The organism is Pseudomonas sp. JAI111 (genome assembly GCF_024809425.1).
Lineage (GTDB): Bacteria > Pseudomonadota > Gammaproteobacteria > Pseudomonadales > Pseudomonadaceae > Aquipseudomonas.
In genome coordinates this window covers 1-55,071 of record NZ_JANUCB010000015.1, presented here as the reverse complement: position 1 = coordinate 55,071, position 55,071 = coordinate 1, and the positions used below count along the sequence as shown (strand labels likewise).

Here is a 55,071-nt window from a genome sequence, read left to right as displayed (position 1 = left end):
ACTGACTGCACCTTGAGTCAGGTGCAGTTCCTCTGCTGCATGGGTGAAATTCAAATACCGCGCCGACACTTCGAATGCCCTCAGCCAATTCAAGGGCGGTAGTGATTTTTGACTCATCGGCGCAACCTCATCGGGACTTATCTGTGCTCAATCATCGCCTGAGCTAATCATGCCGCACCAGCGGAATGATGTGCGGCCGCCGCTAACGCCAACCGCTCTTCCCGCTTCTTGCGAGTGATCCAATAAACGAAGTAACACCACGCGATAAACGGGAGACCGAAGTAAAGCGCCACTCGCTGCTCAGGATCAAAAGCAATGCCGACACAGGCGAGCAAGCAACACAACAGAGCACCAATGGGAACCCACGGGTAACCACGCACCCGGAAATGCAGATCTTCAACTCGCCCGCCATTGGCGACGTATTGGCGTCGGAAGGCGATTTGACTCGCGGCGATGCTCATCCACACGACCACCACGGCAAGGCCAGAAATCGACACCAGGGCCAAATACACCGTATCAGGGGCAAGCACACTGCTCAGCAGAGAAGCCGCGGCACCCGCCATACTTAAAATGATCGCGTTAACCGGTGTGCCCCGGCGCGAGAGCCTGGCGTAGCACTTAGGCATATGGCCTTGATCACTTAGCGTCCAAAGCATGCGCGAAGCCGCATACAACCCTGAGTTAGCCGCAGAAATCAGTGCGGTAAGAATGACAAAGTTCATGATGTCAGCGGAGTACGGAATACCGATCAGCTCGAACACCATCACGAATGGACTTTCGATGACGCCGGCCTGCTCGCGGGGCAGCAGGGTCGCAAGGACAAAAATCGTACCCACGAAGAACAGCGCCAAACGTACGACCGTCGTGCGAATCGCCTTGGGAACGCTTGTCTGAGGATCCTGTGCCTCACCTGCCGCAATCCCGATAAGTTCAGTCCCGGAAAATGCGAAGGAGACAGCTAGAAGTGTCATCGCAATGGGCAAGAAACCTGTAGGGAATAGCCCTTCGCGGGTAAAGTTGGAGAGTCCAGCGCCCTGTAAATGCTGTACTTGGAAGAGACCGCAAATAGCCCCGCCGCCAATCACGATAAACGTGATAACAGTCAGAACTTTAATGAGCGAAAGCCAGAATTCAGTCTCCGCAAAAAGACGAACAGATACGACGTTACTTAAAAAGACCGCAATGGCAAAAAACGCGCTCCAGATCCAGACCGGTGTATCAGGGAACCACCGAACCATCAGGATGCCCGCAGCCGTAAATTCAGATCCAATCGCTACTGCCCAAGTGAGCCAGTACAGCCAGGCCACCGTATAGCCCGTACCGGGGCCCAAGTATCGAGTTGCGTAGGTACTGAACGACCCGGTTTCTGGCATCTGTACCGCCAACTCACCGAGACAGACCATTACCAGATACACCATCACCGCACCGATGATGTAGGCGATTACCGCGCCGAGCGGCCCTGCTTGATTAACGGTATAGCCGGAGGTAAGGAATAATCCCGTACCAATTACACCGCCCAACGCCAACATAACAATGTGGCGGGTTTGCATTTCTTTCTTGAAGTTTAATGCTGGATCGGACTGATCATTTTTTGTTTGGATGGTCATCGCTATGTTCTCATGAAATGTTCGGACAAAATTTCTCGTAACCGACTACTCGGCAGCACAATTAAATTGTCGCTAGTTGTTATTGTTTTCACTATTCATGAAGGACTGTCCGATAAAAAACCGGAAGTCTTACCCGAGTTCAGGTTCCCACCTCGGTGAAACGCTCGGTATTTTCAGCGTGGAGGCTTGAATGATTTTGTTTACTGCGAACTAACTCAAATGCTTGTTTAAGATCAGCCAACAAGTCGGCCGTATCTTCAATACCTACAGAGACCCTGACCAAGCCCTCGGAAATCCCAAGTGCCTCGCGTTCCTCCAAGGTGTTTTCCACGTGGCTGGTTGTCCGTGCCGGCCCGTAGATGGTTTCAACCGCTCCCAAGTTACCCGCCCGATGGGCGTACTTAAGCTGCGGTAGCAAACGAGTCACTGTGTCCATTCCCCCCACCAGCACGAAGCTGACGATTGCGCCAAATCCACGCATCTGCGAACGCGCAATGGCATGACCTCGATGTTGAGGCAGTCCCGGATAGTTCACTGACTCAACCAGCGGCTCGGTGCAGAGATACTCAGCCAGTGCTTGCGCGCTCACCTGTTGCTGGCGCAGACGCAAAGCCAAAGTCTTGATGCCCCGGATGATGAGATAAGCGGAGAACGGATCCAGCGAGGCCCCATTAATTTCGCGGTAATGGCGAACTTGAGACATAAGATGCTCATTGCCACAGACCACACCGCCAAGCACATCGCCATGACCCGACAGGAACTTGGTAGCACTGTGCACTACCACATCGACCCCGAGAGCAAGGGGATTCTGGTTCAAGGGCGTTGCGAACGTGTTGTCTGCTATGACCAACGCCCCAATACGCTTCGCCGCCGCCACCAGGCGTCGTATATCCAGAACTTTCAGAGTTGGGTTCGTCGGGGTTTCCAGGTAAAGGACATTGCAGCCTTTGGCGATCTCATGCTCGATGGATTCAGTGTCGAGGGTATCGCAAAGCGCAACCTCGACTCCCATGCGTGGGAGAAACTCTTCAAAGATCTTGTTTGTACCACCGTAGCTGTCGCGGGTAGAAACCACACGCTGACCACAGGACAGGAAGGTATGCAGCACGCCACTGATTGCGGCCATCCCGGTACTGAAAGCGACAGCCGACTCCGCGCTTTCAAGCTCGCATAGTTTGTCTTCCAAGACAGAGACAGTCGGGTTGCTCATGCGGCTGTAAATGAAGCCAGGCTCTTTACCCAATGCCACGTCATACCATTCATCAATGTCACGGTAACCGTAGGCGGCACTGACTACGATGGGCGTTTGGGTAGCGTTGTAGGGATGCTGAACTTGCTCCCCTCCCCAAACCACTCGCGTCCCCAAACCAGCAGTCTGGCTCTGGTAAGGTTTTATCTTGTCGTCCATAAATTTATCTCGCATCGATGAAACACAGAGGTGCTCCGATTGGGCTTGCGATGACTATATGGAAGGCTTGTGCGTGTGAAAAATCATGTTATCTGGGGCTAAGGGGCGTTTTTTTTAATGGATGATCTACAACCCTCAACGGCGTCATACCGTTGAACTGCCAACCCTCAAAGCACTCATTAAGTGGCAGAATCCCTCACATTGATTTTTTCGGAGGCCACAATGCTTCGCGTGTTTGAACAAAGGCTCGACCCATTTCCTCCCGACGAAGCACCGCCGCCGCCTGTTGGCCTGATGCGGTTCCTGTGGGCCTGCACGCGAGGAGCACGTGGCTATATTCTTGCGCTTGCTCTGCTGAGTGCCAGTGTGTCGATTTACGAAGCCTGGTTGTTTTCCTTTCTTGGGCAGGTCGTGGATCTGCTCTCGACATGGCAAGCCGGTAGCGATGCGAACGGGCAAGAAAGTCGAGTGCTGTGGGGGATCGGGATTGTGTTGCTCACCAGCATTGGGCTGGTGGCGCTTCGCACCATGGTGCAGCACCAGGTATTGGCGATTAATCTGCCGTTGCGGCTGCGCTGGGACTTCCACCGACTAATGCTGCGGCAAAGCCTTTCGTTCTTCTCTGATGAGTTCTCCGGCCGGGTCACGACCAAGGTGATGCAGACGGCACTGGCCGTGCGCGAAGTGCTGTTCACCCTGATCGAAATCGCACCCGGTATCGGCGTTTACTTCATTGCGATCATCGCACTGGCCGGCGGCTTTGCCCTGAAACTCATGCTGCCTTTTATTGTGTGGGTCGCGTTGTTCGGGCTGGCCATGCTGTACTTCGTGCCACGCCTGGGGCATGTCGGCCAGGAACAGGCCAATGCGCGATCTTCGATGACGGGGCGTATTTCCGACGCCTACACCAACATCACCACCGTGAAACTGTTCTCGCACTCCAAACGTGAAGCGCACTTCGCGCGCGCGGCGATGGAGGATTTCAAGGACACCGGTTTTCGCCAGATGCGCCTGGTCAGCCAGTTTGAGATCGTCAATCAGGCGCTGGTGGTCGGGCTGATCATCGGAGCCGGCGGCTACGCGCTGTGGCTCTGGCACCAAGGCCAAGTCGGCACGGGGGCCGTGGCGGCGATTACGGCCATGGCGTTGCGCATCAATGGCATGTCGCACTGGATCATGTGGCAAATGACCTCGCTGTTCGAAAACATTGGCACCGTGCAGGATGGCATGGCCACCCTGACCCGTGGCCCCAAGGTGCAGGATGCGCCGAACGCCGGCGTGCTGGTGCCCTCTGGCGGCGCGGTGACGTTTGACAATGTGAGCTTCAGCTACAACGGTGAGCGCCACGTGCTCGATGGCTTGAACCTGAACATCCGCGCAGGCGAAAAGATCGGCCTGGTGGGCCGTTCCGGTGCAGGTAAATCGACTCTGATTAATCTGCTGCTGCGTTTCTATGATATCGACAGCGGTGAGATCCGCATCGATGGGCAAAACATCGCTCAGGTGACACAAGACAGTCTGCGTAGCGCTATCGGCATGGTCACGCAGGACACGTCCTTGTTGCACCGCTCCATTCGCGACAACATCGCTTACGGCCGACCGGACGCAACCGAGGCGCAGATCCGCAGCGCGGCGGCCAATGCGCAAGCCGACGGATTCATAAGCCAACTGAGCGACCGGCAAGGCCATAGCGGCTATGACACCCTGGTGGGCGAGCGCGGCATCAAGCTCTCCGGCGGCCAGCGCCAACGCATCGCCATTGCCCGAGTGATGCTCAAGAACGCCCCGATCCTGTTGCTTGACGAGGCCACCAGCGCCCTGGACTCGGAAGTCGAAGTCGCCATCCAGGAAAACCTCTATGAAATGATGGAGGGCAAAACCGTCATCGCCATCGCCCATCGGCTGTCGACGATTGCGGCCATGGATCGGCTCATTGTCATGGATGAAGGACGCATCATCGAACAAGGAACCCACGCTGAATTGCTGGCAAGAAACGGCACCTACGCACGACTCTGGCAGCATCAAAGTGGTGGCTTTCTCGGCGAGGATGAGGGGTTGGCCGAGGCGATGGATCAGGCATGAGCGTGAATGGTCGCAAGCGGTGATTTGCGAAGGGCTATCCCGGAGCGGTCGCTGCCCTTCCTGACAGGCACGAATCCACAACCCAAACCGGTCAGTCGTGACAGGCAGAAAACGCCCAGGCTGTGAAAAAGCGCGGGCACAGTCTTGAAAACTGCGTTGCTACGTAAAATCTGTCGGCGCGTGGTTGATCAGCAGACCAAAAATTTGCTTCCCATCCTTACAGTCAAACCTGCTCCGCCCACCGGCTTCTTCTGGCCGTTTAATGCGGTTTACGGCAGACAACAATCGGGTAATAGCGCGCTACTCGCAGTGGGAACTGCACATGTATTTCAAGCCCGCGTTTCAGGAAAGCAAGTGACCAGGCTCACCGCCGAATTTAACTTAGTGATCCGTTGAAGGGCAGATCTGCATTGCCGGTTGCTTATTTCATGCGTCGTACCAATCGCCGAGGGTGAACAAAGGTATTTGATTCCGGGAAGCTCTCAGCGACAACAAGCAGATAACCCAGCAACCCGTCAGTCGGAAACGTCGGCGAAATCAGTTACGGACCATGCGATGTTCCACCCGTTTCGACAAAAGAATCGGGCGATCTACTATGCTCAATGAGTTGAAGTTATCTTCGCTTACGACACAGACGGGGCCGACTGCATCGCAAGCGTATGCGGAGGCAGATATGGCATCTATATCCAGAAGACTCTTCTTGAAAGTGGGAGGCGGGGTTGCAGCGAGCGTAGCAATAGGGCTGCCCGAACTCACACAAGCCGCAACACCAAAGCCAACGGTAGAGGGGCGAGTCAATCTCCCCTACCAAATGAAGGCGCTCACCAAAGCTCAGAAATTGCAGGTCAACACGCCAGTCCTGTTTTCCTATCCCGACGCGGCTTCACCTTGCGCATTGATCAAGATGGGTGCTCCCGTTCCGGGTGGTGTCGGCCCGGAGCGCGACATTGTCGCCTTCAGCACGCTATGCACACACATGGGTTGTCCGGTTGCCTACGACCCGGGGCAAAAGGTGTTCAAATGCCCCTGCCACTTCAGCATTTTCGACCCTGAGAATATTGGCCAAATGGTTTCCGGCCAAGCCACCGAGAACTTGCCGAGCATAGTGCTCGAGTACAACCCCAATGACGATTCGGTACGTGCAGTTGCCGTTGAAGGGTTGATCTACGGACGTCAGTCCAACCTCCTTTCATAAGGAGATTAAAAATGGCAACCAACAAAGATCGTATGGCACTGCCGCCGACAGATGCCCAAAAGACCAACCTGACCTGCCACTTCTGCATCGTGGGTTGTGGCTATCACGTGTACAAATGGCCGGAAAATCAGGAAGGTGGACGGGCTCCTGATGAAAATGCGCTCGGGCTCGACTTCCGCAAACAGTTGCCCCCCATGGCCATCATCATGACGCCGGCCATGCAGAACACGATTACCGACAAGGACGGCAAGCGCTACAACATCATGATCGTGCCGGATAAGCAGTGCGAAGTTAATAAAGGGCTCTCGTCCACGCGAGGGGGGCAACTGGCCAAGGTCATGTACAACCCCGATGGCGTAGGCAAGGAGCGCTTACGCAGCCCACGCGTTTATGTGGCTGATCAGTGGGTAGACACCAGTTGGGATGATGCGTTGGCGCTTTACGCCGGGGTGACCAAGAAGATTCTGGACAATGACGGGCCTGCCTCGCTCGCCTTTGACTGCTTCGATCACGGAGGTGCCGGAGGCGGATTCGAGAATACCTGGGGCACCGGCAAGCTGATGTTCACGGCACTGCAAACACCATTGGTACGTATCCACAATCGCCCCGCCTATAACTCCGAGTGCCACGCGACCCGCGAGATGGGCATTGGTGAACTCAACAACAGCTACGAAGACGCGGAGCTGGCTGACGTTATTGTTGCCATCGGCTGCAACTCATACGAAACCCAAACCAATTACTTCCTGGCGCACTGGCTGCCCAATTTACAGGGGCAGACGCTCGACAAACGTAAACAGCGCTTTCCTGGGGAAACCGTTGCTCCAGCCAAGGTGATTTTTGTCGACCCTCGCAGGACACCGACCATCGCTATAGCGGAGCAAGCAGCCGGTAAGGACAACGTGCTTCACCTGGATATCGAACCGGGCACGGATATCGCTCTGTTCAATGGTCTGCTGACCTACGTGGTTGACCAAAAATGGCATGACGAGGAGTTTATCGCGGCCCATACCAAAGCGTTTGACCAGGCACTTCAGGCCAATCGAATGTCGCTTGAAGAAACCAGTCGCGTTACCGGGGTCTCGGTGGACAAGCTCAAGAAAGCGGCCGAATGGGCTTACAAACCCAAGGCCTCTGGCCATCGACCCCATGCCATGCACGCCTACGAAAAAGGGATCATCTGGGGTAATGACAACTACCTCATCCAGTCAGCCTTGGTCGACTTGGTGCTTGCCACCCACAACGTTGGGCGACGTGGTACGGGGGTGGTCCGCATGGGTGGGCATCAAGAGGGTTACACACGCCCTCCTTATCCGGGCAATACCAAGATCTATGTGGATCAGGAGATCATCAACGGCAAGGGAATGATGTACACGGCGTGGGGGGCAAACCCGTTTCAGACCACGCTGAATGCTGAGCAGCATCGTGCGGTCATCCTGAAACGCGCCAGCATTGTCAGGGAGGCCATGGCCAACGTTCGCGGCGGTACTACCGCGCAGATGGTGGATGCGGTCTACGACGCGGTGAAAAACAAAGGCGGGCTTTTCCTCGCCAATATCAACCTCTACCCCACCAAGCTGGCAGAAGCCGCCCATGTGATGTTGCCGGCAACCCATCCGGGTGAGATGAATCTCACCTCGATGAACGGGGAACGGCGGATGCGTCTTTCACAAAAATTCATGGATCCTCCCGGTTCGGCGAAAGCCGATTGCCTGATCGCAGCGGCTATCGCTAACACCCTTCGGCAGATGTATACGGACGAAGGGAAACAAGACATGGCGGCGCGCTTTGCAGGGTTCGACTGGAATAGCGAGGAGGACGCCTTCAATGACGGCTTCCGTATGGCTGGCCAACCCGGCGCGGGTCCAATCGACAGTCAGGGCGGGACCACGGGCAATCTTGTCACCTACGAGCGGCTGAAAGCCATGGGCAACAATGGTGTCCAGTTACCCGCAAAAGAATACCGAGACGACAAACTGATCGGCACCGAAATGCTCTACACCGATTACAAATTCGATACGCCGGACGGCAAAGCAGAGTTCAAGCCAGCAACATGGCCCGGATTGCCGAAACCGGTGGCAGACCAGAAGGAGAAACACCAATTCTGGGTCAACAATGGACGTATCAACGAAGTGTGGCAAACGCTCTACCACGACCAATACAACGATTTTGTACAGCGGCGCGTACCGATGGCTTATCTGGAGATCAATCCCGACGATGCACGGGCGCTGACTATTGAATCTGGAGATGTGGTCGAGGTGTTCAACGATTACGGTTCGTCCTACGCGCTGGCCTATCTGGAGCCTGACATCAAACGGAATCAAACCTTCATGCAGTTCGGCCATTTCAACGGTGTGATGGGTAATCTGACTACGCCATGGACAGACCGCAACGTGGTGCCCTATTACAAAGGAACCTGGGCGAGTATTCGTCGTATCGGGAAGGTGGAAGAGTTCAAAGAAACGATCAGCTTCAAGTCACGCCGGTTTAACGTGATCGCGGTTGGTTAACAGTAAAACTAAACAGATGCCCCGCCCCCCTACCCACCTGGATTGCGTGGTAGGGGGCCGGGTTTCTCGTGGCTATTTCACCTTTTGAATGGACACATCCGTGGCCCGCGACTTTCAAGAATGTCCCATGCGCAGTTGTCGAAACATAGGTGTCGGAACGTAGGCGCAAAGGCGAAGCGACTTCCAACAAGGAGCAATCGATATACGCAGCGCCCGGTAAATTTCAATTACTGCCATTGACGCTTTATGTCCTGCCATTGGTTGTCTGACAGCCACTTATCTGCCGCTGGGAAGAAGATATTTTCTTCAGATTCCATATGATCGTAATATTTCTGGATGAAATCATCGATAGTGTCAGCAATGACTCTTGTGTCCTTTGTTGTACCCTCCAACATTTTCAGCTGTCCAGCAATACGCCCAAATGCCTGATGATCTCGCTCTATATCTTTGACCCGTTGGTGGATCGGTGCCTCAGTGGCTAGCAACGCTCGCCGGATAAGTTCTTCATTTTCATGGTGGTGCCGCTCTGCATCACCATGCAAGGCTTCAAGCATCTCGAACATCAGCTTACCGTCGTCAGCACCATCGGATTCATGCCTCATCTTCCTTAGCAACTCTTTGATCTGACTGATTTTTTTAGCCACATCATGATGATAGGCGTGAAGTTCGTTCAATAAGACGTTCATAACAAACCCTCATCACGACACCAAACAATACAGAAAATTATTCCAGCAGCGTCCAAGAATATCGATACCGTTAAACTTCCTTAGTTTTCAATATTTTGCCAACGCGTTCGCCAGCATTACTTTACTTTTTTAGTATAGGGCGAGCACTAAGCTTTCATCCCGAAAAAATAAGCCGCTTTAGGAAAGAATTGAAATATCAAGCGAGCATTCACACCACCATTCGATCTACGGGATGCCGGTGAACTTTCGTTGAACACTCCTTGGGTGGCTCGGTGGCGAGCCAAATGGCGTCGATGCGAATCATCGCAACAGGTCTCGCGGAAAGGTGGCGCAGGCGGCAGCGCTTTCGGTGTCTCATTTCAATCTGACCGGCTTTAAAATACGTCGAAACAGCGTCTCCTGATTCAGCCGGAGGATCTTAAGAATCCTCTTGCACCACAAGAGACGTCAGCCGCCCTATCAGCGGTGTCGCTATTAACACGAAGGGTACGATCGTTATCCAGGCAATCAACCAGGCTTTGAATCCATACGAAAATAACTGGCTGGCCGAAAGGTTTGATGGACTGGCTATGGCGGTAGCAATAGCGCATGTAATTGCCGATTGAATCACCGCAGAAGTTCGCTGGCGAAATCGCCGATGGAGCTTGGGCATTTCCGGTACTCCCAGACGGCTGCGTCGCAAGTAGCGAGCAGCCGGCTCGTATGGACCTTATTTGGCTTGAAGCAACTCGACAGTTTCCGCCGTCGTCAACAGAGCGTTGGCTATGTAGCGGAAGTTGATCAGAGCGGCCAGATAACCGTCCCCTTCCGGGGTGGTCGGGCCAGCGGTAGCATCACGAACCACAGCCACTTCGAAACCCTGCTCTAGCAATTCACGCAGGTGAGACTCGATGCAAAGGTTGGCCGCCATGCCTGCCAAAATGATCTGCGACACACCGTGCTTGCGCAGTTGCAGCGCCAGGTCGTTGGTTTCCGGTCCGTAGACCTTGTGCGGTGAGGCAATGATAGTTTTGCCGTCGAGGATGTACGGCTTGAACTCGGGCATGAAATCGGCACCGGAGTTTTCAAAACCGTCGAGGGTCAGCGGCCCCTTGCGATCGAACATGCAGATGCTGTGCATGACCTTTTCCAGCGGCCCGCCAAATTGCCATTTGTGGTCGCACGGATAATAGTAATGCGGGGAAACGGCCACGGTAATGCCCGCATCTTTAGCCGCGGCGAACAACTGGCCTAGGTGATTGACCACGTCGTGTTCGACGATGCTCTTGCCGAATACTCCCCAGCTCACACCTTCGGGACTCAGGAAATCGATTTGTGGATCGATGACCACCAGAGCAGTCCGGGAAAGGTCAATTTTCATACCTGGATTTGGCAGCGCAGGGTGGGCTGGATCTGCGTAATGTGCGAGGCGTGGTGTGTCGTTGCTCATGACAATAGACTCCGGTCGTAGGTAAGAAAAGTTGCTCTATGCCATGGCGCCCCATCGGGCCGTTGTTTACCATCGGCGAGAACTTCATCCTATCTCCACGTTCTGATCCGGTTTTGTCAGCACGTACAGAGTCTTTATCTGGTCGTCGCTATCATGGATATCCTGTCCGAATTCTTCGAACGCACGAACCTTCAGGGCAGGCTTTTCTTCTCAGGTCGGGTCGATGGCACTCTTGTCCTTGATAAGCCACCAGGGATGGCGTTTATCCATGTCATCAGTCAGGGCGGTATCGACATGGTTCAGCCTGGGTTGCCAAGGATCTCCATTGCCGAGCCCAGCGTGCTGTTCTGTCCAAGCAGTTGTCGGTATCAGCTGCGCTCCAATACGGTTGAGGGATCTGAGTTAATTTGCGCCTCATTTCAATTTGGACGAAACACACTGCAACCCTTCCCTCTCGGGCTCAAAGAAACACTCATTTTTCCAGTCAGGGAGCTAGTCAATCTAAGCCCGGTGATTGGCGCGTTACTCGCAGAATTCCAGGACCGCAGTGCGGGAAGAACCAAAGCGCTGAACCTGCTGCTGGAATACATATTTGTCCTGATCGTGAGGCGTGCCGTTGCAGACGGGCTGATATCCAGTGGATTGCTCTTTGCCCTTCAGGATGGGCGCCTCGGCGCGGTGTTCAACCAAATCCATTTACGACCGGATGCGCTTTGGAGCGTCGAGAAACTGGCCAGCCTGGCGAACATGTCCAGGTCGAAGTTTTCTGCCTATTTCACCCAGGTTATGGGGATATCGCCAATGGGGTACGTCACCGCATGGAGGATGAAAGTGGCGCAGGACATGCTTCGTGAGGGAGTTCAAATCAAGGTGATTGCTGAGTCAGTCGGCTACAGTTCCCAGGCGTCTTTTTCGAAGAGCTTTCTGAACGTGATTGGTTGCCCTCCAGCTGAGTGGCTGAAACGCGACGCCAATGCAGAACAGCCGTCAGTGACTGCACACGTGCAATCTGCACAAAACCATGCAGAGTCTACGGCCTACGATATTTAATCGGCCGATATCGATTTTTCGCGGTATGCCAATGTCTGCCGTGAGGTCTGTTGTCGCCCCGAGTGAGAGGCAGCAATCGGCTGAAACTGTCACTCATAAGACGCATGACGAGGCAAGGCAATTGAAATCAAAGCCGCAAGCAGAACGAATGCACTCGATATCCATAAGCACGCGCCCAGCCCATACGCCTGATAAACCCAACCGGAAAGCACCGTGCCGATAAGCCGCCCCATGGCATTCGACATGTAATAGAACCCCACGTCCAGCGATACGCCGTCCTCCTTGGCGTAGGACACGATCAAATAACTGTGCAGCGACGAATTCACTGCGAACAACGCGCCAAAGACCATTAATCCTCCGAGCAATACCGCCTGCGGTGACACCCCGGTGTTTAGCCCCAGAGCAATAGCCGCAGGCATAACCGCCAGTACAAGTGCCCACAGAAACGCCGCACGACCATCGGGTACGTGCCCATGTTTCTTACCGGTGATGTTGGGTGCAAAGGACTGCACGATCCCATAGCCAATCACCCAGGCCGCCAGGAAGCCGCCAACCTTCCAGAAGTCCCAGCCGAACACGCTGCTCAGGTACACCGGTAAGGCCACTACAAACCAGACATCGCGGGCGCCGAAAAGGAACATTCGGGCTGCTGAGAGAATATTGATCGCCCGGCTCTTGGAGAGGATGTCGCGAAATTTTGGCTTGGCTTTCGCTTTGCCCAGGTCCTTCTTCAACAGGATCAAGCTGCTGATCCAGATCAGGGCCAGAACACCCGCCATGGCCAGCAAGGCACCTTTGAAGCCGATGAGTGCCAGCAAGGCCCCGCCAAGAAAGAAGCCCACGCCCTTGAGTGCGTTCTTCGAGCCGGTGAGGATCGCCACCCACTTGTATAGCTTGCCCTGTTGCCCATCCGGAACCAGAAGCTTGATGGAGCTTTTGGCGCTCATCTTGTTCAGGTCTTTGGCAATCCCCGACAGCGCCTGAGCGCCCATCACCCATGGGATGGTTAGCCAGGCGACAGGAACCGTCAGCATCAGCAGCGCCGCGACCTGGATGCCCAGCCCGATGTTCATGGTTCGGTTCAGACCCAGCCGGGCGCCGAGGTAGCCACCCACCAGGTTGGTGATCACGCCAAAGAGTTCGTAGAACAGAAACAACGCCGCGATTTGAAGCGGGCTGTAGCCCAATGCGTGAAAGTGCAGCACCACCAACATGCGCAAAGCACCGTCGGTGAGGGTAAAGGCCCAGTAGTTACCCGTGACGAGCAGGTACTGCCGCACTTCGGGAGCGAGGGCTGACAACGCTTTCATGACCGCTCCTTAGATAGCCAGACCGACCATTTTGGCCAGCTCGACGGTACGGTTGGCATAGCCCCATTCGTTGTCGTACCAGGCATAGAGTTTGACCTGCGTGCCGTTGATGACCATGGTCGACAGCGCATCAATGATCGATGAATGCGGGTCTGTACGGTAGTCGATGGACACCAGTGGACGCTCCTCGAAACCGAGGATGTCTTTCAGCTCGTTCTCGGAGGCGTCCTTGAGCAGTTGGTTCACCTCTTCGACCGTGGTGGCTCGCTCGACTTCAAAGACACAGTCGGTCAGCGAAGCGTTGGCCAGCGGCACGCGTACGGCATGACCATTCAGGCGTCCACGCAGCTCCGGGAAAATTTCGGCGATGGCAGTGGCCGAGCCAGTGCTGGTCGGAATCAGACTCATCCCGCAAGCACGCGCCCGGCGCAGATCCTTGTGCGGTTGATCGAGGATACTTTGGGTGTTGGTCAGATCATGAATGGTGGTGATCGAGCCGTGACGAATGCCCAGTTTCTCGTGAATGACTTTCACCACGGGCGCCAGACAGTTGGTCGTGCATGAAGCGGCGGTAACGATACGATGTTCGGCCGGTTTGAATAACAGGTGGTTGACACCCATGACGATGTTCAACGCGCCCTTCTCTTTCACTGGCGCACTGACCACCACGCGCTTCACGCCTTGGTCGAGGTAAGCCTGAAGCACCGCGACGGTCTTCATCTTGCCGCTCGCCTCAATCACCAGATCGCAGCCCGACCAATCAGTGTCGGCAATCGCCTTGTTGGCCGTCACCTTGATTCGTTTGCCGTCGATGACGATGCTGTCGCCCTCGGAGTCAGCCTGGTAACTCCAACGACCATGTACCGAGTCGAAGTTCAGCAGGTGCGCATGGGTCGCCGCATCTCCTGCCGGATCATTGATCTGCACGAATTCGAATTCTGGCCAGTTCCAGGCGGCTCGCAGCGCGAGGCGACCAATCCGTCCAAAACCATTGATGCCAACTTTGATAGTCATGTTGTTTTGCTCTGTATCTATTGTCAGTGGGAGTTCGATTGGGTGTCGAACTGGTCGATGTATTCAATGTGAGCAGGATGCTGAATAGCGCGCGGACGCAACGACTGAACATTGCGGATGGCATCGCTGAATGGCACGCCGCTTTCGATCAACAACTGAGCGGCGACCAAACCGGTATGGCCCGAGCCGTGAATCTCACCAAATCTTCCACAGGAACAAGATTTTCATCCAACGATCTCGTAGTCGAAGGCGGAATCAGACGATCCAGCTTTAACAGCACACGGCGGCACGTTCAGGGCGATCACCCATTTCATCAAGCCGTTTGATATCGGGGCTCAACCAGTGCTTGTTGCTTTCGAGTACCGTGGTCAGCACTTGATGAACCCAATCCGGCAGATTGGGGTGCAGTCGGTAATAGACCCATTGGCCTTGCCGACGGTCCGACAACAGGCCGCAAGTCCGCAGTTGTGCGAGGTGCCTGGAGATTTTTGGCTGACTTTCGTTCAACGCGCAGGTCAGCTCGCAAACACACAGTTCTCCTTCGCGGGTGATGAGCAACATCGTGCGCACCCGAGTGTCGTCAGCCAGGCATTTGAAAACGGTGGTCGGTGTCAGGTGGTCAGCCATATCGGTTCTCAGTGTTTGTTTTTGACCAAGACGAACAGGACACGGACTTTGCTGGTCATTGTGAAACCTCAGCTCATATACGGCTCAACGAATATATGTTTTTCCGTATACAAGGTAAAGAGTCAACATACGGAAGACGGAAACAGCTTCACCACTGCTCTTGCCTGTTTTGAACCTTGGGTGACTGACTGCAATGGGGGCATGTCTGCCGTGTTGCACGAGTGCGCTCGATCGCTTCGGCAAGCCAGGTGTCCTGTTGTGGCGCTGGAGGGGAAATCCCTGAGGTCGCACCTCGCCCCTCGCCGGGTTGTTGTAGAGGCTAATGGGCGGCAACCCGAACCCGCCCTCGGAAACTAAATCGAGTCAGTTGGCAGGTGCCGTGATCACACGGCGCTGGCATCGTTTTCGTGTTCATCTGCAAAGGCCATGAGCACCTCCAGATCGAGCACATCCAATTTTATCTGAGCAATGAAAGCGGAGAACGCCAGGTTTGCGGCGAGGAGCCGTAGATCGCAGGCCCAGGCCGGTAGATGGGTTGGTCCCTGGAGCCAGCCGGACTCGAATAGAGGCGCCAAGCGTACGGTATCAGCCAGACTGAGGCGTCCGGCAAACAAATGCCCCACCAGTTCCGGCCGGTTGTCGCGGATCGCAATACGCAGCAACGTATGAACACCCAGCAAACCCGTCAGGTAAGCGGCATCCTTGGTAAACGCCGAACCACCACGTAGGCTGGCGCCACGGAAGACCCGCTGGGTTGAGCGAAAAGACTCCTCTTGTGATTGGCCGGCGGCAAGAAAACCTTCGAATACCTGGATGAAATCTGCGCCGTCCAGCGCTTGCTGGACCGCAAGCACGCGCAGGGCCAAGCGGCGCAATCGGCTGATGTCCATACTGCCGGTGAACAGTTCTGTGAGCGTGGCAATGCCTTCCTGAGTTTGAGTCGTGCGTGGTGCTCCCAAACCCAGGCTTTTGAGGTTGGGCTGGAGCGCGCCATTTTGTGCGGTAGCGACATGCACGAAGGCCTCGTGCTGCAATAACTGATTCTTGTCCAGTTCAGAGAACAGCGCGCCGGCACGCAAACGAATGCGGCTTGCCCCGGCGATCGCCTTGGCAGCAAGAGTCGGGTCGAGCACGACCGTGACCCGGCCCTGGCCGAAAAAACGATCCAGTTCCGGCTGCATCCAGGCGGCGAAGGCTTCGGCCGGGATCTCAGCTTGAGTCGATGGAATCCGGGCCCCACCCAGCAGGGCGTCGGTGGTCGTGAGAAAGAAACGGGCCGCGTCCAGCATGCTGAGTTTCTGGTTCGGATAATAGAAGTCCGGGCGCCGGTACAACGCGGATGAATATTGAGTAAAGGCGGGAGTACCAATCGCACCAAGCATGCGTCCAGCCGTGGCATAGCTACGCGCGGTCATGGCCAGATAGTTCCCGGCTGGATGCCCCTGATCGCAACGCCCAATAAAAGCTTCCAGAGCAAGGATGTCGGCGCTGTGCTCGCGGGGGTGCAATTGGACTCTAGGCAATTCTGCTTTTCCGTCGCGCCAATGCGCCAGGAAAGTTTCCTCGACGCCATCCGGCCAGGACAGAGCATCCAGTACGCGGATCTTGCGAGCCAAACCGGGTAGAGCGGCATCAAGTTCAGACAGGGACGCGCTGCTCATGGAGTCTCCCTTGAAAGACGAGGTTCGCAAGAAAAAGCTTAGCCGTTGCGATGCGTTGCGTTGTCACCGGTCAAGGGGCTTTGTGGTGTTAACGAGCGAATGAAACTGACCATTTTCTGCCTTTGGCAAACGTCGGCTTTGGGTCGATTCAGCGGGACACAACAGTCAGAAACGGCCAAGAGCAGTCATTACGCAACAGTAGCAAGGAACTGATAGATGGTTCCGACGGGCCGCGATCCTGAAACCTGGGCGCATACATCATACTTTTGATCTTTCACTAAATACTGGGAGATGGCGAGATGCTGCGCGGAGCTGAGAACAGTGAGCTTTTCCGGGAATACTACGAAATCCTGAGCACTCCAGAGGCTAAACACGCGTTCTTGTACATGGTTGGATGGGCATCAACGCTGAAAGGCTATGACTTCTTTCCAGGCTCGCACGGACACATCAAGGACTTTCGTTTCTTGCGTGGCAACGACTGGGATTTTGCATTCATTCCGAACCGGAGATGGATGTTGTTCTATTTCAGGAAGCCATGTCTCCGGTCCCCAAAATATTCGCGCGAGGAAATCTTTGGTCGAATTCCCGGTGCAAAAGAAACTAACGCCGGAGAGTTTACTGTCAGGCTTGAAAATGTGAGCGACGTAATGCGTTTAGCTGACTACATCGAATGCTAGATCCTGAATCACCGCAGTGACATAGCCGGCCACCTTGGCCGCGAGTGAGGTCACGTCTCCACGAACATAAGCGTTATCGGTCGAGGTTGAGCCGCTCGAAAAAGCCATGCCACCCCAGGCAGCCACAACCACCACGGCGCCTACGCACAGCAATATGCCGATTATCTTGCGCTTGTTTTGCCGCCCCCCTACGACGGGGGTCTCGGCGCTTGCACCGGAACCAATGGCGGCCTTGTCCTGGAGCGAGATCATTTCTTCATTCCTGTTCAATGCCCTGCATGACAGCAGCCCCAGGGCGGCAGTGGCCTGCCGCCTGGCTATCGAGCTTTTATGAGCGCCTGGATCAGCTCACTTTTTGATAGGTGTGACTAGCGTCTTTTCGCCAGTATCGAGGACGAACACGGCCAACAGGCGTGCAGGCTCGGTGTCGCTGGCGTTGGCGCTGACTTCGTGCACGGAACCCGGCTCCTCTACGAAGTTTTCGCCGACGTGGTAGATCTTTTCCGGCTGGCCTTTGATTTTGATACGAAACGCGCCCTCCAGGACCGTTGCGTAGATGAAGGCCGTTTTCGGGTGGGTGTGGGACGGCGAAGCGGCGCCCGGCCCATATTCGACAACCACACCCTTCATGCTCTTGCCAGGGATGTTGGGAATGGGACGGTCAAACACGACGGTCACTTTGCCGGGAGGCGGCTCGGCGGCCGACGCTGCGCTGATCGACATTGCTGCAAAAGCAGCGGCCAAGAAAAATCGGGTAACCATGGCAATACTCCTTCGTGGGTAGATGTTTTGACGGCGCGCCCCATGACCGGGGTGGCGCCTACCTGAGTTGTTCCTGGAAGCCTCAGCGACCCGCTTCGGCCATTGACTGGCTGAGCCAGTCGTCGAAACGGATCGCGCCCAGGCGCGGGTTCTTGCCGGGTGTCAGCGATTGATCATCAAGCACAGCGCCGTAGTAGCGCGCATGTACGTCCGGTTTGACCTTGCGGGTATCCTGCGTGGCCCGCAGATAGCGTCTGATCAGCTCGTCGAGCGGCATGGCCTCCGGCCCCGCGACTTCGACGGTGCCGTTGATCGGCGCTGCCAGCACGATGTCGGTGAGCGCTGCCACCACATCGTCGGACGCCAACGGCTGGATCAGCGCCGGCGAAACGCACAGCTCTTCGCCGACGGTGAACGATTGGGCAATGCCGCCGACAAATTCGAAGAACTGCGTGGCACGCAAGATGGAGTAAGGAATGCCGGATGCCTTGATCAGGTTTTCCTGCGCAACCTTGGCCCGGAAATAGCCGTTTTCTGGAAGCCGCTCACTCCCGACAATCGACAGTGCAACGTGATGGCGGACCCCGGCGGCGGCTTCGGCGGCCAGCAGGTTGCGGCTCGACGTTTCGAAAAACTCGAGGACGGCCTGGTCCTCCCACGACGGCGCGTTTGCTACGTCGACGACGATGTCAGCACCATCCATCGCTTGGGCCAAGCCTTCGCGGGTGATGCTGTTTACGCCCGTGCTTGGGCTGGCAGCGAGCACGTCATGGCCGCGTTCGCGGAGGTTCTTCACAAGTTTCGATCCAATGAGGCCGGAGCCTCCGATAACGACGATCTTCATGGGTTTTCTCCACGTGTCGACTGCAACCATTGCGTCGGTGTAGAGCAAGATTGCCTGCGCGCATGAACGAAGTCCTTGTGCCTGCTGTGGAATTCCCTCCACGAACGCTTGGTTTTACGTCCAAAGAGGTTGCTGCCCGACCTTGTCATCGCTGCGGACGGTGCGGCGGGATTAACGCTGCCGTATCATCAATTTCAAATACTAATCGCCAGCCGCCCGGGACACGGAGTTGAGGGCGCGTCGTCAGGGGAACCTCACTTTGCCATTCGTGTTTGAAGACTACGTGCTCGATGACAAGCGCCGGGAACTCACCTTGCGCGGACAAGCCGTGGCCGTCGGGCCGCAGGTGTTCGATCTATTGCTGTTGTTCGTCAACAACCCCGATCGCGTCATCAGCAAAGACGAGTTGCTCAAGGCTGTGTGGAATGGCCGGATCGTCTCGGAATCGACGATTACCAGCCACATTAATGCGCTGCGCAAGGCCATCGGCGATACCGGTGAGGAACAGCGCCTGGTGCGCACCGTCGCCCGCAAGGGCTACCGCTTCGTTGGCCAGATCAAGGCCGGCGGGACCGGCGAAACGCAACAGCGTGACCAGCCTGATATCGACGAACGCGCATCCACGAATCCGAATGAGATGCCCACTTCGCTCGTCCTCCCGGACAAACCCTCGATTACCGTCTTGCCCTTCCAGAATTTGAGCGGCGATCCGGAGCAGGAATATTTCGCTGACGGCATCGTGGAAGACATCATCGCTGCCCTGTCGCGTATGCGCTGGCTGTTCGTCATCGCGCGCAATTCGAGCTTCACCTACAAGGGTCGGACGGTGGACGCCAAGGGCATCAGCCAGGAGCTGGGCGTTCGCTACGTGCTCGAAGGCAGCGTGCGCAAGTGCGGGAACAAGGTACGCATCACCGGGCAGCTGATCGACGCGACGAGCGGGACGCATATCTGGGCGGAGCGCTTCGAAGGCGCGCTCAACGACATCTTCGAGCTGCAGGATCAAATCACCCAAAACGTCGTCGGTGCCATCGCGCCGCAACTGGAACGGGCAGAGATCGAACGCGCCAAACGCAAACCGACGGAAAGCCTGGACGCCTACGACTACTATCTGCGCGCAATGGCAAAACTGCACAACGGCACCCGGGAAGCCCTCGACCAGGCGCTGCCGTTGTTCTACAAGTCCATCGAACTCGATCCGGAATTTGCATCGGCCTATGGCATGGCAGCCTGGTGTTACTTTTGGCGCAAGCTCAACGGTTGGATGACTGATAGAACGCTAGAGATCGCCGAAGGCGTACGGCTTGCGCGTCTGGCGGTGTCGCTTGGCCGGGATGATGCGGTCGCGTTGACGCGAGGCGGACATGCATTGAGTCACCTCGCCGGCGAAGTTGACGGCGGCATTGCCTTGCTCGACAGGGCGCGCCTGCTCAATCCCAACCTCGCCCCTGCGTGGTTCCTGGGCGGCATCCTGCGCGCGCTGCGCGGTGAAACGGACGCCGCCATCGAGCATCTGACCCATGCCGTTCGCTTGAGTCCGCTGGATCCGGAAATGTTCAGAATGCAGGTCGGCATGGCGTTCGCGCATTTCTTCGCCGGGCGTTTCGATTCCACCACGCAATGGGCGGAAAAAGCGTTGGGCAACCTGCCCAGTTTCCTGGCCCCGGTGGCCTTGCTGGCGGCCAGTCATGCCCTCAGCGGACGGATGGATAAAGCCAGGTTGGCGATGCAGCGTCTACGTGAGCTGGATCCCTCGTTGCGCCTCTCCAACCTCAAAGACTGGTTGCCCATCCAAAGGCCCGAGGATTTCATGCGCTTCGCCGATGGACTGCGGTTGGCCGGGTTACCCGAATAAACGTGGGACGCCGCGCCGCTGATTGCATTAGCAATCCGCGTGGCTATCGGACGCCCTGCTGATATTCACGGGGCGTACATCCAAACTCGCGACGGAATACTGTGTGTAGATATTGTGCGGATTTGAAGCCGCAAACGCGGGCAACGTCCGCGATGGCTGAATCGGTATTTTCCAGCCCGCTGGTGGCGGCCGCCAGTTTGAAACGCAGAATCTCGTCGTGCACGCTGCAGCCTCGCACAGTGCGAAAGTGCGACTCCAGCGATGAGCGCGAAATGCCGACATAAGCCGCCACCTGCGCCGTCTTGATGCCTTGGCAGGCATATTGGCGGATAAACAGCAGCGCTTGCATGACGTAGGGGTTGCCCAAAGGTTGGTGCAAACTCGACACCTGCACGTTGACGGCATCAGGAGGGATGAGGATGTGTGTGCCCGTTGACGGCATGCCGTGCAGCATCTGGTGCAGCAGTTGAGCGGCGGTGCGGCCCATGGTTTCGGTGCCCTGGATGACCGAGCTCAACGGGACTCGGGTCAGGCTGCGTGTCAGGGGATCATTGTCGATGCCAATCAACGCCACCTGCTCCGGCACGGCAATTCCGGCAGTCAGGCAGGCTTGCAGCAACTGCCGGGCGCGGGCGTCACTGACGGCGATGATGCCAATGGGTTTGGGCAGTTTTTGCAGCCAGGCAATCAGTTGTTCCACAGCGCTATCCCACAGCGGTGCGCTGGTGCCCATGCCGCGATAGACCTCGGCATGCAAGCCGTCACGTTGCATCAGTCGTCGAAAGGATTTTTCACGTTCCTGAGCCCAACGATTAGCCTGTGCTTCAGGCAGGCTAAAGCAGGCAAAACGTTGCAGCCCCGCCTCAATCAAGTGCTCGTAAGCCAGCGTGATCAGCGCCTTATTATCGGTAGCGACATACGGAATCCCTTTCGGATAGGCCCCCTCATCCTGATAAGAACCCCCCACCGCCACCACCGGCAACTTGATGTCGGCCAGCGCCTCGCCAATCAGTGGGTCGTCGAAATCGGCAATGATCCCATCACCTTGCCAGCGCTCGATCCCTTTTAACCGGCAGAGAAAATCCTCTTCCAGGAACAGGTCCCAGGACGCGCGGGTGCTGCTCAGGTAGTTGCCGATGCCGCTGATGATGCCGCGGTCATAGATCTTGCTCCCGTTGAACAACAGTGCGATGCGATGAACAGGCGGTACTGTTTTCATTGTTTTCAGGCTTGTTCCGAAGCCCCTTGTCACGGAGGCGATTTACGCAGCCTAGGCGCGCGGACGACAAATCTCAATACGCAAAATCGCACCCTGTGTTGGTGATTTTCATAATCAGCAGGCACAGAGCCGTTGTTAGTATCCAGACACCGCCAAAAACAAAAAGGACATTGCCAATGCTGTACTTCCCCGATGTCGACCACATTCGCTATGAAGGTCCTGCCAGCGATTCCCCCCTCGCCTTCCGCCACTACGACGCCGACAAAATCATCCTCGGCAAACCCATGCGCGAACACCTGCGCATGGCCGCCTGTTATTGGCACACCTTCGTCTGGCCGGGTTCTGATGTGTTCGGTGCAGGTACTTTCAAGCGCCCGTGGCAACGCACTGGCGACCCGATGGAACTGGCCATCGGCAAGGCGCAAGCCGCGTTCGAGTTCTTCTCCAAACTGGGTATCGACTATTACTGCTTCCACGACACGGATGTCGCCCCTGAAGGCAATTCGCTGAAGGAGTACCGCAACCACTTCGCGCAAATGATTGATCACCTGGAGCGACACCAGGAAGAAAGCGGGATCAAGCTGCTGTGGGGCACCGCCAACTGTTTCAGCAATCCACGCTTTGCCGCAGGCGCCGCCAGCAATCCGGACCCCGAAGTGTTCGCCTACGCCGCCGCACAAGTGTGCAGCGCCATGAACGCGACCCAACGCCTGAAAGGGTCCAACTACGTATTGTGGGGCGGCCGCGAAGGCTACGAAACCCTGCTCAACACCGACTTGAAACAGGAGCGCGAACAACTGGGCCGCTTCATGCGCATGGTGGTCGAGCACAAGCACAAGATCGGTTTCAAAGGCGACCTGCTGATCGAACCCAAACCGCAGGAGCCGACCAAGCACCAATACGATTACGACAGCGCCACCGTATTTGGTTTTCTCCAACAGTTTGGTCTGGAGAAGGAAATCAAAGTCAATATCGAGGCCAATCACGCGACCCTGGCCGGTCATAGCTTTCATCACGAGATCGCAACGGCCGTCTCGCTGGGGATTTTCGGCAGCATCGACGCCAATCGCGGTGATCCGCAAAACGGCTGGGACACCGATCAGTTCCCTAACAGCGTCGAAGAAATGACCCTGGCCACCTATGAAATTCTCAAGGCCGGCGGGTTCAAGAATGGCGGATTCAACTTCGACTCCAAGGTTCGCCGCCAGAGCCTCAATGAGATGGATCTGTTCCATGGCCATGTTGGCGCAATGGACGTCCTCGCCCTGTCCCTGGAGCGGGCAGCCGCCATGGTGCAGAACGATCAGCTTCAGCAGTTCAAGGATCAACGCTACGCCGGCTGGCAGCAGCCGTTTGGGCAGGCGGTGCTGGCGGGCGAGTTCAACCTCCAGTCATTGGCCGAACACGCATTCGCCAACGAACTGAATCCACAGGCCGTCAGCGGCAGGCAGGAGATGCTCGAAAACGTCGTCAACCGGTTTATCTATCGCTGATCGCCAACGAAGTCCGCAGACGCAATAACGCTGTGACATTTGCACGACAAATCTGTGTCCGCAGCGTCTGCCGATTCTCTAGAGTTCTACCAGCCCGATACTCATCGTCAGGCAGTGTCTTTCAAACAACAATAAAAGGACGCACCACCATGAAGAAAGTACAACGCGCGCTATTGGCTGGCGCACTGGCTCTGCTGTCACTGCCGGTGATGGCCGACGCTGCCCACCCGAAAATCGGTTTCTCCATTGATGATCTGCGGCTGGAGCGTTGGTCACGTGATCGCGATTACTTCGTTGCGGCAGCAGAGAAAATGGACGCCAAGGTCTTCGTACAGTCGGCCGATGCCAATGAGCAAAAGCAGATTTCGCAAATCGAAAACCTCATTTCCCGTGGCGTCGATGTGATCGTCATCGTCCCGTTCAACGCTACAGTGCTGACCAACGCAGTGGCAGAAGCGAAGAAGGCCGGAATCAAGGTCGTGTCCTATGATCGTCTGATTCTCAACGCCGATATCGACGCCTACATTTCCTTCGATAACGAAAAAGTCGGCGAGATGCAGGCCAGCGGCGTGCTGAAAGCAGCGCCCAAGGGCAATTACTTTCTGCTCGGCGGTGCGCCCACCGACAACAATGCAAAAGTCCTGCGCGAAGGTCAGATGAAAGTGCTGCAACCGGCCATCGACAAGGGTGATATCAAGATCGTCGGTCAACAGTGGGTGAAGGAATGGAACCCTACCGAAGCGCTGAGCATTGTTGAAAACGCCTTGACCCGCAACGCCAACAAAATCGACGGCATCGTCGCCTCCAACGACGCCACGGCAGGCGGCGCCATCCAGGCACTGGCCGCTCAACAACTGGCCGGCAAGGTGCCGATTTCGGGGCAGGACGCGGACCTCGCAGCGGTCAAGCGAGTGATCGCTGGCACTCAAACCATGACCGTGTACAAACCGCTGAAACTCATCGCCTCCGAAGCCGCCAAGCTCTCGGTGCAACTGGCGCGTAACGAGAAACCCGCCTACAGCTCGCAGTACGACAACGGCAGCAAAAAAGTCGACACCATCCTGCTCACTCCGACTCCATTGACCAAGGACAACATCGACCTGCTGGAACAGGACGGGTTTTATACCAAGGCGCAGATTGCCGGACAGTGATCAACGGCGCGTAACGTCTCAACGGCCCACTGCAGGAGCGATAGGGGCGCCCTCTCGCTCCTGCAGTAGAAGCCTCATACCTGCCGCCTGTGAGTCTTGAACATGTCCGACTATCTGCTGCAAATGAACGGTATCGTCAAAACCTTCGGCGGTGTCAAAGCGCTCAATGGCATCGACATCAAAGTCAGGTCGGGCGAGTGCGTCGGGCTGTGCGGCGAGAATGGCGCCGGCAAGTCCACGCTGATGAAGATCCTTTCCGCGGTGTACCCCCATGGCACCTGGGACGGCGAAATCCTCTGGGACGGTCAACCACTCAAGGCGCAATCGATCAGCGAAACGGAAGCCGCCGGTATCGTCATCATTCACCAGGAACTGACGCTGGTTCCCGACCTGTCCGTGGCCGAAAACATATTCATGGGCCATGAACTGACGCTGCCCGGTGGACGCATGAATTACCCGGCGATGATCCACCGTGCCGAAGCCCTGATGCGTGAACTGAAAGTGCCGGACATGAACGTATCGCTGCCGGTTTCGCAGTTCGGCGGCGGCTATCAGCAACTGGTGGAAATCGCCAAGGCGCTGAACAAGCAAGCACGCCTGCTGATCCTGGACGAGCCTTCATCAGCCCTGACCCGTTCGGAAATCGAGGTGTTGCTGGACATCATCCGCGACCTTAAGGCCAAAGGTGTTGCCTGCGTCTACATCTCCCACAAGCTCGATGAAGTCGCCGCCGTGTGCGACACCATTTCGGTGATCCGTGACGGCAAACACATCGCCACGACAGCCATGGCGGACATGGACATTCCACAGATCATCACTCAGATGGTCGGACGGGAAATGAGCAACCTCTACCCCACCGAGCCACACGAGATTGGCGAAGTGATTTTCGAGGCCCGCCACATCACCTGCTACGACGTCGATAGCCCCAAACGCAAACGGGTCGACGATATTTCATTCGTGCTCAAACGCGGGGAAATCCTCGGCATCGCCGGGCTGGTCGGTGCAGGCCGCACTGAACTGGTGACGGCGCTGTTCGGTGCCTACCCTGGTCGTCATGAAGGCGAAGTCTGGCTCGACGGCCAACTCATCGACACCCGCACGCCGCTCAAGTCAATCCGTGCCGGGCTGTGCCTGGTGCCTGAGGACCGCAAGCGCCAGGGCATCATTCCAGACCTGGGAGTCGGCCAGAACATCACCCTGGCTGTGCTGGACAGTTACTCGAAACTGACCCGCATCGATGCCGAAGCCGAACTGGGCAGCATCGATCGAGAAATTTCGCGTCTGCACCTCAAGACCGCGAGCCCGTTCCTGCCGATCACCAGTCTGTCCGGCGGCAATCAACAAAAAGCAGTATTGGCGAAGATGCTGCTGACCAAACCCAGGGTCCTGATTCTCGATGAGCCCACCCGCGGAGTGGATGTCGGCGCCAAGTACGAGATCTACAAGTTGATGGGGGCGCTGGCAGCCGAAGGCGTGTCGATCATCATGGTGTCTTCGGAGCTGGCCGAAGTGCTCGGCGTTTCCGACCGCGTACTGGTGATTGGCGAAGGCCAGTTGCGTGGTGACTTCATCAACCAGCAACTCACTCAGGAACAGGTGCTCGCCGCCGCACTCAGCCAGCCTGATCGCCACAATAATAATGATCGGAAATCCGCGTAAATGAATCAGGTCAAACAACTCTTCACCCGCTACAAGATGCTCGCGCTGGTGTTTGCCGTGGCGTTTATCTGGTTGTTCTTCAGTTGGCAGACCGAGGGTGGATTCCTGACACCGCGCAACCTCTCCAATCTGCTGCGCCAGATGTCCATTACCGGGATTCTCGCCTGCGGTATGGTGCTGGTCATCATCAGCGGCGAGATCGATTTGTCAGTCGGTTCATTGCTGGGCTTGCTCGGTGGCGTCGCGGCCATTCTCGACGTGATCTACCACATACCGCTGCTGGCGAACCTGAGCCTGGTCGCCTTGTGCGGACTGCTGATTGGCCTCGCCAACGGCTACATGGCCGCCTACCTGCGCATCCCTTCGTTCATTGTGGGGCTGGGGGGCATGCTGGCTTTCCGGGGCATTTTGCTGGGGATTACCGGCGGCACGACCATCGCCCCGGTGTCGCCGGAGCTTGTCTACATTGGCCAGGGCTATTTGCCACACACGCTCGGCACGGGTCTGGGCGTATTGCTGTTTGCACTGACACTATTGCTGACCTGGAAACAACGGCGCAATCGCGCCCTTCACGGCCTGGCGGCACAGTCGCTGGTGCGTGACGTATTACGCGTGCTGTTGATCGGCGCGGTGTTGGCCGGCTTCGTCCAGACCCTTAACAGCTATGACGGCATCCCTGTGCCGGTCCTGCTTCTGCTGGTTCTGCTGGGCGGGTTCAGCTACGTGACCAGCCAGACCGTCTTCGGCCGACGCGTTTATTCCGTAGGCAGCAACATGGAAGCCACGCGCCTGTCCGGTATCAATGTGCAGGCCGTGAAGCTGTGGATTTTCGGGATCATGGGCGTCATGTGCGCCCTCGCGGGGGTGGTCAACACCGCGCGCCTGGCCGCCGGTTCGCCCTCTGCCGGCAGCATGGGAGAACTCGACGCCATCGCCGCTTGCTTCATCGGCGGCACCTCCATGCGCGGCGGCTCCGGCACTGTCTACGGCGCCCTCCTCGGCGCGCTGGTCATCACCAGCCTGGACAACGGCATGTCCATGCTCGACGTCGACAGTTACTGGCAGATGATCGTCAAGGGCAGCATACTGGTGTTGGCCGTGTGGGTGGATGTGAGCACCCGGACTGGACGACGCTGATCGGCTCCTATGTCTCATTCCTCAACCAAACTTTTCGCGTTCCCAAGCGTCCTTCTTAATACTGCCCATACTGCTTTGTAACCCCAGACAGCTGACATCAGCCAAGGACACGCGATGACCTTTTTTATTTTACTTCTGGCCTGCGCTGCGGCGGCGAGCACCGGCTTCCTGTTCAAACCGGGCCCATGGTACGAATCGCTCGTCAAACCGAGCTTCACACCACCCAACTGGATGTTTCCGGTCGCCTGGACTGTGATCTATCTGTTGCTCGCCTGGGCTGGATATCGGTTGACCCTGATACCAGAAAGCCAAGTGGTGCTGGCGTTATGGGCCGCGCAGATCGCGCTGAACACGCTGTGGACACCGGTGTTCTTCGGCGCGCACCACATTTTCGCCGGCATGGTGATCCTGATAGTGCTTTGGCTGGTGGTCGCGGCAATGGTGGTGATGGCGTTGCAGCTTGACGTGATCACGGGCTTGATCCTGTTTCCTTACCTGGCGTGGCTGTGTGTAGCCGCAGCGTTGAATTTTTCCATCTTGTTCAAGAATCGCTGATGACGAATTTCGAAGCAGGTCCTGAAGCGCCCTGGCCTGCCACCGTGTGATCCAGGCGCTGCTGCGCGCTAGTCAAATCGGCGGTGCGGGTAAATTGCTCACTTCCCGACTGCTGTTGCAGCCAGCGTGCATGCGCACAGCCGTGAGTGGATGACCGCTACAGTCGGCGCGATGGGTCACTCTCAACGGCCCTCCGTCGCTTGGGACTCTTCAAAATAATGCCGTAACAGTGGCACCTCGCGCTGATAGCCAACACAGACACACACGCGCTCAGTAAATCCCTCCTCGCAAGCCAGATAAGTAGCTAGCTATTTGTTGATGAAAGTCTGAAGTATTCATTTGAACTTTCAGATTCTTTCATCGCTCGGCCTGTGCCTAACATCGGCTCCACAGCGAACCCGCCCGGTGTCGCTCAGTGGATCAGATTTACGCAGAGATCCAGACCTGAAGTCCTCTGCCCCGCTGACCATTGATCGCTTGTTGGCTTGGCGTCGTCGAAGTGCTTTTGCAGTAGGCCCTGGATTTTTGAGGATCACCGATGAAGCTGGAAATTTTCCGTACGCTGTGGGGTTACACCGCCAGCAAGGCTCAGGCACTCGAAGAGTTGCTGCAAGCGGGCTTTGATGGCATGGAAGCACGCCTGCCGCTGGACGCCCGTGAGCGGGCTGAGTTTGGCGCCTTTCTCCAGGCCAATCGCCTGGGCTATATCAGCACTGTCTTTACCGCGTACGACGTGCTGCCGGACCAGTCGGCAACGCCCTCCGTGCACCTCAACGACCTGGATCAGAAACTCGCCTGGGCTGGCGAACTCGGCCCGCGTTTCGTCAACGTGCTGGCGGGCAACGACCGCTGGGCCTTGCCACAGCAAGTGGAGTTTTTTGGCCAGGCGCTGGAGCTGGCGCGCAAGCACGGACAGGTCTGCAGTTTCGAAACGCACCGCTCGCGTTCGCTGTTCAACCCTTGGGTGACCCTGGAGTTGATCCGGCAACTGCCCGATCTGTTGTTCACCAGTGACATCAGCCATTGGGTCGTGACCTGCGAGCGCCTGTTGAATGACCCGGCCGATGACCTGAGCGCTTTTGTCGAGCGGGTTCACCATATTCAGGCTCGGGTCGGTTACGACCAGGGGCCGCAAGTGCCGCACCCGGCGGCGCCCGAATACGCAAAAGAACTGGCGTTCCATCAACAGCATTGGGAAAGCATCTGGCGATCACAGCAAGCCCGTGGTTACCAGGTCAGCACCCTGACCCCGGAATTCGGCGCCGACGGCTACCTGCACCATTTGCCCTTCACCAATGTCCCGGTCGCCGACCTGTGGTCGTTGAACGTGTGGATGGGCCAGACCGAGCGCAAACACTTCGAGCGTTTCCACCACTCAAGCCATCCTTAGGGAGTCGATGCCTCATGCCTGACAACAAGAACAACAGCGCCAGCACTGACCCACAAAAAGCCAACTTCAATAGCATTCCGGTGGTCAACATCGCCGGTCTGTTCAGCGTGGAACTTGAACACCGCCTCGCCGTGGCCGAACAATTGGGGCGCGCCGCCAGCGAAGTCGGGTTCCTCTATATCACCGACCACGGTATCGACCCGCAACTGATCGCCGACCTGCGCCAGGCAGCCAAGGACTATTTCGACCAGCCCCTGGACGCCAAGATGCGGCACTACATCGGCACCTCGCAAACCCACAAGGGCTTTGTGCCCGAAGGCGAAGAGGTCTATTCCAAAGGCAAGCCAGACCACAAGGAAGCCTTCGACGTCGGCTTCGAAGTCCCGGCCAATGACCCGCTGGTGCTGGCTAACACTCCGTTGCTGGGGCCCAACGACTGGCCACAGCTGCCAGGTTTCAAGGCGGCGGTGCAGGCCTACTACGAAGCGATCTTTGCCCTGGGCCGACGCTTGTTCAGCGGCTTTGCCCTGACCCTGGGCCTGGAAGAAAACTACTTCGACAGCCTGGTCACCCGACCGCCGTCCAAGCTGCGCCTGATCCACTACCCGTTCGACGGTGCAGCCCATGACGCACCGGGACTTGGCGCCCATACTGATTACGAGTGCTTCACCATTCTCCTGGCCGACAAACCCGGCCTTGAGGTGATGAACAACCTCGGACAATGGATCGATGCACCACCGATTGCCGATGCCTTTGTGGTCAACATCGGCGACATGCTGGAAGTGATGACGGCAGGCGCATTCGTTGCCACCGCGCACCGGGTACGCAGCGTGAAGGAGGAGCGTTACTCCTTCCCGTTGTTTTATGCCTGCGACTATCACACCCAGATCAAACCACTGCCCGGGTTCGCCCAGGCAGGCAACGACTACGAAGAGATCACGATCGGCGAACACATGTATGGCCAGGCGCTGCAGACCTATCAGTATCTGCGTCAAAGGGTGGCCAATGGGGAAGTTCAACTGCCAGGCAAGGCACGCAAGCCCGCCAGTTTCGGACATTTGAAAAATCAGGCTGAACCGTCCTGATTGAAGTTTTCAGCGACATCCCTTACCTACGCCGGAGTCAGTAAAAAATGAAAAACAACAAAACACTGTTGAGCTTGGCTGTATTGGCAGCCGGTATGCTCGGTGCCTCCGTGAGCATGGCCGCGACAGACACGTTCAAGGTCGGCATGGAAATCACCTACCCTCCTTTCGAGTCCTATGACAAGGACAAGAACGTCGTGGGTTCGGACCCTGAGCTGGCAACGGCATTGGCCAAGCACATGAACGCCAAGGTGGAGTTCGTCGACACCAAGTTCCCGAGCCTGATCCTGGGCTTGAACTCCGGCAAGTACGACGCGGTCATTTCCGGCATGTACATCACGCCAGAGCGCCAGACTCAGGCCCAGACCATCGCCTATGCCAATACCGGTGCCTCCGTCATGGTGCCCAAGGGCAGCGAGATCAATGCGAAAAAACCTGAAGATCTGTGCGGCTTGAAACTGGGCCTGGAACAGGGCACTACCTGGGTCAAGGAATTCAGGAAGCTGTCCGATGACTACTGCGTGCCGAACAACAAAGGCGCGATCACCGTCAGCGAATACCCTTCGGCGCCTGAAGTGACCCAGGCCCTGTTGTCCAAGAACATTCAGGCCCAGGTTGAAATAGCCGGCGCCGCAAAAATGATCGCGGACAAAACCAACGGGCGCGTGGTGATTACCACCGAGCACCCGATTTATCAGCAAACCCTGGGCATCTTCGTCAAGAAAGGTAACGACGAAACCTTCAAGGCCGTGCAAAAGGCTTTCGAGGAGACCAAAAAGAGCGGTGAATACGCCGCTATTCTTAAAAAATATGGCCTGGAAGAACCGACTGCCAACTAAGAATCTGCCCTTATAGATTGGTCATCTGCCTCCCCGGCACCGGGGCGGCAGATCGAGGTGTCCCATGCAATTCGATTGGTCGTATTTTCTCTCCCTGTTCTCTCTTCCGGACTTCTGGCATGCCTGTATAACAGTCATCCAACTCAGTGCCCTGGCCTGGTTCATCGGCATGCTGCTGGGTTTTGTCCTGGCCACGGCCAAGCTGTCCCATTCGCCGTTGCTGCGCATTCCCGCAGCGGTCTACATCTGGTTCTTTCGCAGCATCCCGTTGCTGGTGCTGGTGGTGTTCGTCTACAACTTGCCGCAATTGTTTCCCGGTAGCGGACCGATTCTGTCCAATCCCTTCTACTCCGGTTTGCTGGCCCTGGTAGTCACCGAAGCGGCGTACATGGCGGAAATCCATCGTGGCGGCCTGATTTCCGTGGCCAAGGGCCAGAAGGAAGCCGGGCGTGCGTTGGGCGTCGGCCTGCTCGGCATGCAACGCTTGATCGTGATCCCCCAGGCATTCCGTATTTCGCTGCCCACCCTGATCAATGAATACATCACGGTGGTCAAGCTGACATCGCTGGTCTCGGTCATCTCCCTGACCGAAATCCTCACCGTCGGGCAACGCCTCTACGCCACGAACTTCCTGGTCATGGAAACCCTGGCGGCGGTCGGCGTGTACTACGTGTTGATCGTCACCGTGTTCGGCTTCTTCCTGCAGCGTCTGGAGCGCTACCTGGACCTGAACTTCCGCAAGCCGCACACGCTCGACGCGGCCGCCATCGCCAAGCTCAAGGCCTGTGCCGAAGCATTGCCCGACAACGCGCCCAAAGCCGTCGGCAACAACGCGACGCCCATCCTGCAACTCAAGAACATCCAGAAAAGCTATGGCACGCACAAAGTGCTGCTGGGTATCGACCTGAATGTCCAATACGGCGAAGTGGTCTCGATCATCGGGCCATCCGGCTCCGGCAAAACGTCGCTGATCCGTACGGTCAACGGCCTGGAAAGCATCGATACCGGTGACATTCTGTTGTTCGGCGAAAAATTCATCGAAGCCTCGGACAAACCCAACAGCTCCCGCCTGCGCAAAGGCGTGCGCCACATCGGCATGGTGTTCCAGAACTTCAACCTGTTCCCGCACCGCACCATTCTCGACAACGTCACGCTGGCCCCGCGTTACCACGGTCAGCCGGGCGAACTCAGTGAACATCGTGCTTATGCGCTACTGGACAAGGTCGGCCTGCTGGCCCATGCCCACAAGTACCCGCACCAGCTCTCCGGCGGACAGCAACAGCGCGTGGCGATTGCTCGGGCCCTGGCCATGGAGCCGCAGATCATGCTGTTCGACGAGCCGACCTCGGCCCTCGACCCGGAACTGGTCAACGACGTGCTCAACGTGATCCGCGACCTGGCCAAAGAAGGCATGACCATGGTGATCGTGACCCACGAAATGGATTTTGCGATGTCGATTTCCGATCGGGTGATTTTCATGGAAAACGGCAATATTCAACTCGATGCCGCGCCTGAAACCATACGCTGCGATGCCGAAGGAGAACGCGTGCGACGCTTTATGGGCATCGGTGTTCGAGCGCCAAACACGCCGGTCGCAGCGGATCATGCATGATCAGGCAACCCCTTTTTTGAGCTTCGTTCTTTCAGGAAAACACGCATGAACCTTGGAATCGCAGGACGTTGGGCGCTGGTGTGCGCCGCCAGCAAAGGTCTGGGTAAAGCTTGCGCACAGGCACTCGTCCACGAAGGCGTGAACGTGGTGATCACGGCACGGGGCGAACAGACGCTGAATGAAACAGCCCGCCAGCTCAGAGCGATCAATCCTGAGGTGACGGTCATCGCCGTCGCCGGAGACATTTCGACGCCTGAGGGTCGGGCCGCAGCGCTCAACGCCCATGAGCATTTCGATATCTTGATCAACAACGCTGGCGGCCCTCCTTCCGGGGATTTTCGCGAATGGAACCGCGACGCCTGGCTCAAGGCGCTGGATGCCAACATGCTCACGCCCATCGAGTTGATCAAGGCAACGGTGGACGGTATGGCGGCTCGCGGATTTGGCCGAATCATCAACATCACCTCGAGTGCCGTGAAGTCCCCTATCGAAAGCCTGGGCCTGTCCAATGGCGCGCGCAGTGGCCTGACGGGGTTTGTCGCGGGGCTGGCCCGACAAGAGAACATTGCCAGTCGCAACGTGACGGTCAACAACCTGCAACCGGGCTCCTTCGACACCGATCGACTGCGTGACAACCTGGTCGCCGCGGCCCAGGAGATGGGGCAAGACAGTGAGGCTTTCCTCGACGAATGCCGCAGCGAAATCCCTGCCAAACGCTTCGGCACACCCGAGGAATTCGGAGCGCTGTGCGCCTTCGTTTGCAGCCGTCATGCAAGCTACCTGACCGGGCAGAACTTGCTGATCGATGGCGGGGCCATTCGCTCCAGCCAATAATGGCAGCAGGCGGGGCGGCTTTTCAGCTGCCCTGCCATACTGTTGAGCATGACCCGTGCAACCTTCCGCTTCTACGAGGAGCTCAACGATTTCCTGCCGGCCGAACGGCGGCGGCAGTCATTCACCTGCGAGTGCGCGCAAGGGGCGACGGTCAAACACATGATCGAGGCGCTCGGGATACCGCACACGGAGGTCGAACTGGTATTGCTCAACGGCGAGTCAGTGGGCTTCGAACGGTTGGTCATAGACGGTGACCGGCTGGCGGTGTATCCCAAGTTCGAAGCGCTGGATATCAGTCCGTTGCTAAAGGTTCGCGCGCAACCGCTACGGGTGCTGCGCTTCGTTGCTGACGCGCACCTGGGCGGACTGGCCAGCCTGCTGCGCATGAGCGGCTTCGACACCCTCTACGACAACGCCTTCGAGGATGGCCAGATCGCCGAGATCGCTGCCCGGCAAGGACGCATCGTGCTGACCCGCGACCGCGATCTGCTCAAGCGGCGCATCATCAGCCACGGCTGCTACGTACATGCACTGAAACCATCCCTGCAACTGCGCGAAATCTACGAGCGCCTCGACCTGGCGCGAAGCGCGCGGCCCTTCAGCCTGTGCCTGCATTGCAATCTGCCGCTGCACGAGATCAGCCCGGAACTGGCCCGGGCGCGAGTGCCGCCCCGCGTTGGCGCCCTCTATTCGCACTTCGTACGCTGCGACGCCTGCCAGCGGATTTATTGGGAGGGCTCGCACTGGCGCGGCATGTGTGCGCTGCTGGCACCGCTACTGGGTCGATAGCCAAACATCGGCCGGCTGCTTCAAGCCACTTTGCGCGTCAACCATGCCCCCCAGAAAAGACTGCTGAAGAATCGGGTAGCGTCGCCAAATCCCGCGTCATGCAACAGCTTTTGAACCGCTGCTTCGGAGTGCGGAGGATCGGCGCCTTGAAGAATTTTCCCAAGCTTGGCTTTCACCTCGTCCGGACTGGCGCCATGCTGCCGCCAACGCTGACCCCAGGCGGCCAACAGTAACGGCTGACTGGCATAAGCGTACTGATTGCCAGCGACAATCAGTGGCGCATCCGGCCTTAGATGAGCCCGAATGGATCGTAGAATTTGTCGCTTGGCGTCCTCCCCTTCCAGATGATGCAGTACGCCGATCAGGGTGGCTGCGTCGTATGATTCGTCTGCTACCAGGTCTTCAACATGGCCAAGATGCAGGGTCGTTCTTTCAAGCAAGTTGTTGGCGTCCAGCTGCTGCTTCGCGGCTTCAAGCATCGGCTCGGATGGATCAACGGCGGTGAAGCGCCAACCCGGTTCAAGCCTGGCCATGGCGATAATTTCCTGCGCCGTACCACCAGCGCCCACCACCAGTATGTTTGCCGAGTCTGCAGGGCCAAGGCTTGCCGCCAGCATGCAGGCCGCCAAGTCCTGGCAGGCGTCGTATCCGGCGAGCGCAATACGGCTCTGCCGCCCGTACTCATTGGCCCGGGAGGTATCAAATTTTTCGGCGGCGTTGAGAGAGGATGTTTTCAAGGTGGTTCTCCATGTCCTGAAATCAAGCTACGCCACACGTTCAAATAATAAAAATTCATTAATTTTATGTGCTGCATTCCTATCAGGAATGGACGGCTAAAACTTTTAGCGCTCTGGCGCAACGCTCGCTGTGAAAATCAAGCGCACCATTGCAGTGCAAATTCTTGGCGAAAATCCGTTTCCTCGACTAGGGTATTTACCGAACCCAAACTGCCTGATTCATTGGCGGTCGCCTGATCAAGGAGAGATAGATGACATCCATTCCTCAAGCTGAAAAAACCTATCGCACCTGGTCCAGCCCGATACTCCTTGAGCTCAAGAAGCGAGAGCACCAGCTAGAGCCCGTCGCGCGGCAGGCACTGCAAAATATCCTGGTCGAGAGGCGGCTGATAAACACCGCCAATCCTTCTGGCCTGGATCGGCGTCATGCAACCTCCTGACGGCTCTCCACAGCCGGCATCTACCCGCCCTTTTCTGCGGACGGCCTGTTCATCGGATACTTCAGGCGCATCCTTGCGGTAGTGGCCACTAGCCGCTACACGTTAAGGGGAATTCGAAAAGGAGTATGTGAAGATGATTCCAAGATTCGCTGTTGTTCCTGCAATCCCCACGGAAACGGGATGGACGCGCAACGGATCGCGCTTCTACTGCAAAACTGCGTCCGTCGGATTCAACCTTTATGACAATGAAGAAAAGCGGCGACTACCCACTTACTATGCAACCAGGGAAGACGCCGACCGGGAATGCTTGCAGCTCAACAATGAGTGCCTTCAATGCATGCGGGCTGAGAGTTCCGGAGTCAACTTGCCAAAATACCGAACATGACGGGATAAAAAACTTCGCGTTTTGAGGAAGCTGATAAAAGTCCGAAAACCGAGGGAACTGGCACTACGCCACTAATGTCGTAGTGGCAGCACCAGGAGAATCGGATGATCCGCCGTCGACATTTTCAAATCACTTACAGCCTAAAAAAGAGTCGTCATATTTTCGTTCAACCCGACTCACACATGACCGACGCCGACGCATGGTATTACGCCTGCCTGCACTCGGGGATCGGGCTTTCGTATGGAGAAAACCACGATCAGCTAAACGAGGAAGCGCTCCGAGCCCACGCCCAGGCGTCAGGGTTGATGCAAGTCAGTTGGGAGGAGTTGCCATAAAGACAGGCATGGACAACCTACGTGCCGCCGTCCACGCCTTCTATGGCTTTTGAAAAGGCCGTGCCGGCTTGCCGCACCAACTCGCGCCATTCCGCACCGTTGATCAGCCCGGTACGCTCCATCTCGTCAGCGGCCTTGAGCAACTCGTCGTACTGTTCTTCACAATCCATACGAAGTTGCGGCTCGTTCAAGAGTTTGTACCAGGTATCCAGGGCATCTTTTTTCAAATCGTCATTCATCGCCACACTTCCAAGGACAGTCTTCTCTTGGAAAGTGCCAGATCAGTCAGTGTTCCTCGGTTCCGACATACGGCACTGATAAATGAAGTCGCCATTGAGCGATTTCTACAAGCAACTGCGAACCGCCTTGCGCATCGCCTCCGACTTGGCCCACGGCGGTCCCTGGTACAGCGAAATGTGACTGCCGTCCTTGTATTTCACAATGTCCAGAATCTCGTCAGCCGTGATAATGCTTGGCGCTTTGATCCGGTAACCATTGGAAATCGGACTCTGAGTCGTTTTGGAGATTTGCTGCTGCCACAGCGGTAGAACGCAGGCGGCATAGTCCTTGGGTATCTTGTTACTGTATTTGCTGAGGTTAGGCTCGCCTGGCACCAGGGATGCCGGCAACGAACAACCTGCCAGCATCGCCACCGCGATTCCCCCAATCCACATCCGCATGACGCTTCCTTATCCCGAAAAACGGGAAATGTAGCGCGTAGCGGTCCAGACATCCATCGGAATAACGTCAGGAGTTGATGTTGTTCTCACCGGGATCGGGGTATGACCTTTTGTTCAAATACGTCATCCATCGTTCATACGCTTCATGTTGCCATTGAGTGACCCGTTCCCACTCCGGGCCGCTTAATTGATGGGCGGAAATCAGCTTCATCATTTCAGTGGTTGCAGCGTCCAGATCAACAATCAACTCATGCGCATGAAATCTGAAATCGTCGGTATTCGTCATTTGATATGGCCTCGCCCTAGCGATAATTCACTCTTTCACTACGACATCACGCAGGTTCGAACCCACTCAACTTCCCGACCAATGGAAGCCCTTCCTTTTCCCGTGGATCGGACGAACACACATTCGCCGCGGCCAAATGGGACTACGCTTTTCTTAGCGGAGTATTGCAGGAGATCATCATGTGGCTTAGCGAAGATGAGAACCAACTTCGGCGTGACCTGCAAGGCGTTGCGTCGGACCTGAGGTGGTCGGCAGTGGAACTCTTGCGCATAGCAGAGCAGCTACGCCTGGCCGGTAATGATGTGGATGCACAGGCAACGCAGAAGCTGTGCGAACTGTTTCAAGGTGATGAAGAACGACTGGCGGGGTATGCCGAAGAAGTCAAGGCAAAGGTGATCAGACGAACGAAAGCTCACTGACGGGAGCGTTGCCATGAACACGCCTCTATTCGTGCTGGTCGTCGTGCTGGCGACGGTGGGTGGTTGCAGCAGTGAGTCACACGTCTATCGTGATCAGCCGCTGGTCGCCAAAGTCGAGACCGGCATGAGCAAGGATCAGGTCGAGCAGATTGGCGGCCAGCCTTCAGCGATAAGCGAACGCACCGTGGTGCCTGGCACCTGCTTTGACTACAAGCTCAAGCAGGCAGGGCAACAGCAGGCGTACAACATCAGCTTCGATGACCGGGGCAAGGTTGACCACAAAAGCTTCATGACCTGTGCTGAATGGAGCAACGCACAAGAAAGAGCCAGGGAGCCCTCGCACAGTACCGGCGGTGGGGGTTACTGAACAGCTCGCTGCGTTTGCCGATTAACTGGGAACGGGATGGTTACACGTGTTCCGCCATTTATCCGCGAATGTATTGATGGCGGTGCTCTTGAGCTCAGGCGAATCGAGGACAGGCTGACTGTACGCTTCTTCGATCAGCATGGCGCCTAGCTTGTCATGGTCAGGGTTACCCGATTTCACCGCCAGCAGACTGGCCTTGGACTCGCCATTCTGGCGAGACTGCATGATCGAGCCGGCCAATGTACGGAAGGCATCGCAAACCGTTTGATTGGTCTGGATCTCACCTTGGGTCTGGGCTTGTGCCAGATTCAGGCTAGCAAAAGAAATAGCCGATATCACGGCGAGAACAGTCGATCGCACCTTAAACATGAATTCGTCCCTGGGTAAAAAGCGCCACCCTATCACCTGAATCGTGGGTTTCAAATCCTCCTCGGACGGGTTTTTCGACAAAAAAATCTCGGTTTACCGGTGATGCTGTTCATTTAAGAAAGCTTTGGGATTGGGATTGGGATTGGGGACATATCCGTTTTCTGCGGTAACGGCGGCTATTGGTTCCGCCCTGACGGCGGGTTACTTGGAAAAGCGCCAAGTAACCAAGCGCTTGCGCCCCTGACGTACGGTGCCTCGCTGTGGCTCGGCATTCCCTCACTCCGGTCCTGCTCCGTGGGCCCGCCGCCATCGGCCATCCATGGCCGGGGGCGGCTAACCCGGCATCCATGCCGGGTTGCCCACTGCGCAGAACCTGCGTTCGGCCTTCCGACGGAGCAGATCAAGATCAAAAGCTGAAGGCGAGCTAACGCTCGACCTGATGAGTGGTGAGGAGCAAAAGCTGCGCGCCGATTTGCTTTATGTGGGAGCGAGCTTGCTCGCGATTAGGCACTGTCAGTCGGCGGTGATGTTGCCTGTAATGCCGCCATCGCGAGCGAGCTCGCTCCCACAGGTATTGAGTACATCTGGCAAAGCCAGGTTGGCCGGAAGGCCTCCTCGCGGTTTGATGTTGATCGTTCCCACGCTCCGCGTGGGAATGCATCCCGTGACGCTCCGCGTCACCATCGCGCAAGACTCAAGCCTGGCGTCGACAGCGGAACGCAGAGCGTCCCCGGCGGCATTCCCACGCGGAGCATGGGAACGATCAGGACGCGCAAGCGTTGAAGAACCAGGTCGGCCCGTAGGCCGCCTCGTTTTGCTTTGGCGGTGCACGCCCCCTCGAGAGGCCGAGCGCAGGTTCTGCGCAGTGGGCAACCCGGCATGGATGCCGGGTTAGCCGCCCCCGGCCATGGATGGCCGATGGCGGCGGGCCCACGGAGCAGGACCGGAGCGAGGGCATGCCGAGCCTTAGCGAGGCACCGAACGTCAGGGGCAAGAGCGCTTGGTTACTTGGCGCTTCTCCAAGTGACCCGCTGTAAAAGCGGAACCAATAGCCGCCGTTACCGCAAAAACGGATATGCCCCCAATCCCAACACCCCCAAAACCCTCTTAAATGAACAGCATTACCGGGGGCTTTGAGCGCAGGCTCATTCTGACTTCTGACGTTGAGTCGACCTCGCTCTATAGGCTGGAAGTGCCGCAGCAAACGCCAGTGCTTCTTCCCTGCTGGCAAATGCGCCAAGGCGGTCACCTTTGGTGCATACCCGCCAAGGGCCGTTATTTACGCTGAGTACGTCATAACCATTCATGTGCATCTTATTCAGCATCGGAACGCTCATAGTCACCTCCTTTTCGGCAGTGATACGCCGCCATTGACGGGCTTACCTTACACCCGCCCTACGCTCAGGTGCCGACCAGACGTCGCGCCACCGTTTTGTCATTGAGTTGCACTTTTTACCTCCACCAGGGCTCCAACCCTTTAAATACGGGCTCGGGCCTGAATATTGCATTTTTATGACTATTTAATGACAAGCGGCGGTTTGGTAACAAAATGAAAGTACGCGCAACCGTTATTTGCGAGCAGGACCGGCATGTACTCCTGGTGCGCAAGCCCAGGTGTCGCTGGACGCTGCCCGGCGGAAAAGTCGAGCGCGGCGAAACCATCGCGGACGCAGCCATGCGAGAACTGTACGAAGAAACCGGACTGGGCGTCGACGGTTTGCTGTACCTGATGGAGCTGGAAACGAGCAGCACCCGCCACCACGTCTACGAGGCGTCAGTGCTCAACTCCGACGAGGCCCGGCCACTCAATGAGATTTTCGATTGCATGTGGTATCCGCTGGACGCGGTGCAGAACCTGAACACAAGCGACGCGACGCTGAGAATCATCAAAGCGTTTCAACGTCGCCTCTGAGAACGCGCTGTCGCGTCAGCCTTGATCGCCGCCGCCCACCGGCATGACCATGCCAGTGATGTACGAGGCTTCGTCGCTGGCCAGAAACAGAATAGCGCTGGCCTGCTCATCCAGCGTGCCGTAGCGCTTCATCAAACTGCTGTCGAGCGTCTGGTCGACAATCTGCTGATACCACACCTTTTCCTCGGCGCTTTGTTGCGCACTGTTGCGCGGAATCACCCGTGGCGGCGCTTCGGTTCCGCCCGGTGCCGTCGCGTTCACCCGCACGCCACGACCGGCGGTTTCGAACGCCAGGCAAGCGGTCAGCGCATTCACCCCGCCCTTCGCCGCGCCGTACGGCACGCGATTGATGCTGCGGGTGGCAATGGACGATACGTTGACGATGGCGCCACTGCCTTGTTCAAGCATGAACGGCAGCGCAGCGTGGCAGCACCACAAAGTGGGGAACAGCGAGCGGCGCACTTCAGCTTCAATCTGCGGTGCTTCGTAGTGCTCGAACGGCTTGGCCCAAATCGTCCCGCCGACGTTATTGACCAGCACATCGAGGCGCCCAAAGCGCTCGACGGCAGTGCGCATCACGCGGCTGCATTCCTCGTATTGTTCGAGGTCGGCCGTCAGTGCGAGCACCTGGCTGGTCTGACCCAGTTGTTGCTGCACCTCGAACACCAGATCCGACCGATCTACCAGAATCAACCGCGCACCTTCGGCGGCCATGCGCTCGGCCACGCGCCGACCAATGCCTTGCGCGGCGCCGGTGATCAGCGCGATTTTTTCGTGAAATCTGTTCATGTGTGCCTCATGGAAAAACACTGACCCGTGGGAGCGGCGCTGCGCTTGCAATGCCTGACTCAAGCCGCGCTGGCGGCAAATTTCTCGTAGTAGAAGTTCGCCGGCGCAACGCCTTGCTCGCGAATGAACTGGCTGACTGCCTCGACCATCGGCGGCGGACCGCAAAGGTAGACGTCGACGTCGCCATCGTTCAAATGCCGTGGCTCGATGTGCTGGGTGACGTAACCCTTGAGCGGGTGACGGCTGTCGGGGTTGGCGACGCAGGCACTGAAGCTGAAACTCGGGATACGCGCGGCAAAGGCTTCGAGTCGGTCGAGTTCCACCAGGTCGAAATCGTTGGTCACGCCGTAGATCAGATGCAGCGGGTACTCACTGCCCTGCTCGGCGATTTTCTCGAGCATGGCGGTGAACGGAGCCAAACCGGTTCCGCCTGCCAACAGCAACAACGGCCGGCGGATGTCGCGCAGATAAAAGCTGCCCAACGGCCCGGCCAGGCGCATGCTGTCCCCCGCCTTGGCCATGCCGGTGAGGAAGCTGCTCATCAAGCCGCCGGGCACGTTGCGAATCAGGAAACTGACCTCGCCGTCACGCTGCAACGAGCTGAACGAATACGCACGGGTCTGCTCGCTGCCCGGGATTCCGAGATTGACGTATTGCCCCGGCAGGAATGCCAGTTTGCTCAAGGCCTCGCCCTTGATCGACAGCGCGATGGTGCTGTCCGACAGCTGCCGCACGGCGCTGATGGTGGCGTCGTAACTGGCCTGCTGCGTACGGCACACCTGCGATGACGTCGGCACGCGCACCACGCAATCGCTCTGGGCGCGCATCTGGCAGGTCAAGACAAAACCTTGCTCGGCTTCTTCGGCGCTCAGCGCGTCTTCGATGTACTCCTCGCCCAAGTCATAACGACCGGCCTCGGCGAAGCATTTGCACGTGCCGCAGGCGCCGTCGCGGCAATCCAGCGGAATGTTGATGCCTTGGCGATACGCGGCATCGGCCACGGTTTCGCCGACATTGGCGTCGATGAACCGGGTGACGCCGTCTTCGAAATTGAATGCGATGGAATGAGTCATGACGATCGCCTCACAGGTGGTAGACATCGATGACCTGGCGAACGTAATCGTTCTTCAGGATCACTTTCTTGGCCTTGATCAGCGGGTTTTCACCGCGCACATCGAGGGTGTAGAAACTGCTGCCGAAATAGCTGTCGACGGTCTTGTAGCGAAAACTCAGGGTGTGCCAGTTGAAGCGCACCTTGCACAGTCCGTCGGTCTGTTCGAGCAGCTCGATGTTGCTCAGGTTGTGCGAGGTCCGGGTGTCCGGAATGCTCGCGCTGGAGCGCTCGGTCTTGATGCGGAAGATGCGGTCTTCCAGGCCGGTGCGATTGCCGTACCAGATCAGCGAAATCTCGCGCTGCGGGTCTTCGGTCAACTCGTCGTTGTCGTCCCAGGACGGCATCCAGAACGAGGCATCGGCGGCGTACATTTCCAGCCAGTCGTCCCACTGCTTGTCGTCGAGGTAGCGTGCTTCGCGGTAGAGAAAATCGCGCACGGCGTCATAGGTGATGGTCATTGCACGGCCTCCACTGCGATCAATTCGGACTGTTCAGCAGCCAGGGCCTTAAGCATGGTTTGCTGCCAATACTTGTGTTGCAGCACGAACAGGCCTTCATCTTCGGTGCGCACGCCGCTGAGCAGCGGATGCAAGTCGATCTCTTTGGCCGCCTCATCGGCACCCTCGACCCAGTGTTCGGCGCCACGGGACATGTCGTTCCAAGTGGTGACGCTGCCCTGATAACTGGTCTGGCAGGAGCGAAACTCTTCCAGATCGTCCGGGGTGGCCATGCCGCTGACGTTGAAGAAATCCTCGTACTGACGAATCCGGCTCGATCGCGCGGCGTCGCTTTCGCCTTTGGGGGCGATGCAGTAGATGGTGATTTCCGTACGGTTGACCGAGATCGGCCGGGCAATGCGGATCTGCGAACTGAACTGATCCATCAGGTACACGTTGGGGTACAGGCACAGGTTGCGTGAGTTCTCGATCATCCAGTCGGCGCGGGCCTTGCCGAAATCCCGGGCCAGCTCGTCGCGGCGCTCGTACAATGGGCGATCCTCGGGGTTGGACCAGCGGGTCCAGAGCAGCATGTGGCCCTTGTCAAAGGAGTAGAAACCGCCGCCCTGCTTGGCCCAGGTGCCGGCGCTCATGGTCGGATTGGCGTCACCGGCCTCGCGCTGTTTGCGTTGGTTCTGGGTGGCGGCGTAGTTCCAGTGCACCGAGCTGACATGATAGCCGTCGGCGCCGTTTTCAGCGGTGAGCTTCCAGTTGCCTTCGTAGATGTAGCTGGAAGAACCGCGCAGCACTTCCAGGCCGTCGGTGGACTGGTCGACGATCATGTCGATGATCTTGGCCGACTCGCCCAGGTGTTCAACCAGCGGCACCACGTCGGCCTTGAGGCTGCCGAAAAGGAAGCCGCGATAGGATTCAAAACGCGCGACTTTGGTCAGGTCGTGGGAGCCTTCGCAGTTGAAACTAGCCGGGTAGCCCGCCGCTGCCGGGTCTTTGACCTTGAGCAGCTTGCCGGAGTTGTTGAAGGTCCAGCCGTGGAACGGGCAGGTGTAGGAGCTTTTGTTGCCGGTCTTGTGCCGGCACAGCGTCGCACCGCGATGGCTGCAGGCATTGATAAACGCGTTGAGCACGCCGTCCTTGTTGCGGGCGATGAAGACCGACTGGCGCCCCATGGTCGTGGTGTAGAAATCGTTGATGTTGGGGATCTGGCTCTCGTGCGCCAGGTACAGCCAGTTGCCTTCGAAGATGTGTTCCATCTCCAGATCGAACAAACGCGGGTCAGTGAACATCTCGCGCTTGCAGCGATAGATGCCCTGCTCTTTGTCATCTTCAAGCAGGGAGTGAAGGTATTCGGGTCGCAGGGACATGGCCGCCGCCTCCATTGTTTTTATTCAGGCAGGGCCATGCTAGGACGCGGGGATGGGGCGGACTATCCGCTGGGTGCAGACCTGTATCCGTTTACTGCAATGGGGGGGTTATGATCGTTCCCATGCTCTGCGTGGGAATGCCTCAATGGACGCTCTGCGTCCGCTCGTGGGACGCGGAGCGTCCCGGGCTGCATTCCCACGCAGAGCGTGGGAACGATCACAATTAAAGGGGGGATCAGTACCGGCGCTTGAGGGTGTCGGAGGGCAGTTCGCCGAACTGTTTGCGGTAGCTGTCGGAGAACCGTCCCAGGTGCAGGAAGCCGTAATCCATGGCCACTTCCGTGACGTTGCGCACGTTGCAGGTCGGGTCGCTCAGGCACAGGTTGATGCGCTCGAGTTTCTTCTGGCGGATGTAGTTTTTCGGTGAGGTTCCAGCATTGCGCTCGAACAATCCGTACAGCGAACGCAGGCTCATTTGCGCCTGGCGTGCCAGCTCTTCGCTGTCGATGTCCTGTTTGAGATGGCGTGCGATGTAATCGGCAATCACCTCGAACGTGGCCGACGTCGAGCCGAGGCTGTTGCGCATGATGTTGGTCTTCATCAGGCTCAGCATCTTGCTGACGATGATCTGCGCGTAATGCTCCTGCACCCGGGGAATCTGCTCGGTGGCTTCGGCTTCCTGGCAAATCATCGCCAGCAGGCTGACGAACCCTTCCAGCTCATTGAGCTGATAACGGTTCTCCAGAAACCGCACGCCCTGCCCCGGATAGCGCCAGCGTTGCTCCTCGCACACTGCCTCAAACAGGCGGGTGGGTACTTTGAGGATGAATTTTTCGCAATCGTCGGAGTACGTCAGGTCGACCGGATCGTCGGGATTGATCAGCAGCAACTCACCCGGCGCAAAGTAGTGTTCCTGACCGTGACCACGCCACAGGCAGTTGCCGCGCAGCAACACTTGCAGGTGATAGATGCTCTCGAGCGCGCCCGAGGTTACGCGCACACTGGCGCCGTAGCTGATGCGGCACAGGTCGAGGCTGGCGAATTTGCGGTGATCCAGGCTGGCGAGTGGCCGGCCGACCCTGGGCATCAGGATGCAATGGTTTCCGACATGCTGATTGACGTAACCCGACACCGCGTAAGGGTCGGCGTGGTCGAAAATTCTGCTGCGCTGACTTAACAGTTGCGCGTGCATCATCGGGTTACTCTCGTTGTTGTTATCGATTGCGTCGGGCCATTCTAGGTCGCACGTGTCGAACGCAGAAAGCCACGAGATAAACGGTCGTTATCTCGTGGCCCGGTTCGACGGCTCGAAAGGATCAGTCCTCGAGAGCGCGAACCCGTTCCATACGCTGTTGCTCTTGCGGCTGAGCAGTCGATTGCAGGGTGAAATCGAAGTCGATTTCGGCGAACCGACCGCTGACGCCATGTGCCGCTGCACGTTGCGGGTCGTCGCTGAAGGTGATGTGGGCAATCAGCTCGTCGCGGGTGGCGTAGGCGAAATCGTCGTGCAGGTACTTATCACCGTCGAGGTTGATCTGGGTGGTCAGGTGACGATGATCCGGGGCGGAGATGAAGAAGTGAATGTGCGCCGGACGCTGGCCATGACGGCCCAGTTGATCGAGCAATTGCTGGGTCGGGCCATCCGGCGGGCAACCATAACCCGACGGCACGATGCTGCGGAAACGGTAACGGCCCTCGGCATCGGTAACGATACGGCGACGCAGGTTGAACTCGGACTGGGTGGTGTCGAAGTACGAATACGTTCCGCCCGTGTTGGCGTGCCAGACATCAACCACCGCGCCGGCCAATGGCTCGCCAGCGGTGTTACGCACCTGGCCTTGCATGAACAGGACCACGCCCGGATCGACGCCATCATCGAGTCGCGCTTCGCCTTCAGACAGCGGCGCACCCGCCACATACAGAGGGCCTTCGATGGTCCGCGGAGTACCACCGGCCTTGCCGGACTGTGCGTCTTCGGCGTCCATCAGCAGGTCCAGGTAATGTTCCAGACCCAGCCCGGCCACCAGCAATCCGGCTTCCTGACGCGCGCCCAGCACGTTGAGGTAATTGACCGCTTTCCAGAATTCTTCCGGGGTCACGGCCAGGTCTTCGATGATGTTCACCGAATCACGCAGGATGCGGTAAATCAGTTCTTTGACCCGTGGGTTACCGGCCTCGTTAAGCAAGCCGCTGGCGTCTTCGAGAAACTTCTGGGCAGTGGCAGTGTGGGAAATCTTCACGTTCATGGGGAATCCTCATCTTGTAATTATTGGCGTAGCAAACCGAGCAGGCTGGGCTCAGCGGTCGTTTTCTCGAATGGAAGAAGGATGCCGGCACATCGCGTCGACCTCGATCGCCATGTACGGGAACAGCGGTAATTGCATCAGCAGGTCATGCAGCTCCTGGACACTGTCGACGTCGAACACGCTGTAATTGGCATAGTGCCCGGCGATACGCCACAAGTGACGCCATTTGCCTTGCTCCTGCAGGCGCTGGGCCAGGGCTTTTTCGTCGGACTTCAGCTTGGCCGCCGCTTCCGGATTCATGTCGACCGGCAGATTCACGGTCATTTTGACGTGGAACAACATGATGCTCTCCTCAGGCTTGATGAATGGAAGTGGATGTCTTGTCGCGACGGAAAAACGCCAGGCGTTCTTCATCCAGACTCAGGCCCAGGCCCGGCGTGTTCGGCACATGCAGCTCGAAATCGCGGTAGACCAGCGGCTCGCTGAGTATGTCTTCGGTCAATAGCAACGGGCCAAACAGCTCAGTGTCCCAGGCCAGCTTATTCAGGGTGACGAAGGCGTGGGCCGAGGCCAGCGTGCCGATGCCTCCTTCAAGCATAGTGCCGCCGTACAGACCGATACCGGCGGCTTCGGCGATGGCGGCCGTACGCAACACGGCGCGTGGCCCGCCGTTCTTGGCGATCTTCAAGGCAAACACCGACGCAGCACCGTCGCGCGCCAGATTGAAGGCGTCTTCCACGCATTCGATGGATTCATCGGCCATGATCGGTGCCGGGCTCATGGCATTCAGGCGCACCATGCCCGCACGATTGTTGCGCGAGATCGGTTGCTCGATCAGGTCGATGCCGTTGCTGCCCAGAATCCGGCAAGCGCGCAAGGCGACCGCTTCGTCCCAGGCCTGATTGACATCGACCCGCACACTGGCGCGATCGCCCAGGGCTTTCTTGATGGCAATGACGTGGGCCAGGTCGCGATTGACTTCGCCGGCCCCGATCTTCAGTTTGAAAATGCGGTGGCGGCGCAGGTCGAGCATTTTTTCCGCTTCGGCGATGTCCTTGTCGGTGTCGCCGCTGGCCAGGGTCCAGGCCACTGGCAGCGCGTCACGAACGCGACCGCCAAGCAACTCGCTGACCGGCAGGCCAAGGCGTTTGCCCTGGGCATCGAGCAACGCGGTTTCGATACCTGACTTGGCGAAGGTATTGCCACGGATACTGCGCTCCAGGCGCAACATGGCGGCGTTCACATTGGCGCTGTCCTGACCGATCAGCAGAGGCGCGAAGTGCGTGTCGATGTTGGTCTTGATGCTGTCCGGGCTTTCGTTGCCGTACGCCAGGCCACCGATGGTGGTGGACTCGCCGATCCCTTCAATACCGTCGGCGCAGCGCACACGGATGATCACCAGGGTCTGGTGCTGCATGGTGTGCATGGCCAGTTTGTGCGGGCGGATGGTCGGCAGATCGACGATGATCGTCTCGATCGATTCAATGGCTGTTGCACGCATTTCGATACCCGTCAGGTTCTTGAAGTTCTGGAACGGATTCTCATACGGCTTTTTGCTGGCGGCCAATATAGAATTGGTCTGGCTCGATACCTTAAAGGTATTCAACTGATCAACGCCTGGAGGCCCCATGGAACTGCGTCACCTACGCTATTTTCAGGTGTTGGCTCAAACCCTCAACTTCACCCGCGCCGCCGAACTGCTGCACATTGCCCAGCCGCCCCTGAGCCGGCAGATCCAGCAGCTGGAAGACGAACTCGGAGTGTTATTGCTGGAACGTGGCCGTCCGCTGAAGCTGACCGATGCCGGGCGTTTCTTCCATGAGCATTCCACCGCTCTGCTCGAACAACTGGCCAAGACGTGCGACAACACGCGACGCATCGGCCTGGGGGAAAAGACCTGGCTGGGCATCGGTTTTGCGCCGTCGACGCTTTACGGCGTGCTGCCAGAACTGATTCGCCGGCTGCGCAGCGGCGAGCCCCTGGAGCTTGAACTCGGGCTTTCGGAAATGACCACCCTGCAACAGGTGCAGGCGCTCAAGGCCGGGCGCATCGACATTGGTTTCGGGCGGATTCGCATCGACGACCCGGCGATCATTCAGACCGTGCTGACTGAAGACCGGCTGGTCGCCGCCCTGCCCGCCGGCCATCCGCTGCTGGCCGGGCCGATCAGCCTTCGCGAACTGGCCAAGGAACCCTTTGTGCTTTACCCCGGCAACCCGCGCCCCAGCTATGCCGATCATGTGATTGCGCTGTTCGAGTCCTATGGCGTGAGCATTCATGTCGCGCAATGGACCAACGAGCTGCAAACGGCGATCGGGCTGGTCGGTGCGGGAATCGGGGTCACGCTGGTGCCAGCCTCGGTGCAGTTGCTGCACCGCGACGACATCGGCTTCACCCCTTTACTGGAAGACAACGCGACCTCGCCGATCATCCTCAGCCGACGCGTGGGCGATGTGACGCCGGGGTTGAATCATTGTTTGAAGATGATTGATGAATTGTTGCCTCGGGACTAGCCAGCGAAGGCCCGGCGTCCGGCGCGCAACTCGGTGCGCAACTCGCCAACGAAGTCAGAGATCGCGCGGATGCTGGTCAGTTGCGCCGGCGACACGCAAGGGATCAGCAAGTCGATACGCCCGGTTGCCGGGTCGTACACCTTGATCCGCAACAACCCGTTGGAATTCTCGGTGCATTCGCAGGCCAGCGGTTCAAAACCGGACTCCACAATGCTGCAAAGGACTGAAATGGGCACCATGACGAACGCCTCCGTGGCTGATGATCAAATTCAATTCGATCAGCATAGACCCGCTTTCAAGCGCCTGCGCCAGCAACTAACCACACCTCGTGTTAGCTGCTTCTCATTTTGGCGAAGTTTTAGTGCGAATCCCCGTCCCAGATCCAGTTCCAGATCCCCGGCAGTTTCACAGACTGGGAACTGTCGGTAATGGTGCGCGCCATGGCCGCCCGTTGCAGCGCCGCGGTGTCGTCATAAAACGGTTTCTGCGCCAGCGGCACGCCGGTGGCATTGGCACTGTCGAGCAGGATTTGCAGGTATTCGCGGGTATGCCGGGCGGTATATCGATTCAGGTCATGGAACGTCACCACCACCGGAATCACACCGTCCACCGTCGGCAACTCGCCACGGGCAATCCGTTCCCGTACTTCGGACAGCTGGCGCAGCATGTTCGCCCGGCGCCGCGGGCTGGCATTGAAGCCCCAGATCTTGCCGTCATTGGCACTGAGGTCGGTCAGCAACACGTGCATCCCGTGACGCTGGTAGGCCGCGAACACACGTTTGTCGTAATTCCAGAATGGCGGGCGCACCAGGGTCGGCGGCGCGCCGGTGATCGCGGCAATGTCGGCGCTGCCTTTGCTCAGCGACTGCTCCAACTGTTCCGGACTCAACGAGCGGTGATTGGTGTGCGAATGGGTCGCGGTGTGGAAGCCCAGCACATGCCCTTCCGCTTGTTCGCGGTGCATGACCCCACGGCCGATATCGCTGTCGCCGGCCCGAGGCGCGCCGGTCTGAACGAAGAACACCGCTTTGATTCCCGGCAGCACCGGGTTCTGGGCGAGGCTGTCGAGCACGGTCATGCTTGGGTTCCAGAAGCTCGATGCACTGGGGCCGTCGTCGAACGTCACGAGGAAGCGGATCGGCGCCTGCTCGTGCAGACGCTGCTCGGTCTGCGGGGTCAGTTCGATGGGTGAAGCGATGCAGCCAACCAGCCCGACAGCGAGGGTGAGTGCGCAAAAAACCTTGAACAGCTGTTTCATGTTTTGCCTTGGGGCCAGACCTTTATGGTCATCACGTTAATTGGCAAAAACCCTTCGCCCATTCATCCATTGTCGGCCCACAGGTTGCTGTGAGCCGAGGTTGGATCAGGGTACACAGTGTTTGGTTCCAGCGCTCACCCGCGTTGGTTTACTGCGTCAGCGACTGCTGGAACGAGTGGTCGATAATCGGCGCGGTGGCCAATGCCGTGGGCAACGCCTTGACCTTGAACAGGAAGTCCGCCGTGCTCTGCAGATCAGTGGCGGCCTGCGCATCCACAGGGCCCACGGTCATGTGCGCCTGGCGCAACCAATGACGGGACACGTTCTGGTCGAGGTTGGCCTTTTTCGCCCACAGGTCAGCATATTCGTCGGTGTGGGTGTCGACCCAGGCCCGGGCTTTTTTCAGGCGCACGAGGAAGTCGGCAATGGCTTCGCGCTTGCTATCGATAGATGGCGTCGAAGCCGCAATCGCGCTCAGGCCGGGCATGAGGTTTTTCGCCGTGAGAATCGGCCGAGCGCCGGAAAACAGGATCTGTTGGGAAATGTACGGTTCCCACACCGGGAACGCGTCGATGCTGCCCTGTGGCAACGCGGCAGCGGCGTCGATGGGCATCAGTTTGATGAAGTCGACATAGTCCTCCGGCAGATCGGCTTTCTCCAGCGCACGCAGGGTCAGTTGCTGGCTCCAGGCGCCAGGCCAGTAAGCGACTTTTTTGCCCTTGAGGTCGGCGATGGTTTTGACCGGTGAGTCCTTGGGCACCAGCAAGGCGATGGTGTCTGGATTCTGCCGCGAGACACCGATCAACTTCACTGGCGCCTGTTTGGCGGCCAGGTACAGAAAGCCGGAATCACCGAGAAACCCCACATCCAGCGCACCGGTACTCAGCGCTTCGGCCAGCGGCGCGGCGGCCTGGAAGTGTTTCCAGTCAACGGTATAGGACGCGCCTTCCAGCACACCCGAAGCTTCCACCGAGGCGCGAACGTTGTAGTAGTTCTGGTCACCAACATGCAAAACGACGGGTTCTGCGGCGTAGCTCAGTGGCGCGGCAAACAAGGCGCTGGTCAGCAGACCGCGCACGAATCGGGACAGGTTCATCGAAGGCTCCAGGGACGATATTTTTATAGACCCTAACGCTCTTAAACTGACCTTCATAAATTCGATTTATGCATAAGCTCATGACCGTAAGCAGGCAGTGTTCGCCCAGCAACAGTGAGCCAACAGACTGTGTTCAACGCGACATTCCCAGGCCTCATCCGCGCCGTCAATCTGCCGAAAAACCTGCGATTTCCTGACATGGCACAGAGCCTGCAATATTCCTTTTATGCAGGAAGCAACCGTAAGAAATAATTTTCTGAACATAAGAATCTCGCCGCCTTGCCCGGAGCCGCTCCATGAAACCGACTTTCAGCTTTCCCAACTTCAGGTACTTGCTCAGCGCCTGCGCACTGGCCCTGAGCCTGCAACCCGTGGCACAGGCAGCCGAAGCACCACCGGCCGAAGTGCATCTGGATTACGCCTATTACTCTCCGGTGAGCCTGGTCCTCAAACACTTCGGTTTCCTCGAACAGGCCCTGCCGCAAACCAAGGTCAGCTGGGTGTTGAGCCAGGGCAGCAACCGCTCGCTGGAATACCTCAACAGCGGCGGCGTCGACTTCGCTTCATCCGCCAGCCTGGCCGCCGTGCTCAGCCGCGCCAACGGCAGCCCGATCAAGTCGGTCTACGTGTACAGCCGCGCCGAATGGACCGCGTTGGTGGTGCGCAAGGATTCCCCGTACAAAACCGTGGCCGACCTTAAAGGCAAGAAAATCGCTGCGACCAAAGGCACCGACCCTTACCTGTTTACCTTGCGTAGCCTGCAACAGGCTGGCCTGACCAAGGACGATGTCGAACTGGTGCACTTGCAGCACCCGGACGGTCGCACCGCGTTGGAGAAAGGTGACGTCGACGCCTGGGCCGGCCTCGATCCGCACATGGCTGCCAGTGAAGTCCAGGCCGGTTCGCGCCTGCTGTATCGCAACACCCAGTTCAACAGCTATGGCGTGGTCAGCGTCACCGACACCTACGCCAAAGAACACCCGCACACCATCGAAACCGTCCTCAGTGCCTATGAGAAGGCCCGGGAATGGGCGGTGAAAAACCCGGATGAACTGGCGAAATTGCTCGCTGCCGAATCCGGGCTGCCATTGGAAGTGGCCAAGCTGCAACTGTCGCGCACCGACCTGAGCAGCCCGCAACTGACCGCCAAGGATGTCCTCGCGTCCAAGGCAGCCGCGCCGATTCTGGTTTCCGAAGAGCTGGTTCGTCGCGGGGTCAATGTCGACCAGGTGATCGATCAGTTGCTCGACACCGGTTCCAGGCAATCCGTGGCGCATGTAGGAGCTGTCGAGTGAAACGAGGCTGCGATCTCTTGATCTTGAATCATCGTGACCGGAGCCCCCATGACCAGCACAAGCAATAACCTGCCCGCCCCTCTGGCATTGCCCGCACCGCGTCGCCTGAGCACGGCCTGGCAACTGCGCCTCAAGGGCCTGGCGCTGCCGGTGCTGATCATCCTGCTACTGGAATGGGTCGTGCGCATCGGCTGGTTGCCCTCGTATCAAATGCCGGCGCCAAGCGAGGTCGCGTTGACCCTCTGTGATCTGGCCGAGGGCGCGCTGTGGAAACACATCAGTGCCAGCCTGCTGCGAGTGCTGCTGGGTTTTACCATTGGCGCCAGCCTGGCCTTGGTGTTCGCCGCGTGGGTCGGTTTGAGCCGCGAAGCCGAAGCCTACCTGGAACCGACGTTCGCCGGTTTGCGCTCGATTCCGAGCCTGGCCTGGGTGCCACTCCTGCTGTTGTGGTTAGGCATCGACGAGACCTCGAAGATCGTCCTGATCGCCATCGGCGCATTCTTTCCGGTGTACCTCAACGGTGTCGCGGCGATTCGCGACATTGATCGCAAACTGGTGGAAGTCGGCCAGATGTACGGCTTCAGCCGCCGTCGGCTGGTCCGGCGGATCCTGTTGCCAGCCGCCCTGCCCGGCCTGTTCACCGGGTTGCGCAGCGGCATGAGCCTGGCCTGGATGTTTCTGGTGGCCGCCGAACTGATCGCCGCGACCAAAGGCCTGGGGTATCTGCTCAGTGACGGTCGTGAGACGTCACGCCCGGACATCGTCCTGGCAGCGATCATCGTATTGGCGCTGCTGGGCAAGCTGAGCGACGGCATTCTCGCCGCACTGGAAAAACGCTTCCTGGCCTGGCGCGACACGTTCAACGGCCAAAGCGCAGAGGATTGAGCCATGCCTGAACACCTGCTGGACATTCGCGTCGAGCGCAAAACCTTCGCCGCCACCACCGTCCTCAAGAACATCCACCTGCAGTTGCAGCCCCGAGAAACGGTCAGCCTGCTCGGCCCCAGCGGTTGCGGTAAAAGCACCTTGCTGCGGATCGTCGCCGGCCTGGAAAAAGACTTTCAGGGCGAGTTGAGGAACACCGCAGGCGAAGTCGCCTTTGTGTTTCAGGAACCACGGCTGATGCCGTGGCTGACGGTCGAACAAAACATTGGCTTCAGCGCCGACAGCCATTACGACAAGGCCTGGGTCGCGCAATTGATTGAAGAAGTCGGCCTCGGCGGATTTGCGCAGGCATTGCCAAAAGCCTTGTCGGGAGGCATGGCGCAACGGGTAGCGATTGCCCGTGGCCTCTACTCGAGACCGCAAGTTTTGCTCCTTGATGAACCCTTCAGCGCCGTAGATGCTTTCACTCGGATGAAACTCCAGGACTTGCTGCTGCAACTGGCCGAACGTCATGCCATCGCCCTGCTATTGGTGACTCACGACGTCGATGAAGCCTTGTACCTCAGCGATCGGGTCCTGGTGATGGACAACCGCCCCAGTAGCATTCGTCAGGAGCTGGCCGTGGAGCTGCCTCATCCGCGGGATCGGCGAGACCCGCTGCTGGCGCGTCTGAAGGCGTTGTCGTTGACGGAGTTGCAGCGTGCCCATGTGATTTGAAGTCTGGGCTGGCTCTTGCCTGTCAGGAATCAGGGCAAGGTGTTGATTAATAAACTTGTTTTAAAATCGATAAAACAGACACACCTGTATATACAACAGCAATCAAAGCAAAGTCATTGAAAGGCAGTAACGTTACAACGAGTGTTTCAAATCTGAAGCGTTTGTCTTTGCGCAAATAAAGAAGACGTTAACCGCTTGTCCGACAATTTCAACGCCGTGCATACATTTAATAACACTACCGATAGCATGCGCGCCGCACTTCCCCTTGCAACACCAGTTGACCAAAGAGTCAGCAAACAAGGAACCCCCCTAATATCAACAAGCCTTGTAGAGAACCCAGTTGCGCGACGATCTTGCCAATACCCAACTTTTCGGTGTGGAGTGTGTGTATCTGTCGCTGACAGAACGCTTTCAAATCGACTGTTTCATCGGGCAATACATAAGCACCCGAAACCTTCATTCAGTTCCCGATATCAGCAATATCCTTCGTTCAGCCCTCAAGGCCTATTGCGGCATGCCACCGATCATGGTCAATGAGTTGAATGCATGGATCGACAAGACATTGGGCTATCGTGCGTTTCATCCAGACTTTGCGCCGCTGGACGATCTTTGAGTCAATGTTCGTTTGACTGATTAATAAACTGAGCGAACGCGAGTAACTGGGTATTACGCATATACCCTGGAATTTTGATGGATTGACTTTGCGTTCATGAAAAGCATCGCTCTTAGGCGTAATGCTGTTCGCTTAAGGGTGTTTTGGGGTTGGGGTTGGGTGCATATCCATTTCTGCGGTAACGGCGACTATTGGTTCCGCCCTGACGGCGGGTTACTTGGAAAAGCGCCAAGTAACCAAGCGCTTGCGCCCCTGACGTACGGTGCCTCGCTGTGGCTCGGCATTCCCTCACTCCGGTCCTGCTCCGTGGGCCCGCCGC

58 protein-coding genes and 2 pseudogenes (1 of these 60 only partly in view) are annotated in these 55,071 nt (G+C 57.6%); 28 read left to right on the top strand and 32 right to left on the bottom strand.

Annotated elements, in window-relative coordinates; all coding sequences use genetic code 11:
- The 3 genes from HNR03_RS30350 to HNR03_RS30340 form a co-directional block, all read right to left on the bottom strand.
- Positions 1 to 117: the start of a LysR substrate-binding domain-containing protein gene (locus tag HNR03_RS30350; RefSeq protein ID WP_259157929.1), read on the bottom strand. Its footprint begins 774 nt before the window's first position; 117 of the gene's 891 nt are visible here — the first part of the coding sequence; its start codon is at positions 115 to 117; the stop codon falls past the left edge of the window.
- 50 nt (positions 118 to 167) lie between these two features.
- Positions 168 to 1,607: an amino acid permease gene (locus HNR03_RS30345; RefSeq protein ID WP_259157928.1), complete on the bottom strand. Its 1,440-nt coding sequence runs from the start codon at positions 1,605 to 1,607 to the stop codon at positions 168 to 170.
- A gap of 139 nt (positions 1,608 to 1,746) precedes the next feature.
- Entirely contained in the window at positions 1,747 to 3,015 is a 1,269-nt protein-coding gene (locus HNR03_RS30340; RefSeq protein ID WP_259157926.1) for a cystathionine gamma-synthase family protein, read from the bottom strand.
- 222 nt (positions 3,016 to 3,237) lie between these two features.
- Between HNR03_RS30340 and HNR03_RS30335 the strand changes: the two genes are divergently transcribed.
- The 4 genes from HNR03_RS30335 (at position 3,238) to HNR03_RS30320 (ending at position 8,799) form a co-directional block, all read left to right on the top strand.
- A complete protein-coding gene (locus HNR03_RS30335) occupies positions 3,238 to 5,097 on the top strand; it encodes an ABC transporter ATP-binding protein (protein ID WP_259157925.1) in 1,860 nt (619 codons plus the stop codon).
- A gap of 144 nt (positions 5,098 to 5,241) precedes the next feature.
- A complete protein-coding gene (locus tag HNR03_RS30330) occupies positions 5,242 to 5,493 on the top strand; it encodes a hypothetical protein (protein WP_259157923.1) in 252 nt (83 codons plus the stop codon).
- A 277-nt stretch (positions 5,494 to 5,770) separates the two neighbouring features.
- A complete protein-coding gene (locus HNR03_RS30325) occupies positions 5,771 to 6,292 on the top strand; it encodes an arsenate reductase (azurin) small subunit (protein WP_259157918.1) in 522 nt (173 codons plus the stop codon).
- A gap of 11 nt (positions 6,293 to 6,303) precedes the next feature.
- Positions 6,304 to 8,799, top strand: coding sequence for an arsenate reductase (azurin) large subunit (locus HNR03_RS30320; protein ID WP_259157916.1), 2,496 nt, complete (start codon positions 6,304 to 6,306; stop codon positions 8,797 to 8,799).
- Positions 8,800 to 9,026: 227 nt separating this feature from the next.
- Here the strand turns inward: HNR03_RS30320 and HNR03_RS30315 are convergent, their stop codons facing one another.
- The 3 genes from HNR03_RS30315 to HNR03_RS30310 all read right to left on the bottom strand — a co-directional run bounded on the left by HNR03_RS30315 (position 9,027) and on the right by HNR03_RS30310 (position 10,914).
- Positions 9,027 to 9,485 (bottom strand): hemerythrin domain-containing protein, encoded by a 459-nt coding sequence (locus HNR03_RS30315; protein WP_259157915.1) that lies wholly within the window; start codon positions 9,483 to 9,485, stop codon positions 9,027 to 9,029.
- A 418-nt stretch (positions 9,486 to 9,903) separates the two neighbouring features.
- Positions 9,904 to 10,137, bottom strand: a complete 234-nt coding sequence (locus HNR03_RS32075) for a DUF2798 domain-containing protein (protein WP_405046100.1) — start codon at positions 10,135 to 10,137, stop codon at positions 9,904 to 9,906.
- A 57-nt stretch (positions 10,138 to 10,194) separates the two neighbouring features.
- Complete coding sequence (locus HNR03_RS30310; protein WP_259157913.1) at positions 10,195 to 10,914, bottom strand: cysteine hydrolase; 720 nt, start codon at positions 10,912 to 10,914, stop codon at positions 10,195 to 10,197.
- A gap of 153 nt (positions 10,915 to 11,067) precedes the next feature.
- On the opposite strand from HNR03_RS30310, the gene HNR03_RS30305 reads away from it, so the two are divergent.
- Positions 11,068 to 11,964, top strand: a complete 897-nt coding sequence (locus tag HNR03_RS30305) for an AraC family transcriptional regulator (protein ID WP_259157911.1) — start codon at positions 11,068 to 11,070, stop codon at positions 11,962 to 11,964.
- Between the two features lie 89 nt (positions 11,965 to 12,053).
- Here the strand turns inward: HNR03_RS30305 and arsJ are convergent, their stop codons facing one another.
- From arsJ to HNR03_RS30280, 5 genes and pseudogenes are all read right to left on the bottom strand, one after another.
- Positions 12,054 to 13,274 (bottom strand): organoarsenical effux MFS transporter ArsJ, encoded by a 1,221-nt coding sequence (gene arsJ / locus HNR03_RS30300; protein WP_259157908.1) that lies wholly within the window; start codon positions 13,272 to 13,274, stop codon positions 12,054 to 12,056.
- 9 nt (positions 13,275 to 13,283) lie between these two features.
- A complete protein-coding gene (locus HNR03_RS30295) occupies positions 13,284 to 14,288 on the bottom strand; it encodes an ArsJ-associated glyceraldehyde-3-phosphate dehydrogenase (RefSeq protein ID WP_259157906.1) in 1,005 nt (334 codons plus the stop codon).
- 23 nt (positions 14,289 to 14,311) lie between these two features.
- Positions 14,312 to 14,476: pseudogene (locus HNR03_RS30290) on the bottom strand (protein phosphatase); the annotation flags it as partial.
- Positions 14,477 to 14,558: 82 nt separating this feature from the next.
- Entirely contained in the window at positions 14,559 to 14,915 is a 357-nt protein-coding gene (locus HNR03_RS30285) for a metalloregulator ArsR/SmtB family transcription factor (protein ID WP_259157904.1), read from the bottom strand.
- Positions 14,916 to 15,298: 383 nt separating this feature from the next.
- Positions 15,299 to 16,576: a flavohemoglobin expression-modulating QEGLA motif protein gene (locus HNR03_RS30280; RefSeq protein ID WP_259157899.1), complete on the bottom strand. Its 1,278-nt coding sequence runs from the start codon at positions 16,574 to 16,576 to the stop codon at positions 15,299 to 15,301.
- Between the two features lie 299 nt (positions 16,577 to 16,875).
- Between HNR03_RS30280 and HNR03_RS30275 the strand changes: the two genes are divergently transcribed.
- Positions 16,876 to 17,253: a hypothetical protein gene (locus HNR03_RS30275; protein ID WP_259157898.1), complete on the top strand. Its 378-nt coding sequence runs from the start codon at positions 16,876 to 16,878 to the stop codon at positions 17,251 to 17,253.
- Between the two features lie 9 nt (positions 17,254 to 17,262).
- Here HNR03_RS30275 and HNR03_RS30270 read toward each other — a convergent pair.
- From HNR03_RS30270 to HNR03_RS30260, 3 genes and pseudogenes are all read right to left on the bottom strand, one after another.
- Positions 17,263 to 17,505 (bottom strand): annotated as a pseudogene (locus tag HNR03_RS30270) (HlyD family secretion protein); the annotation flags it as partial.
- 96 nt (positions 17,506 to 17,601) lie between these two features.
- Positions 17,602 to 18,015: a cupin domain-containing protein gene (locus tag HNR03_RS30265; RefSeq protein WP_259157896.1), complete on the bottom strand. Its 414-nt coding sequence runs from the start codon at positions 18,013 to 18,015 to the stop codon at positions 17,602 to 17,604.
- Positions 18,016 to 18,097: 82 nt separating this feature from the next.
- Positions 18,098 to 18,859 (bottom strand): SDR family oxidoreductase, encoded by a 762-nt coding sequence (locus tag HNR03_RS30260; RefSeq protein ID WP_259157894.1) that lies wholly within the window; start codon positions 18,857 to 18,859, stop codon positions 18,098 to 18,100.
- A gap of 259 nt (positions 18,860 to 19,118) precedes the next feature.
- Between HNR03_RS30260 and HNR03_RS30255 the strand changes: the two genes are divergently transcribed.
- Positions 19,119 to 20,714, top strand: coding sequence for a winged helix-turn-helix domain-containing protein (locus HNR03_RS30255; protein ID WP_259157892.1), 1,596 nt, complete (start codon positions 19,119 to 19,121; stop codon positions 20,712 to 20,714).
- Positions 20,715 to 20,757: 43 nt separating this feature from the next.
- Here HNR03_RS30255 and HNR03_RS30250 read toward each other — a convergent pair whose 3' ends face one another.
- Positions 20,758 to 21,933, bottom strand: coding sequence for a DNA-binding transcriptional regulator (locus HNR03_RS30250; RefSeq protein ID WP_259157889.1), 1,176 nt, complete (start codon positions 21,931 to 21,933; stop codon positions 20,758 to 20,760).
- Positions 21,934 to 22,109: 176 nt separating this feature from the next.
- Between HNR03_RS30250 and xylA the strand changes: the two genes are divergently transcribed.
- From xylA to HNR03_RS30195, 11 genes are all read left to right on the top strand, one after another.
- On the top strand, positions 22,110 to 23,426 hold the full coding sequence (gene xylA, locus HNR03_RS30245) for a xylose isomerase (protein WP_259157887.1): 1,317 nt from the start codon (positions 22,110 to 22,112) through the stop codon (positions 23,424 to 23,426).
- A 149-nt stretch (positions 23,427 to 23,575) separates the two neighbouring features.
- A complete protein-coding gene (gene xylF, locus HNR03_RS30240) occupies positions 23,576 to 24,577 on the top strand; it encodes a D-xylose ABC transporter substrate-binding protein (protein ID WP_222586231.1) in 1,002 nt (333 codons plus the stop codon).
- A 102-nt stretch (positions 24,578 to 24,679) separates the two neighbouring features.
- Positions 24,680 to 26,236: a D-xylose ABC transporter ATP-binding protein gene (gene xylG / locus HNR03_RS30235; RefSeq protein ID WP_259157882.1), complete on the top strand. Its 1,557-nt coding sequence runs from the start codon at positions 24,680 to 24,682 to the stop codon at positions 26,234 to 26,236.
- Positions 26,237 to 27,373, top strand: a complete 1,137-nt coding sequence (locus HNR03_RS30230) for a sugar ABC transporter permease (protein ID WP_259157879.1) — start codon at positions 26,237 to 26,239, stop codon at positions 27,371 to 27,373.
- A gap of 114 nt (positions 27,374 to 27,487) precedes the next feature.
- Positions 27,488 to 27,928 (top strand): tryptophan-rich sensory protein TspO, encoded by a 441-nt coding sequence (locus tag HNR03_RS30225; RefSeq protein ID WP_259157876.1) that lies wholly within the window; start codon positions 27,488 to 27,490, stop codon positions 27,926 to 27,928.
- A gap of 538 nt (positions 27,929 to 28,466) precedes the next feature.
- Entirely contained in the window at positions 28,467 to 29,318 is an 852-nt protein-coding gene (locus HNR03_RS30220) for a sugar phosphate isomerase/epimerase (RefSeq protein ID WP_259157872.1), read from the top strand.
- A 14-nt stretch (positions 29,319 to 29,332) separates the two neighbouring features.
- Positions 29,333 to 30,403: an isopenicillin N synthase family oxygenase gene (locus HNR03_RS30215; RefSeq protein WP_259157870.1), complete on the top strand. Its 1,071-nt coding sequence runs from the start codon at positions 29,333 to 29,335 to the stop codon at positions 30,401 to 30,403.
- Between the two features lie 47 nt (positions 30,404 to 30,450).
- Positions 30,451 to 31,242, top strand: a complete 792-nt coding sequence (locus HNR03_RS30210) for an ABC transporter substrate-binding protein (protein ID WP_259157868.1) — start codon at positions 30,451 to 30,453, stop codon at positions 31,240 to 31,242.
- 64 nt (positions 31,243 to 31,306) lie between these two features.
- Positions 31,307 to 32,854 (top strand): amino acid ABC transporter permease/ATP-binding protein, encoded by a 1,548-nt coding sequence (locus tag HNR03_RS30205; protein ID WP_222586164.1) that lies wholly within the window; start codon positions 31,307 to 31,309, stop codon positions 32,852 to 32,854.
- Between the two features lie 45 nt (positions 32,855 to 32,899).
- Entirely contained in the window at positions 32,900 to 33,688 is a 789-nt protein-coding gene (locus tag HNR03_RS30200; protein WP_259157865.1) for an SDR family oxidoreductase, read from the top strand.
- A 48-nt stretch (positions 33,689 to 33,736) separates the two neighbouring features.
- A complete protein-coding gene (locus HNR03_RS30195; RefSeq protein ID WP_222586162.1) occupies positions 33,737 to 34,477 on the top strand; it encodes a Mut7-C ubiquitin/RNAse domain-containing protein in 741 nt (246 codons plus the stop codon).
- A gap of 20 nt (positions 34,478 to 34,497) precedes the next feature.
- On the opposite strand, the gene HNR03_RS30190 is transcribed toward HNR03_RS30195, so the two are convergent.
- On the bottom strand, positions 34,498 to 35,214 hold the full coding sequence (locus HNR03_RS30190; RefSeq protein WP_259157863.1) for a class I SAM-dependent methyltransferase: 717 nt from the start codon (positions 35,212 to 35,214) through the stop codon (positions 34,498 to 34,500).
- 251 nt (positions 35,215 to 35,465) lie between these two features.
- Here HNR03_RS30190 and HNR03_RS30185 point away from each other — a divergent pair, with 251 nt between their 5' ends.
- Positions 35,466 to 35,654, top strand: a complete 189-nt coding sequence (locus tag HNR03_RS30185) for a hypothetical protein (RefSeq protein WP_259157861.1) — start codon at positions 35,466 to 35,468, stop codon at positions 35,652 to 35,654.
- Positions 35,655 to 36,143: 489 nt separating this feature from the next.
- The gene (locus HNR03_RS31760; RefSeq protein WP_222586155.1) at positions 36,144 to 36,374 is read left to right on the top strand and encodes a DUF6555 family protein; all 231 of its coding nucleotides are present in this window, start codon (positions 36,144 to 36,146) and stop codon (positions 36,372 to 36,374) included.
- A 17-nt stretch (positions 36,375 to 36,391) separates the two neighbouring features.
- On the opposite strand, the gene HNR03_RS30180 is transcribed toward HNR03_RS31760, so the two are convergent.
- From HNR03_RS30180 to HNR03_RS30170, 3 genes are all read right to left on the bottom strand, one after another.
- Positions 36,392 to 36,613: a hypothetical protein gene (locus HNR03_RS30180; RefSeq protein WP_259157860.1), complete on the bottom strand. Its 222-nt coding sequence runs from the start codon at positions 36,611 to 36,613 to the stop codon at positions 36,392 to 36,394.
- Positions 36,614 to 36,718: 105 nt separating this feature from the next.
- Positions 36,719 to 37,054 (bottom strand): hypothetical protein, encoded by a 336-nt coding sequence (locus HNR03_RS30175; protein WP_222586153.1) that lies wholly within the window; start codon positions 37,052 to 37,054, stop codon positions 36,719 to 36,721.
- A gap of 67 nt (positions 37,055 to 37,121) precedes the next feature.
- Complete coding sequence (locus tag HNR03_RS30170) at positions 37,122 to 37,340, bottom strand: hypothetical protein (protein ID WP_208667935.1); 219 nt, start codon at positions 37,338 to 37,340, stop codon at positions 37,122 to 37,124.
- Between the two features lie 179 nt (positions 37,341 to 37,519).
- Here HNR03_RS30170 and HNR03_RS30165 point away from each other — a divergent pair, with 179 nt between their 5' ends.
- Positions 37,520 to 37,759, top strand: coding sequence for a hypothetical protein (locus HNR03_RS30165; RefSeq protein WP_208667934.1), 240 nt, complete (start codon positions 37,520 to 37,522; stop codon positions 37,757 to 37,759).
- Positions 37,760 to 37,772: 13 nt separating this feature from the next.
- Positions 37,773 to 38,126, top strand: coding sequence for an osmotically-inducible lipoprotein OsmE (osmE, locus tag HNR03_RS30160; RefSeq protein WP_259157854.1), 354 nt, complete (start codon positions 37,773 to 37,775; stop codon positions 38,124 to 38,126).
- Between the two features lie 21 nt (positions 38,127 to 38,147).
- Here osmE and HNR03_RS30155 read toward each other — a convergent pair whose 3' ends face one another.
- Entirely contained in the window at positions 38,148 to 38,576 is a 429-nt protein-coding gene (locus HNR03_RS30155; RefSeq protein WP_259157851.1) for a hypothetical protein, read from the bottom strand.
- 1,064 nt (positions 38,577 to 39,640) lie between these two features.
- Positions 39,641 to 39,832, bottom strand: a complete 192-nt coding sequence (locus HNR03_RS30150; protein ID WP_208667931.1) for a DUF2188 domain-containing protein — start codon at positions 39,830 to 39,832, stop codon at positions 39,641 to 39,643.
- Positions 39,833 to 40,044: 212 nt separating this feature from the next.
- On the opposite strand from HNR03_RS30150, the gene HNR03_RS30145 reads away from it, so the two are divergent.
- Entirely contained in the window at positions 40,045 to 40,407 is a 363-nt protein-coding gene (locus tag HNR03_RS30145) for an NUDIX hydrolase (protein ID WP_259157847.1), read from the top strand.
- 15 nt (positions 40,408 to 40,422) lie between these two features.
- Here HNR03_RS30145 and HNR03_RS30140 read toward each other — a convergent pair whose 3' ends face one another.
- The 8 genes from HNR03_RS30140 to HNR03_RS30105 all read right to left on the bottom strand — a co-directional run bounded on the left by HNR03_RS30140 (position 40,423) and on the right by HNR03_RS30105 (position 47,876).
- Positions 40,423 to 41,196 carry a 1,6-dihydroxycyclohexa-2,4-diene-1-carboxylate dehydrogenase gene (locus HNR03_RS30140; RefSeq protein ID WP_222586148.1) on the bottom strand — a complete coding sequence of 258 codons (774 nt, stop codon included), beginning with the start codon at positions 41,194 to 41,196 and terminating at the stop codon, positions 40,423 to 40,425.
- A 59-nt stretch (positions 41,197 to 41,255) separates the two neighbouring features.
- Complete coding sequence (gene benC / locus HNR03_RS30135) at positions 41,256 to 42,269, bottom strand: benzoate 1,2-dioxygenase electron transfer component BenC (RefSeq protein ID WP_259157843.1); 1,014 nt, start codon at positions 42,267 to 42,269, stop codon at positions 41,256 to 41,258.
- A 10-nt stretch (positions 42,270 to 42,279) separates the two neighbouring features.
- Positions 42,280 to 42,768 (bottom strand): benzoate 1,2-dioxygenase small subunit, encoded by a 489-nt coding sequence (gene benB / locus HNR03_RS30130; RefSeq protein ID WP_259157841.1) that lies wholly within the window; start codon positions 42,766 to 42,768, stop codon positions 42,280 to 42,282.
- A complete protein-coding gene (gene benA / locus HNR03_RS30125) occupies positions 42,765 to 44,129 on the bottom strand; it encodes a benzoate 1,2-dioxygenase large subunit (RefSeq protein ID WP_259157839.1) in 1,365 nt (454 codons plus the stop codon). Before benA ends, benB begins: the two co-directional genes overlap by 4 nt.
- Positions 44,130 to 44,364: 235 nt before the next feature.
- On the bottom strand, positions 44,365 to 45,324 hold the full coding sequence (locus HNR03_RS30120) for an AraC family transcriptional regulator (RefSeq protein ID WP_310504703.1): 960 nt from the start codon (positions 45,322 to 45,324) through the stop codon (positions 44,365 to 44,367).
- A 121-nt stretch (positions 45,325 to 45,445) separates the two neighbouring features.
- Positions 45,446 to 46,375, bottom strand: coding sequence for a catechol 1,2-dioxygenase (gene catA / locus HNR03_RS30115; protein ID WP_259157838.1), 930 nt, complete (start codon positions 46,373 to 46,375; stop codon positions 45,446 to 45,448).
- Between the two features lie 51 nt (positions 46,376 to 46,426).
- A complete protein-coding gene (gene catC, locus HNR03_RS30110; protein WP_222586144.1) occupies positions 46,427 to 46,717 on the bottom strand; it encodes a muconolactone Delta-isomerase in 291 nt (96 codons plus the stop codon).
- 10 nt (positions 46,718 to 46,727) lie between these two features.
- The gene (locus tag HNR03_RS30105) at positions 46,728 to 47,876 is read right to left on the bottom strand and encodes a muconate cycloisomerase family protein (RefSeq protein ID WP_259157995.1); all 1,149 of its coding nucleotides are present in this window, start codon (positions 47,874 to 47,876) and stop codon (positions 46,728 to 46,730) included.
- 127 nt (positions 47,877 to 48,003) lie between these two features.
- Here HNR03_RS30105 and HNR03_RS30100 point away from each other — a divergent pair, with 127 nt between their 5' ends.
- On the top strand, positions 48,004 to 48,888 hold the full coding sequence (locus tag HNR03_RS30100; RefSeq protein WP_222586143.1) for a LysR family transcriptional regulator: 885 nt from the start codon (positions 48,004 to 48,006) through the stop codon (positions 48,886 to 48,888).
- Here HNR03_RS30100 and HNR03_RS30095 read toward each other — a convergent pair.
- From HNR03_RS30095 to HNR03_RS30085, 3 genes are all read right to left on the bottom strand, one after another.
- The gene (locus HNR03_RS30095) at positions 48,885 to 49,127 is read right to left on the bottom strand and encodes a DUF1652 domain-containing protein (RefSeq protein WP_222586142.1); all 243 of its coding nucleotides are present in this window, start codon (positions 49,125 to 49,127) and stop codon (positions 48,885 to 48,887) included. The two genes, HNR03_RS30100 and HNR03_RS30095, sit on opposite strands and share 4 nt — an antisense overlap.
- A gap of 119 nt (positions 49,128 to 49,246) precedes the next feature.
- Positions 49,247 to 50,146: a polysaccharide deacetylase family protein gene (locus HNR03_RS30090; protein ID WP_259157835.1), complete on the bottom strand. Its 900-nt coding sequence runs from the start codon at positions 50,144 to 50,146 to the stop codon at positions 49,247 to 49,249.
- 148 nt (positions 50,147 to 50,294) lie between these two features.
- On the bottom strand, positions 50,295 to 51,242 hold the full coding sequence (locus tag HNR03_RS30085; protein ID WP_259157834.1) for an ABC transporter substrate-binding protein: 948 nt from the start codon (positions 51,240 to 51,242) through the stop codon (positions 50,295 to 50,297).
- A 296-nt stretch (positions 51,243 to 51,538) separates the two neighbouring features.
- Between HNR03_RS30085 and HNR03_RS30080 the strand changes: the two genes are divergently transcribed.
- From HNR03_RS30080 to HNR03_RS30065, 4 genes are all read left to right on the top strand, one after another.
- The gene (locus HNR03_RS30080) at positions 51,539 to 52,537 is read left to right on the top strand and encodes an aliphatic sulfonate ABC transporter substrate-binding protein (protein WP_259157832.1); all 999 of its coding nucleotides are present in this window, start codon (positions 51,539 to 51,541) and stop codon (positions 52,535 to 52,537) included.
- Between the two features lie 48 nt (positions 52,538 to 52,585).
- The gene (locus HNR03_RS30075; RefSeq protein WP_259157829.1) at positions 52,586 to 53,422 is read left to right on the top strand and encodes an ABC transporter permease; all 837 of its coding nucleotides are present in this window, start codon (positions 52,586 to 52,588) and stop codon (positions 53,420 to 53,422) included.
- Positions 53,423 to 53,425: 3 nt separating this feature from the next.
- Positions 53,426 to 54,139: an ABC transporter ATP-binding protein gene (locus HNR03_RS30070; protein ID WP_259157827.1), complete on the top strand. Its 714-nt coding sequence runs from the start codon at positions 53,426 to 53,428 to the stop codon at positions 54,137 to 54,139.
- A 340-nt stretch (positions 54,140 to 54,479) separates the two neighbouring features.
- Positions 54,480 to 54,752 carry a hypothetical protein gene (locus HNR03_RS30065; protein WP_259157825.1) on the top strand — a complete coding sequence of 91 codons (273 nt, stop codon included), beginning with the start codon at positions 54,480 to 54,482 and terminating at the stop codon, positions 54,750 to 54,752.
- Positions 54,753 to 55,071 lie beyond the last annotated feature (319 nt).

Excerpts from the sequence above, each read along its gene's own strand:
- HNR03_RS30345 (WP_259157928.1), bottom strand. The coding sequence starts at position 1,607 with ATGACCATCCAAACAAAAAATGATCAGTCCGATCCAGCATTAAACTTC.
- HNR03_RS30340 (WP_259157926.1), bottom strand. The coding sequence starts at position 3,015 with ATGGACGACAAGATAAAACCTTACCAGAGCCAGACTGCTGGTTTGGGG.
- HNR03_RS30335 (WP_259157925.1), top strand. The coding sequence starts at position 3,238 with ATGCTTCGCGTGTTTGAACAAAGGCTCGACCCATTTCCTCCCGACGAA.
- HNR03_RS30325 (WP_259157918.1), top strand. The coding sequence starts at position 5,771 with ATGGCATCTATATCCAGAAGACTCTTCTTGAAAGTGGGAGGCGGGGTT.
- HNR03_RS30320 (WP_259157916.1), top strand. The coding sequence starts at position 6,304 with ATGGCAACCAACAAAGATCGTATGGCACTGCCGCCGACAGATGCCCAA.
- HNR03_RS30315 (WP_259157915.1), bottom strand. The coding sequence starts at position 9,485 with ATGAACGTCTTATTGAACGAACTTCACGCCTATCATCATGATGTGGCT.
- HNR03_RS32075 (WP_405046100.1), bottom strand. The coding sequence starts at position 10,137 with ATGCCCAAGCTCCATCGGCGATTTCGCCAGCGAACTTCTGCGGTGATT.
- HNR03_RS30310 (WP_259157913.1), bottom strand. The coding sequence starts at position 10,914 with ATGAGCAACGACACACCACGCCTCGCACATTACGCAGATCCAGCCCAC.
- HNR03_RS30305 (WP_259157911.1), top strand. The coding sequence starts at position 11,068 with ATGGATATCCTGTCCGAATTCTTCGAACGCACGAACCTTCAGGGCAGG.
- arsJ (WP_259157908.1), bottom strand. The coding sequence starts at position 13,274 with ATGAAAGCGTTGTCAGCCCTCGCTCCCGAAGTGCGGCAGTACCTGCTC.
- HNR03_RS30295 (WP_259157906.1), bottom strand. The coding sequence starts at position 14,288 with ATGACTATCAAAGTTGGCATCAATGGTTTTGGACGGATTGGTCGCCTC.
- HNR03_RS30285 (WP_259157904.1), bottom strand. The coding sequence starts at position 14,915 with ATGGCTGACCACCTGACACCGACCACCGTTTTCAAATGCCTGGCTGAC.
- HNR03_RS30280 (WP_259157899.1), bottom strand. The coding sequence starts at position 16,576 with ATGAGCAGCGCGTCCCTGTCTGAACTTGATGCCGCTCTACCCGGTTTG.
- HNR03_RS30275 (WP_259157898.1), top strand. The coding sequence starts at position 16,876 with ATGCTGCGCGGAGCTGAGAACAGTGAGCTTTTCCGGGAATACTACGAA.
- HNR03_RS30265 (WP_259157896.1), bottom strand. The coding sequence starts at position 18,015 with ATGGTTACCCGATTTTTCTTGGCCGCTGCTTTTGCAGCAATGTCGATC.
- HNR03_RS30260 (WP_259157894.1), bottom strand. The coding sequence starts at position 18,859 with ATGAAGATCGTCGTTATCGGAGGCTCCGGCCTCATTGGATCGAAACTT.
- HNR03_RS30250 (WP_259157889.1), bottom strand. The coding sequence starts at position 21,933 with ATGAAAACAGTACCGCCTGTTCATCGCATCGCACTGTTGTTCAACGGG.
- xylA (WP_259157887.1), top strand. The coding sequence starts at position 22,110 with ATGCTGTACTTCCCCGATGTCGACCACATTCGCTATGAAGGTCCTGCC.
- xylF (WP_222586231.1), top strand. The coding sequence starts at position 23,576 with ATGAAGAAAGTACAACGCGCGCTATTGGCTGGCGCACTGGCTCTGCTG.
- xylG (WP_259157882.1), top strand. The coding sequence starts at position 24,680 with ATGTCCGACTATCTGCTGCAAATGAACGGTATCGTCAAAACCTTCGGC.
- HNR03_RS30230 (WP_259157879.1), top strand. The coding sequence starts at position 26,237 with ATGAATCAGGTCAAACAACTCTTCACCCGCTACAAGATGCTCGCGCTG.
- HNR03_RS30225 (WP_259157876.1), top strand. The coding sequence starts at position 27,488 with ATGACCTTTTTTATTTTACTTCTGGCCTGCGCTGCGGCGGCGAGCACC.
- HNR03_RS30220 (WP_259157872.1), top strand. The coding sequence starts at position 28,467 with ATGAAGCTGGAAATTTTCCGTACGCTGTGGGGTTACACCGCCAGCAAG.
- HNR03_RS30215 (WP_259157870.1), top strand. The coding sequence starts at position 29,333 with ATGCCTGACAACAAGAACAACAGCGCCAGCACTGACCCACAAAAAGCC.
- HNR03_RS30210 (WP_259157868.1), top strand. The coding sequence starts at position 30,451 with ATGAAAAACAACAAAACACTGTTGAGCTTGGCTGTATTGGCAGCCGGT.
- HNR03_RS30205 (WP_222586164.1), top strand. The coding sequence starts at position 31,307 with ATGCAATTCGATTGGTCGTATTTTCTCTCCCTGTTCTCTCTTCCGGAC.
- HNR03_RS30200 (WP_259157865.1), top strand. The coding sequence starts at position 32,900 with ATGAACCTTGGAATCGCAGGACGTTGGGCGCTGGTGTGCGCCGCCAGC.
- HNR03_RS30195 (WP_222586162.1), top strand. The coding sequence starts at position 33,737 with ATGACCCGTGCAACCTTCCGCTTCTACGAGGAGCTCAACGATTTCCTG.
- HNR03_RS30185 (WP_259157861.1), top strand. The coding sequence starts at position 35,466 with ATGACATCCATTCCTCAAGCTGAAAAAACCTATCGCACCTGGTCCAGC.
- HNR03_RS31760 (WP_222586155.1), top strand. The coding sequence starts at position 36,144 with ATGATCCGCCGTCGACATTTTCAAATCACTTACAGCCTAAAAAAGAGT.
- HNR03_RS30180 (WP_259157860.1), bottom strand. The coding sequence starts at position 36,613 with ATGAATGACGATTTGAAAAAAGATGCCCTGGATACCTGGTACAAACTC.
- HNR03_RS30175 (WP_222586153.1), bottom strand. The coding sequence starts at position 37,054 with ATGCGGATGTGGATTGGGGGAATCGCGGTGGCGATGCTGGCAGGTTGT.
- HNR03_RS30170 (WP_208667935.1), bottom strand. The coding sequence starts at position 37,340 with ATGACGAATACCGACGATTTCAGATTTCATGCGCATGAGTTGATTGTT.
- HNR03_RS30165 (WP_208667934.1), top strand. The coding sequence starts at position 37,520 with ATGTGGCTTAGCGAAGATGAGAACCAACTTCGGCGTGACCTGCAAGGC.
- osmE (WP_259157854.1), top strand. The coding sequence starts at position 37,773 with ATGAACACGCCTCTATTCGTGCTGGTCGTCGTGCTGGCGACGGTGGGT.
- HNR03_RS30150 (WP_208667931.1), bottom strand. The coding sequence starts at position 39,832 with ATGAGCGTTCCGATGCTGAATAAGATGCACATGAATGGTTATGACGTA.
- HNR03_RS30145 (WP_259157847.1), top strand. The coding sequence starts at position 40,045 with ATGAAAGTACGCGCAACCGTTATTTGCGAGCAGGACCGGCATGTACTC.
- HNR03_RS30140 (WP_222586148.1), bottom strand. The coding sequence starts at position 41,196 with ATGAACAGATTTCACGAAAAAATCGCGCTGATCACCGGCGCCGCGCAA.
- benC (WP_259157843.1), bottom strand. The coding sequence starts at position 42,269 with ATGACTCATTCCATCGCATTCAATTTCGAAGACGGCGTCACCCGGTTC.
- benB (WP_259157841.1), bottom strand. The coding sequence starts at position 42,768 with ATGACCATCACCTATGACGCCGTGCGCGATTTTCTCTACCGCGAAGCA.
- benA (WP_259157839.1), bottom strand. The coding sequence starts at position 44,129 with ATGTCCCTGCGACCCGAATACCTTCACTCCCTGCTTGAAGATGACAAA.
- HNR03_RS30120 (WP_310504703.1), bottom strand. The coding sequence starts at position 45,324 with ATGATGCACGCGCAACTGTTAAGTCAGCGCAGCAGAATTTTCGACCAC.
- catA (WP_259157838.1), bottom strand. The coding sequence starts at position 46,375 with ATGAACGTGAAGATTTCCCACACTGCCACTGCCCAGAAGTTTCTCGAA.
- catC (WP_222586144.1), bottom strand. The coding sequence starts at position 46,717 with ATGTTGTTCCACGTCAAAATGACCGTGAATCTGCCGGTCGACATGAAT.
- HNR03_RS30105 (WP_259157995.1), bottom strand. The coding sequence starts at position 47,876 with ATGCGTGCAACAGCCATTGAATCGATCGAGACGATCATCGTCGATCTG.
- HNR03_RS30100 (WP_222586143.1), top strand. The coding sequence starts at position 48,004 with ATGGAACTGCGTCACCTACGCTATTTTCAGGTGTTGGCTCAAACCCTC.
- HNR03_RS30095 (WP_222586142.1), bottom strand. The coding sequence starts at position 49,127 with ATGGTGCCCATTTCAGTCCTTTGCAGCATTGTGGAGTCCGGTTTTGAA.
- HNR03_RS30090 (WP_259157835.1), bottom strand. The coding sequence starts at position 50,146 with ATGAAACAGCTGTTCAAGGTTTTTTGCGCACTCACCCTCGCTGTCGGG.
- HNR03_RS30085 (WP_259157834.1), bottom strand. The coding sequence starts at position 51,242 with ATGAACCTGTCCCGATTCGTGCGCGGTCTGCTGACCAGCGCCTTGTTT.
- HNR03_RS30080 (WP_259157832.1), top strand. The coding sequence starts at position 51,539 with ATGAAACCGACTTTCAGCTTTCCCAACTTCAGGTACTTGCTCAGCGCC.
- HNR03_RS30075 (WP_259157829.1), top strand. The coding sequence starts at position 52,586 with ATGACCAGCACAAGCAATAACCTGCCCGCCCCTCTGGCATTGCCCGCA.
- HNR03_RS30070 (WP_259157827.1), top strand. The coding sequence starts at position 53,426 with ATGCCTGAACACCTGCTGGACATTCGCGTCGAGCGCAAAACCTTCGCC.